The 55,049-nt window shown below is 63.2% G+C and carries 58 protein-coding genes (2 of these 58 running past the window's edge); 27 read left to right on the top strand and 31 right to left on the bottom strand.

Annotated features, from left to right (window positions below):
• Positions 1-561, top strand: the end of a protein-coding gene (locus BM341_RS15440; RefSeq protein ID WP_089796955.1) for a DUF294 nucleotidyltransferase-like domain-containing protein. It extends 564 nt beyond the left edge of the window; 561 of the gene's 1,125 nt are visible here — the last part of the coding sequence; its start codon lies beyond the left edge, outside the window; it ends in the stop codon at positions 559-561.
• On the opposite strand, the gene BM341_RS15435 is transcribed toward BM341_RS15440, so the two are convergent.
• Genes BM341_RS15435 through BM341_RS15420 form a run of 4 tightly spaced genes read right to left on the bottom strand, consistent with a single transcriptional unit; the run spans position 542 to position 5,958 of the window.
• The gene (locus BM341_RS15435) at positions 542-3,319 is read right to left on the bottom strand and encodes a sensor histidine kinase (protein ID WP_089796954.1); all 2,778 of its coding nucleotides are present in this window, start codon (positions 3,317-3,319) and stop codon (positions 542-544) included. The genes BM341_RS15440 and BM341_RS15435 overlap by 20 nt on opposite strands.
• 7 nt (positions 3,320-3,326) lie before the next feature.
• Positions 3,327-3,524, bottom strand: a complete 198-nt coding sequence (locus BM341_RS15430) for a hypothetical protein (protein ID WP_089796953.1) — start codon at positions 3,522-3,524, stop codon at positions 3,327-3,329.
• A complete protein-coding gene (locus BM341_RS15425; protein WP_089796952.1) occupies positions 3,521-5,587 on the bottom strand; it encodes a 3'-5' exonuclease in 2,067 nt (688 codons plus the stop codon). Before BM341_RS15425 ends, BM341_RS15430 begins: the two co-directional genes overlap by 4 nt.
• Positions 5,587-5,958, bottom strand: coding sequence for a response regulator transcription factor (locus BM341_RS15420; RefSeq protein WP_089796951.1), 372 nt, complete (start codon positions 5,956-5,958; stop codon positions 5,587-5,589). The genes BM341_RS15425 and BM341_RS15420 overlap by 1 nt, the downstream gene beginning before the upstream one ends.
• A 242-nt stretch (positions 5,959-6,200) precedes the next feature.
• Here BM341_RS15420 and BM341_RS15415 point away from each other — a divergent pair, with 242 nt between their 5' ends.
• The 5 genes from BM341_RS15415 (at position 6,201) to BM341_RS15395 (ending at position 11,368) form a co-directional block, all read left to right on the top strand.
• Complete coding sequence (locus tag BM341_RS15415; protein ID WP_089796950.1) at positions 6,201-6,878, top strand: glutathione S-transferase family protein; 678 nt, start codon at positions 6,201-6,203, stop codon at positions 6,876-6,878.
• Positions 6,879-7,168: 290 nt separating this feature from the next.
• Positions 7,169-8,842 carry a carbon starvation CstA family protein gene (locus BM341_RS15410; RefSeq protein ID WP_089796949.1) on the top strand — a complete coding sequence of 558 codons (1,674 nt, stop codon included), beginning with the start codon at positions 7,169-7,171 and terminating at the stop codon, positions 8,840-8,842.
• 18 nt (positions 8,843-8,860) lie between these two features.
• A complete protein-coding gene (locus BM341_RS15405; protein ID WP_089796948.1) occupies positions 8,861-9,166 on the top strand; it encodes a cory-CC-star protein in 306 nt (101 codons plus the stop codon).
• A gap of 73 nt (positions 9,167-9,239) precedes the next feature.
• Positions 9,240-10,247: an ArsA family ATPase gene (locus BM341_RS15400; RefSeq protein ID WP_089796947.1), complete on the top strand. Its 1,008-nt coding sequence runs from the start codon at positions 9,240-9,242 to the stop codon at positions 10,245-10,247.
• A complete protein-coding gene (locus BM341_RS15395; protein ID WP_089796946.1) occupies positions 10,247-11,368 on the top strand; it encodes a tRNA-queuosine alpha-mannosyltransferase domain-containing protein in 1,122 nt (373 codons plus the stop codon). Before BM341_RS15400 ends, BM341_RS15395 begins: the two co-directional genes overlap by 1 nt.
• Before the next feature lies 1 nt (position 11,369).
• On the opposite strand, the gene nth is transcribed toward BM341_RS15395, so the two are convergent.
• From nth to BM341_RS15365, 6 genes are all read right to left on the bottom strand, one after another.
• Positions 11,370-12,011, bottom strand: a complete 642-nt coding sequence (gene nth / locus BM341_RS15390; RefSeq protein ID WP_089796945.1) for an endonuclease III — start codon at positions 12,009-12,011, stop codon at positions 11,370-11,372.
• Positions 12,008-12,817: an RnfABCDGE type electron transport complex subunit B gene (locus tag BM341_RS15385; protein WP_089796944.1), complete on the bottom strand. Its 810-nt coding sequence runs from the start codon at positions 12,815-12,817 to the stop codon at positions 12,008-12,010. Before BM341_RS15385 ends, nth begins: the two co-directional genes overlap by 4 nt.
• A 21-nt stretch (positions 12,818-12,838) precedes the next feature.
• Complete coding sequence (metG, locus tag BM341_RS15380) at positions 12,839-14,881, bottom strand: methionine--tRNA ligase (protein ID WP_089796943.1); 2,043 nt, start codon at positions 14,879-14,881, stop codon at positions 12,839-12,841.
• A gap of 106 nt (positions 14,882-14,987) precedes the next feature.
• Positions 14,988-15,269 carry a hypothetical protein gene (locus BM341_RS15375; protein ID WP_089796942.1) on the bottom strand — a complete coding sequence of 94 codons (282 nt, stop codon included), beginning with the start codon at positions 15,267-15,269 and terminating at the stop codon, positions 14,988-14,990.
• Positions 15,270-15,430: 161 nt separating this feature from the next.
• Positions 15,431-16,612 carry a 1-acyl-sn-glycerol-3-phosphate acyltransferase gene (locus tag BM341_RS15370; RefSeq protein ID WP_089796941.1) on the bottom strand — a complete coding sequence of 394 codons (1,182 nt, stop codon included), beginning with the start codon at positions 16,610-16,612 and terminating at the stop codon, positions 15,431-15,433.
• An 86-nt stretch (positions 16,613-16,698) separates the two neighbouring features.
• A complete protein-coding gene (locus tag BM341_RS15365; protein ID WP_089796940.1) occupies positions 16,699-17,631 on the bottom strand; it encodes a recombination-associated protein RdgC in 933 nt (310 codons plus the stop codon).
• 185 nt (positions 17,632-17,816) lie between these two features.
• On the opposite strand from BM341_RS15365, the gene gyrA reads away from it, so the two are divergent.
• The 8 genes from gyrA to BM341_RS15325 all read left to right on the top strand — a co-directional run bounded on the left by gyrA (position 17,817) and on the right by BM341_RS15325 (position 28,812).
• The gene (gyrA, locus tag BM341_RS15360) at positions 17,817-20,549 is read left to right on the top strand and encodes a DNA gyrase subunit A (protein ID WP_245784300.1); all 2,733 of its coding nucleotides are present in this window, start codon (positions 17,817-17,819) and stop codon (positions 20,547-20,549) included.
• Positions 20,550-20,566: 17 nt separating this feature from the next.
• Positions 20,567-21,670, top strand: coding sequence for a 3-phosphoserine/phosphohydroxythreonine transaminase (gene serC / locus BM341_RS15355; protein WP_089796939.1), 1,104 nt, complete (start codon positions 20,567-20,569; stop codon positions 21,668-21,670).
• 3 nt (positions 21,671-21,673) lie between these two features.
• Positions 21,674-22,765 carry a prephenate dehydratase gene (gene pheA / locus BM341_RS15350; RefSeq protein WP_089796938.1) on the top strand — a complete coding sequence of 364 codons (1,092 nt, stop codon included), beginning with the start codon at positions 21,674-21,676 and terminating at the stop codon, positions 22,763-22,765.
• Between the two features lie 2 nt (positions 22,766-22,767).
• On the top strand, positions 22,768-25,050 hold the full coding sequence (locus BM341_RS15345) for a bifunctional prephenate dehydrogenase/3-phosphoshikimate 1-carboxyvinyltransferase (protein WP_245784299.1): 2,283 nt from the start codon (positions 22,768-22,770) through the stop codon (positions 25,048-25,050).
• Complete coding sequence (gene cmk, locus BM341_RS15340; RefSeq protein WP_089796937.1) at positions 25,047-25,751, top strand: (d)CMP kinase; 705 nt, start codon at positions 25,047-25,049, stop codon at positions 25,749-25,751. Before BM341_RS15345 ends, cmk begins: the two co-directional genes overlap by 4 nt.
• A 195-nt stretch (positions 25,752-25,946) precedes the next feature.
• Positions 25,947-27,620: a 30S ribosomal protein S1 gene (gene rpsA, locus BM341_RS15335; RefSeq protein WP_089796936.1), complete on the top strand. Its 1,674-nt coding sequence runs from the start codon at positions 25,947-25,949 to the stop codon at positions 27,618-27,620.
• Positions 27,621-27,927: 307 nt separating this feature from the next.
• On the top strand, positions 27,928-28,311 hold the full coding sequence (locus BM341_RS15330; RefSeq protein WP_089796935.1) for a histone-like nucleoid-structuring protein, MvaT/MvaU family: 384 nt from the start codon (positions 27,928-27,930) through the stop codon (positions 28,309-28,311).
• A gap of 192 nt (positions 28,312-28,503) precedes the next feature.
• The gene (locus BM341_RS15325; protein WP_089796934.1) at positions 28,504-28,812 is read left to right on the top strand and encodes a hypothetical protein; all 309 of its coding nucleotides are present in this window, start codon (positions 28,504-28,506) and stop codon (positions 28,810-28,812) included.
• A 132-nt stretch (positions 28,813-28,944) separates the two neighbouring features.
• On the opposite strand, the gene BM341_RS15320 is transcribed toward BM341_RS15325, so the two are convergent.
• From BM341_RS15320 to coaE, 3 genes are read right to left on the bottom strand one after another with little or no spacing between them, the layout of a single operon-like run.
• Positions 28,945-29,892 (bottom strand): DNA replication terminus site-binding protein, encoded by a 948-nt coding sequence (locus tag BM341_RS15320; protein WP_245784298.1) that lies wholly within the window; start codon positions 29,890-29,892, stop codon positions 28,945-28,947.
• The gene (yacG, locus tag BM341_RS15315; RefSeq protein ID WP_089796933.1) at positions 29,889-30,122 is read right to left on the bottom strand and encodes a DNA gyrase inhibitor YacG; all 234 of its coding nucleotides are present in this window, start codon (positions 30,120-30,122) and stop codon (positions 29,889-29,891) included. Before yacG ends, BM341_RS15320 begins: the two co-directional genes overlap by 4 nt.
• Positions 30,119-30,718, bottom strand: coding sequence for a dephospho-CoA kinase (gene coaE / locus BM341_RS15310; protein WP_089796932.1), 600 nt, complete (start codon positions 30,716-30,718; stop codon positions 30,119-30,121). The genes yacG and coaE overlap by 4 nt, the downstream gene beginning before the upstream one ends.
• A gap of 100 nt (positions 30,719-30,818) precedes the next feature.
• On the opposite strand from coaE, the gene BM341_RS15305 reads away from it, so the two are divergent.
• Positions 30,819-31,163, top strand: a complete 345-nt coding sequence (locus BM341_RS15305) for a four helix bundle protein (RefSeq protein WP_089796931.1) — start codon at positions 30,819-30,821, stop codon at positions 31,161-31,163.
• 50 nt (positions 31,164-31,213) lie between these two features.
• Here the strand turns inward: BM341_RS15305 and BM341_RS15300 are convergent, their stop codons facing one another.
• The 3 genes from BM341_RS15300 to pilB all read right to left on the bottom strand — a co-directional run bounded on the left by BM341_RS15300 (position 31,214) and on the right by pilB (position 35,189).
• The gene (locus tag BM341_RS15300) at positions 31,214-32,059 is read right to left on the bottom strand and encodes a prepilin peptidase (protein ID WP_245784297.1); all 846 of its coding nucleotides are present in this window, start codon (positions 32,057-32,059) and stop codon (positions 31,214-31,216) included.
• A 54-nt stretch (positions 32,060-32,113) separates the two neighbouring features.
• The gene (locus BM341_RS15295; protein WP_089796930.1) at positions 32,114-33,343 is read right to left on the bottom strand and encodes a type II secretion system F family protein; all 1,230 of its coding nucleotides are present in this window, start codon (positions 33,341-33,343) and stop codon (positions 32,114-32,116) included.
• 82 nt (positions 33,344-33,425) lie between these two features.
• Positions 33,426-35,189 (bottom strand): type IV-A pilus assembly ATPase PilB, encoded by a 1,764-nt coding sequence (gene pilB, locus BM341_RS15290; RefSeq protein WP_245784296.1) that lies wholly within the window; start codon positions 35,187-35,189, stop codon positions 33,426-33,428.
• 422 nt (positions 35,190-35,611) lie between these two features.
• Between pilB and BM341_RS15285 the strand changes: the two genes are divergently transcribed.
• The 4 genes from BM341_RS15285 (at position 35,612) to BM341_RS15265 (ending at position 37,496) form a co-directional block, all read left to right on the top strand.
• Positions 35,612-36,067 carry a pilin gene (locus tag BM341_RS15285; protein ID WP_281246502.1) on the top strand — a complete coding sequence of 152 codons (456 nt, stop codon included), beginning with the start codon at positions 35,612-35,614 and terminating at the stop codon, positions 36,065-36,067.
• Positions 36,068-36,619: 552 nt separating this feature from the next.
• On the top strand, positions 36,620-36,856 hold the full coding sequence (locus BM341_RS15275; RefSeq protein WP_245784295.1) for a HigA family addiction module antitoxin: 237 nt from the start codon (positions 36,620-36,622) through the stop codon (positions 36,854-36,856).
• A 62-nt stretch (positions 36,857-36,918) separates the two neighbouring features.
• Positions 36,919-37,074 carry a type II toxin-antitoxin system HigB family toxin gene (locus tag BM341_RS19805; RefSeq protein ID WP_425432002.1) on the top strand — a complete coding sequence of 52 codons (156 nt, stop codon included), beginning with the start codon at positions 36,919-36,921 and terminating at the stop codon, positions 37,072-37,074.
• Entirely contained in the window at positions 37,071-37,496 is a 426-nt protein-coding gene (locus BM341_RS15265; RefSeq protein WP_089796928.1) for a helix-turn-helix domain-containing protein, read from the top strand. The genes BM341_RS19805 and BM341_RS15265 overlap by 4 nt, the downstream gene beginning before the upstream one ends.
• A 36-nt stretch (positions 37,497-37,532) precedes the next feature.
• Here BM341_RS15265 and BM341_RS15260 read toward each other — a convergent pair whose 3' ends face one another.
• Positions 37,533-37,850, bottom strand: a complete 318-nt coding sequence (locus BM341_RS15260; RefSeq protein ID WP_089796927.1) for a CcdB family protein — start codon at positions 37,848-37,850, stop codon at positions 37,533-37,535.
• Positions 37,850-38,095, bottom strand: a complete 246-nt coding sequence (locus tag BM341_RS15255; protein WP_089796926.1) for a type II toxin-antitoxin system CcdA family antitoxin — start codon at positions 38,093-38,095, stop codon at positions 37,850-37,852. The genes BM341_RS15260 and BM341_RS15255 overlap by 1 nt, the downstream gene beginning before the upstream one ends.
• 298 nt (positions 38,096-38,393) lie before the next feature.
• Between BM341_RS15255 and mscL the strand changes: the two genes are divergently transcribed.
• On the top strand, positions 38,394-38,816 hold the full coding sequence (gene mscL / locus BM341_RS15250; RefSeq protein ID WP_089796925.1) for a large conductance mechanosensitive channel protein MscL: 423 nt from the start codon (positions 38,394-38,396) through the stop codon (positions 38,814-38,816).
• Positions 38,817-38,850: 34 nt separating this feature from the next.
• Here mscL and BM341_RS15245 read toward each other — a convergent pair whose 3' ends face one another.
• Both BM341_RS15245 and BM341_RS15240 read right to left on the bottom strand, forming a co-directional pair.
• On the bottom strand, positions 38,851-39,123 hold the full coding sequence (locus tag BM341_RS15245; RefSeq protein WP_089796924.1) for a type II toxin-antitoxin system YafQ family toxin: 273 nt from the start codon (positions 39,121-39,123) through the stop codon (positions 38,851-38,853).
• The gene (locus BM341_RS15240; RefSeq protein ID WP_089796923.1) at positions 39,123-39,305 is read right to left on the bottom strand and encodes a type II toxin-antitoxin system RelB/DinJ family antitoxin; all 183 of its coding nucleotides are present in this window, start codon (positions 39,303-39,305) and stop codon (positions 39,123-39,125) included. The genes BM341_RS15245 and BM341_RS15240 overlap by 1 nt, the downstream gene beginning before the upstream one ends.
• Positions 39,306-39,498: 193 nt before the next feature.
• On the opposite strand from BM341_RS15240, the gene BM341_RS15235 reads away from it, so the two are divergent.
• Positions 39,499-41,109, top strand: a complete 1,611-nt coding sequence (locus BM341_RS15235; protein WP_089796922.1) for a BCCT family transporter — start codon at positions 39,499-39,501, stop codon at positions 41,107-41,109.
• Between the two features lie 112 nt (positions 41,110-41,221).
• Here the strand turns inward: BM341_RS15235 and BM341_RS15230 are convergent, their stop codons facing one another.
• Both BM341_RS15230 and BM341_RS15225 read right to left on the bottom strand, forming a co-directional pair.
• Positions 41,222-41,494: a Txe/YoeB family addiction module toxin gene (locus tag BM341_RS15230; RefSeq protein ID WP_089796921.1), complete on the bottom strand. Its 273-nt coding sequence runs from the start codon at positions 41,492-41,494 to the stop codon at positions 41,222-41,224.
• Positions 41,475-41,810, bottom strand: coding sequence for a type II toxin-antitoxin system Phd/YefM family antitoxin (locus BM341_RS15225; RefSeq protein WP_245784294.1), 336 nt, complete (start codon positions 41,808-41,810; stop codon positions 41,475-41,477). Before BM341_RS15225 ends, BM341_RS15230 begins: the two co-directional genes overlap by 20 nt.
• Before the next feature lie 127 nt (positions 41,811-41,937).
• Here BM341_RS15225 and BM341_RS15220 point away from each other — a divergent pair, with 127 nt between their 5' ends.
• Positions 41,938-42,459 carry a hypothetical protein gene (locus BM341_RS15220; protein ID WP_089796919.1) on the top strand — a complete coding sequence of 174 codons (522 nt, stop codon included), beginning with the start codon at positions 41,938-41,940 and terminating at the stop codon, positions 42,457-42,459.
• Here BM341_RS15220 and BM341_RS19080 read toward each other — a convergent pair.
• A complete protein-coding gene (locus BM341_RS19080) occupies positions 42,456-42,593 on the bottom strand; it encodes a hypothetical protein (protein ID WP_245784293.1) in 138 nt (45 codons plus the stop codon). The two genes, BM341_RS15220 and BM341_RS19080, sit on opposite strands and share 4 nt — an antisense overlap.
• Positions 42,594-42,629: 36 nt before the next feature.
• Between BM341_RS19080 and BM341_RS15215 the strand changes: the two genes are divergently transcribed.
• The 5 genes from BM341_RS15215 to thpD all read left to right on the top strand — a co-directional run bounded on the left by BM341_RS15215 (position 42,630) and on the right by thpD (position 47,065).
• On the top strand, positions 42,630-44,033 hold the full coding sequence (locus BM341_RS15215) for an amidase (RefSeq protein ID WP_089796918.1): 1,404 nt from the start codon (positions 42,630-42,632) through the stop codon (positions 44,031-44,033).
• Between the two features lie 178 nt (positions 44,034-44,211).
• Positions 44,212-44,364 (top strand): con-10 family general stress protein, encoded by a 153-nt coding sequence (locus BM341_RS15210; protein WP_089796917.1) that lies wholly within the window; start codon positions 44,212-44,214, stop codon positions 44,362-44,364.
• 45 nt (positions 44,365-44,409) lie between these two features.
• Positions 44,410-44,607, top strand: coding sequence for a hypothetical protein (locus BM341_RS15205; protein ID WP_089796916.1), 198 nt, complete (start codon positions 44,410-44,412; stop codon positions 44,605-44,607).
• Positions 44,608-44,777: 170 nt separating this feature from the next.
• Positions 44,778-45,947: a zinc-dependent alcohol dehydrogenase gene (locus BM341_RS15200; RefSeq protein ID WP_089796915.1), complete on the top strand. Its 1,170-nt coding sequence runs from the start codon at positions 44,778-44,780 to the stop codon at positions 45,945-45,947.
• A 200-nt stretch (positions 45,948-46,147) separates the two neighbouring features.
• On the top strand, positions 46,148-47,065 hold the full coding sequence (thpD, locus tag BM341_RS15195) for an ectoine hydroxylase (RefSeq protein ID WP_089796914.1): 918 nt from the start codon (positions 46,148-46,150) through the stop codon (positions 47,063-47,065).
• 9 nt (positions 47,066-47,074) lie between these two features.
• On the opposite strand, the gene BM341_RS15190 is transcribed toward thpD, so the two are convergent.
• The 8 genes from BM341_RS15190 to BM341_RS15155 all read right to left on the bottom strand — a co-directional run.
• Positions 47,075-48,178 carry a pyridoxal phosphate-dependent aminotransferase gene (locus BM341_RS15190; RefSeq protein ID WP_089796913.1) on the bottom strand — a complete coding sequence of 368 codons (1,104 nt, stop codon included), beginning with the start codon at positions 48,176-48,178 and terminating at the stop codon, positions 47,075-47,077.
• A gap of 84 nt (positions 48,179-48,262) precedes the next feature.
• Positions 48,263-48,709: a GNAT family N-acetyltransferase gene (locus BM341_RS15185; RefSeq protein WP_089796912.1), complete on the bottom strand. Its 447-nt coding sequence runs from the start codon at positions 48,707-48,709 to the stop codon at positions 48,263-48,265.
• Entirely contained in the window at positions 48,706-49,638 is a 933-nt protein-coding gene (locus BM341_RS15180; protein ID WP_089796911.1) for a DMT family transporter, read from the bottom strand. The genes BM341_RS15185 and BM341_RS15180 overlap by 4 nt, the downstream gene beginning before the upstream one ends.
• A gap of 8 nt (positions 49,639-49,646) precedes the next feature.
• A complete protein-coding gene (locus tag BM341_RS15175) occupies positions 49,647-51,041 on the bottom strand; it encodes an FAD-binding oxidoreductase (protein WP_089796910.1) in 1,395 nt (464 codons plus the stop codon).
• 55 nt (positions 51,042-51,096) lie between these two features.
• Positions 51,097-52,710, bottom strand: a complete 1,614-nt coding sequence (locus BM341_RS15170) for an ABC transporter ATP-binding protein (RefSeq protein WP_089796909.1) — start codon at positions 52,708-52,710, stop codon at positions 51,097-51,099.
• A 21-nt stretch (positions 52,711-52,731) separates the two neighbouring features.
• A complete protein-coding gene (locus tag BM341_RS15165) occupies positions 52,732-53,568 on the bottom strand; it encodes an ABC transporter permease (protein WP_089796908.1) in 837 nt (278 codons plus the stop codon).
• Positions 53,565-54,542 carry an ABC transporter permease gene (locus BM341_RS15160; protein WP_089796907.1) on the bottom strand — a complete coding sequence of 326 codons (978 nt, stop codon included), beginning with the start codon at positions 54,540-54,542 and terminating at the stop codon, positions 53,565-53,567. Before BM341_RS15160 ends, BM341_RS15165 begins: the two co-directional genes overlap by 4 nt.
• An 85-nt stretch (positions 54,543-54,627) precedes the next feature.
• Positions 54,628-55,049, bottom strand: partial view of an ABC transporter substrate-binding protein gene (locus tag BM341_RS15155; protein WP_089796906.1) — the 3' end only. It continues 1,132 nt past the right edge of the window; only the last 422 of its 1,554 coding nucleotides appear in the window; its start codon lies off the right edge, out of view; it ends in the stop codon at positions 54,628-54,630.

Raw genomic sequence — 55,049 nt, 5'->3', positions numbered from 1 at the left:
ACGGCAGACCGGCGCGTCAAGCGTGTCCAGCAGGCCAATATTCTGCTTGATTTTCACCCCGTGTACGGCGAGCCGGCCCTCGCTGAGGCGTTGGCGGACCGGGTAGCGAGACGGTTGCCCCACGCTCACCTGTTTCTCGACGAGATGGCCGCGCTGCTGCTCGAAACACCGGTCGCGCTGGACCGCTTCGGCCGTCTGGCCAGCGGCGGCGAGGGCGCACCTCACGAACGGGCGATCAATCTCAAGCACCGCGGCGTGCTGCCGTTGGTCAATGCCGTGCGCCTGATGTCGCTGCGCCATGGCGTCACGCCTCCCGATACGCGCTCGCGTCTGACGGCGCTGGTCATGCGTGACGTGCTGGACACCGAGCGCGCCCGTGCGTTGACGGTGGCACTGGCGCGCCTTCAGGGGCTGCTGCTCGCGGAACAGCGCATGGCACTGGCCGAGGGCCGCACGCCGGATGGATGGATAAACGGCGCGCGTCTCGCTGAAGACGAGCGCCTATTGCTGCGTCACGACCTTCAGCAGATCCAGGCGGTGATCAGGCAGGTGCGGGGCTAGCCGGCGCGGGTGGCGTGGCCGCTTCCGTATCTGGGGCGTCCGGGGCGTCGGGCAGCTCCATCACCAGGCAGGCGCCTCCCAGATGCGGCGCGCTCTCCACCCACAGGCGTCCCCCCAGGTGGGCCACGATGCCGCGGCTGATCGGCAGCCCCAGGCCGCTGCCACGCGGCCGGCCGCGGGTTTCGCCGCTGTCCTGGCGCTGGATCTGATGGAACTTCTCGAACACGCGCTCACGCTCGTCGTCGGCAATGCCGGGGCCGTTGTCCTCCACGCTGAGGCGGAAATGATCCTTGTAGCGCTCCAGGCGCAGCAGCACGCGCGGCGACTCGTCGGCGGCGAACTTGCCGGCATTGTCGAGCAGGTTGATGATCACCTGCTCGAGGCGGTCGGGGTCGCCGATCACCGGGGCCGCGCTGACCGCCATGTCCACTTCCAGATTGACGCCCCGCGTTTCCTGGAGACGATGGACGGCATCCACGCTGTGCTGCGCCAGCTCGACCAGGTCCAGCGGTCGTGGGTCGAGCGTCATGCGCCCACTCTCCAGACGCGCGAGGTCGAGTATCTCCTCGATCAGCCGGGACAGCCGCTGGCTCTCGCGAACCACCACGTCGAGAAAGTGCAGGCGTTTCTCCTCGGGCAGGTTCTTGCCATCGTGCAGTATCTCGGCGAAGGCGCGGATCGAGGTGAGGGGGGTGCGCAGCTCATGGCTGACCATGGCGATGAACTCGTCCTTGAGGCGGTCGAGCTCGCGCAAGCGCTCATTGGCGGCGCGCAATTCCTCGCTGGTACGCGCCAGCTCGCGGGACTTCTGCTCCAGGCGCCGGTTGACCTCCAAGGTCTCCGAGGTAGTGTCGAGAATGCTCAGGATGGCGTCCAGATCGAGGGCTTCGCCGCGTACCACCGAGTTGATCAATACTCGCGCCGAGGCACTGCCGAGCGCCCCGGCCAGCGCCTGCTCGGCGCGGGCGATCAATTCCGGCGGGGCGGGATGGTCATCCTCGGCGATCGCTATCCCGGAAAACACACGGCGGGTGGCAGCGCCTCCCAGGTAACGGTCGAGCAGGGCGCTGAGCTCGCCGCGCGTGGTCTGTCCCTGCCACAGCGAGGTCTGCATCAGCCGGGGGTGCATGGCCTCGGTGAACAGCGCCGCCTGGGTCTGTTCCAGCGGGCTCTGACGCGAGAACAGCGAGACGCCCACCAACAGGCCGACGTTGGCGGTGAGGCTCCACAGCAGCGAATGGGTATAGATGTCCCAACCCTCGAGCCCGAACAGTGCGTAAGGGCGCAGCCAGCCGATGCCCCAGGGGCCGTTTTCCAGAAAGCCTGCGCCGAGCCAGCCCGACTGCGCGAACCCCGGCAGCAGCAGCGTCCAGGCCCAGACCAGAAACCCCGCGATCAGCCCGAGCGCGGCGCCGTTGCGGTTGGCACCGCGCCAGTACATGCCGATCAGCATCGCCGGGGCAAACTGGGCGGCGGCGGCAAAGGACACCAGCCCGATGGTCACCAGGCTGTAGGAATCCCCGATCAGCGCGTGATAGAGATAGCCCAGCAGCAGGATCAGCACGATGGCGACCCGCCGGATGCCCAGCAGCCAGCCGGCGAGCTCCCCGCGGCTGCCCAGGTGCAGGTGGGGCGAGCGCAGCAGCAGCGGCATCACCAGTTGGTTGCTGACCATGGTCGAGAGCGCGATGGTCTCCACGATTACCATGCCGGTGGCCGCCGACAGGCCGCCGATGAACACCAGCAACGGCAGGCCCTCAAGCCCTGCCGACAGCGGCAACGTCAGCACGAAGCTGTCGGGGTCGCTGCCGGCATCGCCGAGCAGCAGCCCGGCCATGGCAATGGGTATGACGAACAGGTTGATCGCCAGCAGGTAAAGCGGAAACAGCCAGCTGGCGCGCGTCAGGTGACGCTCGTCGACGTTCTCGACCACCAGCACCTGGAACTGGCGCGGCAGGGTCAGAAACGCCAGGAACGCCAGCACCAGGGTGCCCACCCAGCCCACGGCGCCGCCCGGCACGGCATCGAGGCTCAGCGCGCCGCTCAGTTCGGGGGCTGCGGCCACCTGGGCGAAGAGGTCGCCGGGGCCGTTGAAGAGCACGAACACCGTGAACACGCCCACCGAGAGAAACGCCACCAGCTTGACCAGCGATTCGAAGGCGATCGCGGCCACCATGCCTTCGTGGCGTTCGCTGGCGTCGAGGTGGCGGGTGCCGAACAGGATGATGAACACCGCCAGCACCAGGGCCACCCAGAACGACTTGTCGTTCCAGAAACTTTCCTCGGCGAGCCGTAGCTCAGCGGCCTCGGGATAGTTGACCAGCACCGCATGGCTCAGGGTGATCGCCTTGAGCTGCAGGGCGATGTAGGGCGTGATACCGACCAGCGCAATCAGCGCCACCAGCGCCCCCAGGCTCGAACTCTTGCCGTAGCGGGCGCTGATGAAGTCGGCAATCGAGGTGATGCGCTGGGCGCTGGCGATGCGCACCATCTTGCGGATCACGAAGGGCGACATCAGCATCGCCAGCGTCGGACCCAGATAGATCAAGAGGAAGCTGGGCCCGGCACTGGCGGCGCGGCCGACGCTGCCGTAGAAGGTCCAAGCGGTGCAGTAGACGGCGATGGAGAGCGCATAGACGGTGGGCGAGCCGATCAGCGAGCGGCCCTGCTCGGCACGTCGATCGCCCCAGGCGGCGATCACGAACAGCAGGGCGAGGTAGCCAAAGGCCACCGCCAGCACCAGCATCTCTCCCCTCATGACGCGATCACTCCTCTTGGCGCCGTTCCATCAGCCAGGCGGCGAGGCCGATCACCGCGGCCCAGGCGATGAAGATATACAGCGGCAGACGAGACGGACCGGTCCGGGACGGGGTATCGAACAGCAGCAACAGTGGCGGCGAGAACAGCGCCACGGCCAGCACGATCAGGACCACCAGGCGCTCCTTCTGACGGGGAGCGTTCATGCGCTGGCATCCTCCTTGTCGAAGGCGCTGGCCTGCAGCAGCAGGACATCCTGCAGCGTATCGATGCCGCGCGCCTCGAGCCGTGGCAGCAGCGAGAGCCATAGTTCGGCGGTGACGCGGGCATCACCCAGTGCCGTATGACGAGCGCCGGGAGGCACGGTCAGGCCATAACGCTCGGCCAGGGTATCGAGGTCGTGGCCATCGATCGCCTCGTCGAGTGCCCGCGAGAGCAGAAGGGTGTCGAGCACCGGCATGTCGAACTCGATCCCGCCGCCCGGCGGCTGTATGGCCAACAGGTCGAAGGCGGCATTGTGAGCGAGTATCACCGCATCGCCGATGTAGTCGCGAAAGCGCGGCAAGGCCACCGCCAATGGCGGCGCACCGGCGACATCGGCATCGCGCAGGCCGTGGATCGCGGTGCTGGCCGGTGGAATCGGGCGCCCGGGATCGACACGGATATCGAAGGTGTCGCTGGCCAGCAAGCGCTGGTTGACCACGCGGCAGGCGCCGATGCTGATCACGGTGTCGCCGCGGCGCAGTTCCAGGCCGGTGGTCTCGGTGTCAAAGGCGACCACCTCAAGCGATCTGAGCGATCTTGCCGCCAGCTCAGCATCGGGCGGGGGTAACTCGGCGATGCCGAAATCGTGAAACTCGGGACGCGGTGGAAGCTTGGCACGCGGTGCGCCGACCCGGTCCATGGCCGGCAGTGGCAGGCGCAGCCGGGCATGCTCGCCGTCCGGGTCGGCCAGGCTCCAGGCGTCGCTAGCGTGCTGGCGCAACACGTCGGCGACCCGCGGGGCGAGTGGCAGGCTCTCGAGGCGCTGGTCCTGCCACTCGGCCAGGGCACGCTCCCCGAGCGGCTCACCCCGCCAGATGAGGTCCAGATAGACACGCTTGTTGCCCAGGCACACTTCACCTTCCAGCTCGGTCTGATCGACATGGCGCGCCAGATACTCCAGCAGTGAGGCAAGCAGCACCAGCAGCCCCGTGGCGTCTCCTTTCAGCCAGGCGGGCATGCCGATCGGGACGACGTGACGTCCCTCGCAGGCGTGATAGTCATTGAGGGCATTCCAGAGGTCATTGGACCACAGGGGCGCCAGGCGCTCGCCCTGGCGCTGCATCTCATCGATCAGCTTACTCAATCGCTCGATGCCTTCCCCCAGCGCCTGGCTTTCCTCGGCCACCACGCGCTCGAGGCGCTGTTGCAGCTCACCGGAGGCGCTGCCATGACGCAGCTGGGTCAGGGCGTCGGCACTGCTGGTAAGCCCCGCGCTGTGTCGGCGCAGCAGCGGCAGGGTGTCGACCAGCTCGGTACGCACCCCCATCTCGCTGGTCCATGAAGCCGTCGTGTCGGTCAGGGTCAGCAGGGTCTCGCCGTTGCTGCCCGGCACCCGGCGCAACACGGCCCGCAGCCAGCGCTCGTCACAGGGCACCAGCACCTCGCGGGGGGTGCCGTCGTCAGGAATCTGGGCCAGCGCATCATGAAGGCTGGCTACCGGCAGCAGGGCGTCGAGCCGCTTGCCGAGCCCCAGGCCATTATGGTCTTCGAACAGGGTTTCTGCGGCATGATTGAACAGCAGCAGCCGACGGTGATGATCGCAGAGCAGCAGCGGTGTCTCGAGCACCTGAAGCAGGGTCTCGAGCTCCTGGCGGATCCGCGCGGCGCTGCGCGCGCCATCGGCATGGGCGGTGGCCAGCAGACCGCGATCGGTTCGCCAGGCCTCGCGAATGCGCGTCAAGTCGGGGCCGAGGCTCTTCAGCCAGCCTTCGGGGGGATAGTCGTCGCGAGCATCGGGATTGGCCACCAGACGCGCCAGCTGCACCTGCAGGTGGCGCAGGGGGGTGAAGAGCTGACGCTCGAGCAGCAGGCCCACCAGGAAGATGGTGGCACCGCCGGAAAAGCAGCCAAGCCAAAGTACCCAGCGGGCGATGCCCTGTGGGGTGAACAGGCTATCCAGCCAGGTGGCGAACACTGCCCCGCCAAACAGGCTGATGCCGCTAAGCAGCAGCCATAGCCCGACCAGGCGCTGGCGTTTGGGCAACCCCTTGTAACGGCGGGCCATCATTGCGCCTCGGCGAGGAGGGTCTTGACCTTGTCGACCAGCGCCTGGGTCGAGAAGGGCTTGGTAATATAGTCGTCGGCGCCCAGCGCCATGCCTTTCTCGCGTTCCACTTCACGGCCGTGGGCGGTGAGCATGATGATCGGCAGGCGGGCGTGGTCGGGGTCATGGCGAAGCCGCTCGAGGACGTCGAAGCCGCTGATACCAGGCAGGCTGATATCCAGCAATACCAGGTCGGGGGCGCCCTCGGCGACACGCTCGAGGGCGCTTTCGCCATCTTCGGCGGTCACCACGTCCAGGCCGGCCTGCTGCATCAGGAATTCCAGCGATAGGACGATGTTGGGCTCATCGTCCACCACCAGCACCTTGGCCATGGCGTTCTCCTTGTTCTCGTGTGCTGTGTTTTCAACAATGCTTCATCTTGGCGATATTATGGGGTCTTGGTGTTGTTAAGCGTAGTTGTTATCAAGCGCCGTTATCGTGGTGTTCCGCATCACGTTGCGTTTCGTTATTCAGTCTAGTGGTCACCGCTTGGTGAGCAAAGACGACCTTGGCAGGAGTGCCAACGGCGTCAAGATGGTAGGGTTTCTCTCGTTGGCCTTCGTGGAGAAAACGCATGATCAAGGTGCATCATCTGGAAAACTCGCGCTCCCAGCGCGTGCTGTGGTGCCTGGAGGAGCTCGGGGCCGAGTACGAGGTCGTGACCTATCGACGCGACCCGGTGACGATGCGGGCCCCGGCGTCGCTTCGCGCGGTGCATCCCTTGGGCAAGTCGCCGGTGATCAGCGACGAGGCAAACGAAGGCCGCGTTATAGCCGAGTCCGGCGCTATCCTGGAATATCTGGTCGAGCGCTTCGATGGTGGGAATCACTTGATGCCGCCGGCAGGCAGCGACGAACGCCTGCGCTACCGTTTCTGGCTGCACCATGCCGAGGGGTCGGCGATGCCGCCGCTGGTCATGCGTCTCGTCTTCGCCCAGCTCGGCAAGCCGCCGGTGCCGGCCTTGGCGAGACCCCTGGGCAGACTGTTTGCCAGCGGGGTCGAGAAGCAGTTTCTCACGCCGCAGATCCGCGACCTGCTGGATTACTGGGAGAACGAGCTCGCGCATGCTACATGGTTTGCCGGCGAAACCTTCAGTGCGGCCGACATCCAGATGAGCTTTCCGGTGCTGGCGCTTGAAGGCGGGGGAGGGTTGGCGGGTTACCCGAAGCTCGGCGATTTCCTGTCCCGCTGCCGGGCGCGTGACGCCTATCAGCGCGCCGTGGCTCAGGGTGGCGAGTTCTCCCTTGGCTGAGCTTGGCTGTGACAGGCGCTAGCGAAGGCGGCAGACTATAGCGTCAGGGGTGTCAGTGTTCCTGCAATTCAACTCTTGTCGCGGGGAATGCCCGCTTCAGCCTGTCTCGATGGCCAAGCCAAAGGCCCTACGACTTTTGATGTAATTGACTCCTCGTGCGCCCCCTGAACATGGACTTATTGACGATTCCGTATAACGCTGGACAGGAGGAGGCAAGATCGTCCGAGTTCCCTAGAGCGCTTCACAACAACAAGGATGACTGCTGACCGTTTTAGCCAGGGAGTTCCACCATGAGTGCCATTATCATATTGGTTCTAGGTCTGGCCGCGATGGCGGCCGGGTACTTTCTGTACTCGAAGTTCATTGCCGAGAAGGTCTATCGGCTCGACCCCGATTACACGACGCCCGCACATGAATATGAGGATGGCGTCGACTTCGTGCCCACCAATCGCTACGTACTCTGGGGCCATCACTTTACTTCGGTGGCCGGGGCCGCCCCCATCGTGGGGCCGGCCATTGCCGTCATCTGGGGCTGGCTGCCGGCTTTTCTGTGGGTGATATTCGGGACCATTTTCTTCGCCGGAATTCACGATGCCGGAGCCATCTGGGCCAGTGTTCGCAACAAGGCCAGGTCCGTCGGGGCGCTGACCGGCGACGTGGTGGGCAAGCGCGCGCGCAGTATTTTCATGATCGTCATCTTCCTGGTACTGCTGATGGTCAACGCGGTGTTCGCGGTGGTCATCGCCAGCCTGATGATGGACTTCTCCAGTGCCGTGGTTCCGGTGTGGGGCGCTATCCTGGTGGCGCTGGTCATCGGCCAGATGATTTACCGACGCAAGATGAGCCTGCCGGTGGTATCGATCATCGGGGTGGTGGCGCTCTATGCGCTGATCTTTATCGGCCCCTCGGTCCCGATCCAGATGCCGGAAGAGGTGGGTGGCATGGCCGGCAACGCGGTATGGATACTCATCCTGTTCGGCTATGCGGCTATTGCCTCGCTGTTGCCGGTCTGGGTGCTGCTGCAGCCTCGTGACTACATCAATGGCCTGCAGCTCTTCATCGGCCTGATTGTGCTCTATGGCGCCATCCTGCTGCTCAATCCCGACCTGGTCGCCCCGATGATCAACAGCGATGTGCCGGCGGGCACGCCACCGATATTCCCGCTGTTGTTCGTCACCATCGCCTGCGGGGCCATCTCGGGCTTCCACGGCCTGGTCTCCTCGGGCACCACCTCCAAGCAGCTTGACAAGGAAACGGACGCGCGCTTCGTCGGCTACTTCGGGGCCGTGGGCGAGGGCATGCTGGCGCTGGCTGCCATCCTCGCCGCCACCGCTGGCTTCGCGACCTTCGCCGACTGGCAGGCGATGTACACCGACTTCGGTGCCGGGGGTGTCACCGCCTTTGTCGAAGGTGGCGCCTACATGATCCACCATGGTCTCGGCCTGCCGGAAGCCACGGCGGCGACGCTGCTCACGGTGATGGCGGCGCTGTTCGCCGGCACCACCATGGATACCGGGCTGCGCCTGCAGCGCTACATCTTCCAGGAATGGGGCGAAATCTATCACCAGCCGTGGATGAAGAAGCCCGCCACGGCGACGCTGCTGGCGGTGGGCAGCTGCCTGCTGCTGGCCTTTGGCGCCGGCGGCCCCGACGGGTCCGGTGGCATGATCATCTGGCCGCTGTTCGGCACCACCAACCAGCTGCTGGCAGGCCTCACCCTGCTGGTGGTCACCGTGATGCTGGTACGTCTGCGTCGTCCCATGTGGTTCACCCTGGTGCCGCTGTGCTTCCTGCTGGTGATGACCATAGGGGCGCTGCTGCTCCAGCTGCGCAGCTTCTACGATCAGGGCAACTACTTCCTGCTCATTGTGGATATCGTGGTACTGATCGCCGCCATCCTGGTGGCCATGGAGTGCGCCCAGGCGCTCAAGCGTGCACGCACCGAGATGGGCAAGCAGCTTTGATGATGCAAGGAGAGTGAGATGCATGACGACAATCATGATCGGGCGCATGACTCTCGTCGCGAGCGGCTGCGGGCCTGGCTCAGCCAGGCTCGCTTTTTTGCCGAGGAGGTCTACTCCGCCCGCTACCGTGGCACCATTGCCCGCTCACGGCGAGACGAGGACGACCTCTTCATGTTGCTGGTGTTCTCGGAAATGATGGGTGTGCCCAATCCGGCGGCTTACTACACCCTGGAGCTGCAACCCCTTTTGCTGGAGCGATTCCATGACTGGCACAGGCGCATGGGGATGGAGCACTCGCCGCTAGATCATTTCAGATGTTGCTAGCGCCTGGATGTTGCTAGCGCCTGTAGGTGAGACGCAAGCTGTTGATCACCATTCACGGGCCAAGAAGCTCAGCATGAAAGAACTACTGGAAAAACGCCTGCTCTGGGTAGGCGGCAAGGGCGGGGTGGGCAAGACCACCGTTGCCGCAGCGTTGGCCGTGCTGGCCGCCCGGCGTGGCAAGCGCGTGCTGGTGGTTTCCACCGACCCCGCCCACAGCCTGGGCGATGTATTCGATCGCGAGCTTGGCGACACGCCGCGTCGCCTGCTGCCCAACCTGGACGCCATGGAGATCGACCCTGATGTGGAGGTCGAGGCCCATCTGGCGCGGGTCACTGCCCAGATGCGCCGTTTTGCCGCCCCGCAGATGATGGCTGAGCTGGAGCGTCAGATGCGCCTGACCCGACAGTCGCCGGGAACACAGGAAGCCGCTCTGCTGGAGCGGCTATCGCGATTGATCATCGACGACGATGTCGACCACGACCTGGTCATTTTCGATACGGCGCCCACCGGGCATACCTTGCGTCTGCTGACCCTGCCCGAAACCATGGCGGCCTGGACCGACGGCTTGCTGGCTCACAATCGCAAGTCCAAGGAGCTCGGCAAGGTGCTCGCGCACCTGACGCCCAAGCGTGGGCGAGACGTCGCCACTCCCTTTGACGACCCTCAAGAGGATCCGTTGGCCGACCTCGACGAGCGCACCCAGGATGTGGCGCGGACCCTGATCGAACGGCGCCGCCTCTTCCACCGGGCACGGCGGCGGATCGAAAACGCCAAGGAAACGAGCTTCCTGTTCGTCATGACCCCGGAACGGCTTCCGATCCTCGAGACCACCCGTGCGGTGGCGGCGCTCGAGGCCGCCAACATTCCCGTGGCGGGCACCCTGGTCAACCGGGTGATTCCCGAGGAGGCCGACGGTGACTTCCTGCGCGCCCGGCGCGAGCAGGAAGCCGGCTATCTGGCGCGTATCGATGATGAACTGGGTCACCTGTCGCGGCCGCGTCTGCCTTGGCTGCCCTCCGATGTTCAGGGCCTCGCGACCCTGGAAAGACTCGCCGACCTGCTCGAAGCGCGGGGCTTTTGATGCGAGTGCTGCTGCTCTCGGCCTATACCGCGGTCAGCCATCGCCACTGGGTGCGTGGGCTGACCGAACGCCTGCATGAGGCTGAGTGGACGCTGCTTGAACTTCCGCCACGCCATTTCCGCTGGCGCATTCGCGGCAATCCGCTGACCTGGATGCTCAAGGAAGATGCGACCCTGGCGCAGGAATATGACGTGGTGCTCGCCACCTCGATGGTCGATCTGGCCACCCTGATCGGCCTGTATCCGCACCTGGCGCACGCCAGAAAGATCGTTTATTTCCATGAGAACCAGTTCGCCTATCCCGCTGCCAAGGAGCAGAAGCCCGGGGGCGAGGCGCTGATGGTCAATCTTTATGCAGCACTGGCTGCCGATGTCGTGGTGTTCAATAGTGCCTACAACCGCGACAGCTTCATCGATGGGGCGCGGGCCTTTCTCAAGCGACTGCCGGAAAACCTGCCCGCCGCCAAACCCCTCGAACGATTGCGCGAGCGTGCCCGGGTGTTGCCGGTGCCGCTCGATCCTGTCTCCGACACCCTTTCCGACACTTCTTCCGAAACGACTCTCGATCCTGGCGCTGCGCCGTTGGCATCGTCTGGCTCACGCGGGAACCCTAACGGAGGAGGGCGCATCGTCTGGAATCATCGCTGGGAGTACGACAAGAACCCCGAGGACTTCTTTGCCGCGCTCGTTGCGCTCAGCGAACGCGGCATCGGTTTCGAGCTGGCGGTGATGGGGCAGCGCTTTCGCGACCAGCCGGCTATCTTCGCTCAGGCCCGCGAGCGGCTCTCGAGGCATGTCGTGGCCTGGGGGCCGCAGCCCGCCGAGGCCTATCGGGCGCTGCTGGACGAGGCCGACATCGTGGTGTCGACCACCTGGCATGAGTTCCAGGGGCTCTCGATCATGGAGGCCGCGCAGCGGGGCGCCTTGCCGTTGGTACCGAATCGGCTGTGTTTTCCCGAACTTTACCCCTTGGCCTATCGCTATGACGGGAGCCGCGAGGGACTGATCGATCGGCTTGAGGACTGGCTGATCCGCCCCGAGAGCCGCCCGCCGCGTCTGGATATGTCGGCCTGGACCTGGCCGGCCCTGGCGTCACATTACCGGCGGCTTCTTATGCCGTAATTTATGCCGTGATCTCGACCTTGTGCGGATATTCGCAGAGATCCTCGATCACGCAACTGCCACAGCGAGGCTTGCGCGCCACGCAGGTGTAGCGCCCGTGCAGGATCAGCCAGTGGTGGGCATCCTGGCGGAATTCCCTGGGGACATGGCGCAGGAGCTTCTGCTCCACTTCGACCACATCCTTGCCCTTGGCCAGCCCGGTGCGATTGGCGACCCGGAAGATATGGGTGTCCACCGCGATGGTGGGTTCGCCGAAGGCCGTGTTGAGGATGACGTTGGCGGTCTTGCGCCCGACGCCGGGCAAGGCCTCGAGGGCCGCGCGCGTGCGAGGCACTTCACCGCCATGAGTCTCCTCGAGGATGCGACAGGTCTTCATCAGGTTCTCGGCCTTGGTGTTGTAAAGGCCGATGGTCTTGATGTGCGCCTTGAGCCCGTCGAGTCCCAGTTCGAGAATCGCCGCCGGGGTGTTGGCCACGGGGAAGAGCCGGGCCGTGGCCTTGTTCACGCCCACGTCGGTCGCCTGGGCGGATAACAGTACGGCGGCGAGCAGCTCGAAGGGGGTCGCCCAGTGAAGCTCGGTGGTGGGCTCGGGCGTGTGCTCGCGCAGGCGGGCGAAGATCGCTTGGCGTTTCTGGGCGTTCATGGACTGTCGCTTGGTGACCTGGTTGGTGACGATGAAAGGGCATCGAGCGCGGCACGCGCGTTATCGAGCATGTCACTTGCCTGTGTTAGCTGCCGGCGAGCGGCGGCCATCGCGTCTTCGTCATGCTGACGTTCGGCATGGGCCAGTTGCCGCCGGGCTCTCTTCTGCGCGTCTTCTGCGGCCTTGATGGCCATCCGGCGCTGACGCTGCTCGAACGGGTTGCCCGAGGCGCTGCGGTTGGCCCGCGAGCCTTGACGTATCAAGCGGCGTTGGCGCTCTAGGCGCTTCTCCCTTGCCTGCCGGGCCAGACGTCGGTTGCGAGCCTCGAAGCGCCGACGTCCGAGAGCCGCGCGTCTGGCGAGATAGGCTTGCCGCTCGGCCTTGCTTTGGGCGTCTTCCCAGCCGGGATGCGGCAGGATATCGATGCAGTCGACCGGGCAGGGCGCCACGCAGAGCTCGCAGCCGGTGCACTCGGCCTCGATGACCGTATGCATGCGCTTGGCGGCACCGAGTATGGCATCGACCGGGCAGGCCTGGATGCACTTGGTACAGCCGATACACTCGGCCTCGCGGATACGCGCCAGCAACGGCGATTGCGCCGGCTGCGCGAGCGGGACGACGTCTCGCCCGGTCACGGCGGCCAGGCGCGCCACGGTGGCCTCGCCACCGGGCGGGCATTCGTTGATCGGTCCGCCGGCGGCGATCGCCTCGGCGTAGGGGCGACAGCCCGGATGGCCGCACTGACCGCACTGGGTCTGCGGCAGTTCGGCATCGATGGCATCGATCAAGGATAGGTGGCGACTCACGGCTGCCTCTCGGCTACAGGATCACGTCACCCGCTGACCGGGTTCGGCGCCGGTGTGGGGCTCGAGCAGGTAGATGCCCGCCTCGTTGCCCGCGGCAAGTACCATGCCCTCCGAGACACCGAAACGCATCTTGCGTGGCGCCAGGTTGGCCACCATGACCGTCAAGTGGCCTTCGAGCGCCTCGGGGGCGTAGGCCGAGCGAATCCCCGCGAAGACCGTGCGATTCTCGCCGCCCAGGTCCAGCGTCAGCTTGAGCAGCTTGTCCGCTCCCTCGACATACTCGGCCTTGGCGATACGCACGATGCGCAGATCCACCTTGGCAAAATCGTCGAAGGTGATCTCGTCGGCGATGGGGTCGTCGGCGAGAGGGCCTTTCGGGGTTTCCTTGAGTTTCTGTTCTTCCACCAGATCCTCCTTCGACGCCTCGATCATGGCGTCGATCCTGTCGCGTTCGATGCGGGTCATCAACGGCTTGAACTTGGCAATCTCATGGCCGACCAGCAGGTCGTGGCGGCTGTGCCAGTCCAGCGAGCCGAGCTGAAGAAAATGCCGCGCCCCCTCTGCCATGGCAGGGACCACCGGGGCCAGGTAGACCATCAGCTGACGGAACAGGTTGATGCCCACCGAGCAGATGTCCAGGACCTCTTCGTCGCGACCGTCCTGCTTGGCGAGCACCCAGGGTTCTTTTTCGGCGATGTAGGTGTTGGCCTCGTCGGCCAGTTCCATCACCTTGCGCATGGCACGGCCGAACTCGCGGGCCTCGAAGTCCTCGGCGATCGTGTCGCCGGCGGCGATGAAGCGAGCGACCATTTCGGGTTCGGCGCAATGGCGGGAGAGCTGCCCGTCGCCCAGTTTCTTGACGAATCCGGCGCAGCGACTGGCGATGTTGACGACCTTGCCGACCAGGTCCGAGTTCACGCGTGCGGCGAAGTCTTCGAGGTTGAGGTCGAGATCGTCGACGCCCGAGGAGAGCTTGGCGGCAAAATAGTAGCGCAGGTACTCGGGGTTGAGATATTCGGCGTAGGTGGCGGCCTTGATGAAGGTGCCGCGCGACTTCGACATCTTGGCGCCGTTCACGGTGACGAAGCCGTGGCAATTGACCGCCGTGGGCGTGCGCAGGTCGGCCCCGTGCAGCATGGCCGGCCAGAACAGGGCGTGGAAGTAGACGATGTCCTTGCCGATGAAATGGTAGATCTCGGCGTCGGAGTCCTGCTGCCAGAAGCTGTCGAAGTCGATGCCTTCGCGGTCGCAGAGATTCTTGAAACTGGCGAGATAACCGATCGGCGCATCCAGCCAGACATAGAAAAACTTGCCGGGCGCATCGGGTATCTCGAAACCGAAGTAGGGTGCATCCCGCGAGATGTCCCACTCGTTGAAGCCGGACTCGAACCACTCCATGAGCTTGTTGCGAATCTGCGGCTGGACATGATCGTCATGGATCCAGCGCTTCAGGAAGTCGGCGAAGTCGGGCAGCTTGAAGAAGAAGTGTGTCGAACTTCTCACCTCGGGAGTGGCACCCGAGATCGCCGAAACGGGGTCGATCAGCTCCGCGGGGGTGTAGGTGGCGCCACAGGCTTCGCAGTTGTCGCCGTACTGGCCCTCGGCCTTGCACGTCGGGCAGGTACCCTTGATGAAGCGGTCGGCGAGAAACAGCCCCTTGACCGGATCGTACATCTGCTCGATGTCGCGGGTGGCGATATGGCCCTTGTCACGCAGACGCGTGTAGATCAGCTCGCTTAATTCGCGGTTCTCGCGGGAGTGGGTCGAATGGTAGTTGTCGAAGGCCACGCCGAACGTCGCGAAGTCATTCTGGTGTTCCCACGACACGCGCTCGATCAGGGCTTCGGAGCTGAGGCCTTCCTGCTCGGCGCGCAGCATGATGGCGGTGCCATGGGCATCGTCGGCACAGACGTAATAACACTCCTGGCCACGGCTCTTCTGGAAGCGGACCCAGATATCGGTCTGGATGTACTCCAGCAGATGGCCCAGGTGAATCGAGCCATTGGCGTAGGGCAGGGCGCTGGTGACCAGGATCTTGCGCGGGTGGCGTGTGGTATTCGACATGTCGGCGATGGAATTCCCAAGAAAATCAGACCAACAATTGTAGCTATCTTCGGCCTCGCCTGCATCCGCTGCCCGCGCGGGTCCTGGTGGGCGTCTGCCAGTTCTGTCAGTAGAGCGCCTGCTCCTCGTCGATCACCTCCTTGAGCACCTGGAGGAAAAGCTTGTCGGCCTCGGAATGCTCTGCCGGGTCTTCGGGGATGTGCACGCTGGTGGTGTCGGAGATCTCGTTGGCGATCCTCGCCATGGCGCCTTCTCGGCTGCCTTCCGATAAATGACGACGGGCGATGTCGAGCGACTGTTCGAGGATCTTCGGGTCCTGCAGCAACTTCCTGATGAAACCCTGCAACTCGTGAATGATCCGCGTTTTCTGGATTTCCGATGAGGACATGGCGGTCTCCTTGGCGTCGCGATGGTGTGTTTCGTCGTGAATAGACGATAGCACTTTTGCACGACGGACTGCTTTGCGAGACAGAAGGCGTGCTGGTGATGAATTCACGGCCCGGCGCTTCGAGCCAGCGTTGGCGTCGCAAGGGCTGGCCGCCCCCGGGGCTAGCTGGGTAACCGTCCCGCCTTGCTGCGCACCGGATTGGCATATTGGGCCAGCCACCAATCGCGAAGCTCGGTGGGTACTTCTTGAAGGCGCGCGCGAAAACGCGAGCGATCGGCAGCGGACACCTCGGAAAGATCGAGCAGCTCGGGGGCATCGCCCAGCGCCTCGAGCGCCAGGTAATGGCTGGGGAAAAGGTGATAGCCGCTCAATACCTGGCGGTCGATCTCCGCGGCAACCTCGTTGGTGCTGCTGAATTCGGCGCCAAGCGGCGTCCCGAAACGCAGCTTGACCCGCCCCTTGGCGCCGGTGATGCCGGTGACGATCGACTGGATGTCCTCGAACTGGCTCTTGGCATAGTTGCCGCTGGTGTGGAGGGCATGCAGCTCGCGGGCCTTCTGGATGTCGCAAGGGTCGTATTCGTAGCTGATCGACACCGGCACCAGACGCAGTTCATGGATCGCCTCGCCGATCGATACGTCGCGCTCCCGGCTGCGGCGCGCCATGGTCATCATCTTGAGAATGGCCGGGTCGGTACGGTCGATGCCATCCTTGGCACGGCCCTCGCGCTGGGCCATCCAGATCGAGTGATTGTCCTCGAGAATCGAGTGACGGATATAGCCGGAGAGCTGCTGGTAGGCGGCCAGCATGGCGCGCTTGCCCCGCGCGCTGCGCGGGACAATGAAGCTCTTGTTGAGCCGCATCAGATCGGTGACGTAGGGCTTCTTGAGCAGGTTGTCGCCGATGGCGATGCGCACCGTGTCGCGTCCGGCCTGGTAGAGCGCGAAGTTCACGAAGGCCGGGTCGAGCGAGATGTCGCGGTGATTGCCGATAAACAGGTAAGCGGTATCGGGGTCGAGTGCGTCGAGCCCCTCGACGCGGAACTCATCGGTGCTGGTGCGAATCATGCGTTGCATGTAATTGGCCAGGCGCATCTGAAAGTCATGCACGCTGGTGACGTCGCGGACTTCACGACGAATGGCGATACTGGCCAGCGTACGCGACAGGCCCGGCAGGTAGCGCGAGAGACGCGGCAGGCGAAAACGCGTCAGCGCCGTCAGAAGCTCAGTGTCATGCGAAAGCCGCGAAAGCACCTCGGCGACCTCATCGTCCTGGTAGGGACGAATGCCGGCCCACGGATCCACATCCTGCATCGCGGTATTGTCGTTATCGGTTTCGGTCATACCACTATTATCTTGTATATCGTCTTGAGTATCGTCTTGGGTATCGGTCAGCGCATGGGGGTCGTTTAGTTCGCTGCGGGAAGAGGTCATGCCGACAGGGCATCACGCTGCACACCCGCTTCGCCACCCAACCACTCGATGAGGCGCTCGATGCTCTCACCGAGCGCCTGCGCCATCAGCACGAAGTCGGTCTCCAGCCTGACCAGGGCGTCGTCGCCGTCATCGGAGGCATTGGCCTCGTCGATCAGCGCATCACCGAAGCGCAGCGACTTGATGGCGAGATCATCATGCATGACGAAGCTTAGCCGGCCCTCGATCTCCAGAGCCAGCTTGCTCGCCTGACGGCCGCTTGCCAGCAGCTGCTGGATCTCGTCGCTGTCCAGGTCCACCTGGCGGGCGCGCAGCACGCCATCATCGCCCTTGGCCTTGAGTTCCACCTGGTCGCCCAGTACCAGATCGGCGGGCCGCGAGGCCGGGTCGGTCAGCCAGGTGGTCATTGCGCGCATCGGCAGGGTCTGGCTGGACAAGGGGGTGACCTTGAGACTGCCCAGCGTTTCGCGCAGCAGATCCAGCACTTCCTCGGCGCGTTTGCGGGAGCTCGCGTTCACGCCGATCAGGTCGTGACGTGAATCCCACCACAAATCGACCTTCTGGCTGCGTATGAACGCCTGCGGCAGGAGTTCCTCGACGACCTGCTCCTTGATGGCGAGCTTTTCCTGGCGTCTTAGCTTGCGTCCTTCGCGGGTTTCCAGGTCGGCGGCGCGCTCCTCGACTTCCTCCTTGACCACCGCCGTTGGCAGCAGGCGTTCCTGGCGGAGTGCCGTCATCAACCGCTGGCCCTGCAGTTCGTGCAGTCGCTGGGTGCCGGCGCGGCCGGCCGGTACGCACCAGCCCAGGCGGCGCGGTTCGCTGCCGCCCAGCGGGCGTGCGGCCAGGGCGTCCAGCGCCTGTTCCAGGGTGTCGGCATCGAGCTGCGGGGCCTCGTGCAGGCGGTAAAGGTGCAAGTGCTTGAACCACATGGAGCATTTCTCGAGCGAAAAGGAGGCACATTATGGCCAAAGGAGCAGGCGGGTGCCAGTCGAGTCGGGTGTTTCCCGAGCTGCCTTTAGCGCCGCCAGATGGTATGATGTGCGGCTGTTGTGGCGCCTCCGGCGATGCCGGACGTTAGTGCCAACTCGTTGCAGTGCAAAGGATTCGACGACCCATGGGTGACATCGCCAGAGAGATTATGCCAGTCAACATCGAGGACGAACTCAAGCAGTCGTACCTCGATTACGCGATGAGTGTGATCATCGGCCGTGCGCTGCCGGATGTGCGCGACGGACTCAAGCCGGTGCATCGGCGCGTGCTGTTTGCCATGCACGAACTGAGCAACGACTGGAACAAACCGTACAAGAAGTCGGCCCGCGTGGTGGGCGATGTGATCGGTAAGTATCACCCCCATGGTGATAGCGCCGTCTATGACACCATCGTGCGCATGGCCCAGGATTTCTCCATGCGCCACGTGCTGGTCGACGGCCAGGGCAACTTCGGTTCCATCGACGGCGACAACGCCGCCGCCATGCGTTACACCGAGATTCGCATGTCGCGGCTGGCCCACGAGCTGCTCGCCGACCTCGAAAAGGACACCGTCGACTGGGTCGACAACTACGACGGCACCGAGCGGATTCCCGACGTGCTGCCGACCAAGGTGCCCAACCTGCTGATCAACGGCTCCTCGGGCATCGCCGTGGGCATGGCGACCAATATTCCGCCGCACAACATGGGCGAGATCATCAATGGCTGCCTGGCGCTGATCGACGACTACACCCTGACCGTCGACGACCTGATGGAGTACATCACCGGGCCGGACTTTCCCACCGGGGCGATCATCAACGGCCGCGCCGGCATCCTCGAGGCCTATCGCACCGGGCGTGGCCGCATTTATATCCGCTCGCGCCACACCATCGAGCATGATGACAAGACCGGTCGTGACCACATCATCATCTCCGAGCTGCCGTATCAGGTGAACAAGGCGCGCTTGATCGAGAAGATCGCCGAGCTGGTCAAGGAGAAGAAGATCGAGGGCATCGCCGAGCTGCGCGATGAATCCGACAAGGACGGCCTGCGCGTGGTGATCGAGGTCAAGCGCGGCGAAAGCGGCGACGTGGTGGTCAACAACCTCTTCGCCCAGACCCAGCTGCAGAACGTCTTCGGCATCAACATGGTGGCCCTGGCCGATGGCCAGCCGCGCACCATGAACATCAAGGAGATCCTCGAGGCCTTCATTCGCCACCGCCGCGAAGTCGTCACCCGCCGGACGCTCTTCGAGCTCAGGAAGGCGCGCGAGCGCGGCCACCTGCTCGAAGGTCTGGCCGTCGCGATCTCCAACATCGACGAGGTGATCGAGCTGATCAAGGCCTCGCCCTCGGCCGCCGAAGCCAAGGAAAAACTGCTGGCCAGAAGCTGGCAACCGGGCCAGGTCACCCAGATGCTCGAGCGCGCCGGCGCCACCTCCTGCAAGCCCGAGGATCTCGAGGAGGGCTTCGGCCTCGACACGGCCGGCCGCGAATACCGCCTCTCGCCGGCCCAGGCCCAGGCCATCCTCGAGCTGCGCCTGCACCGCCTGACCGGTCTCGAAACCGAGAAGCTGCTCAACGAATACCTGTCGATTCTGGAAAAGATCGCCGAGCTGAGCGAGATTCTGGCCTCCCCTGACCGCCTGCTGGAGGTGATCCGCGAGGAGCTCGAAGCGGTGCGCGACCAGTTCGCCAACCCGCGCAAGACCGAGATCCAGGCCAGCCACCTCGACCTCTCGATGGAAGACCTGATCGCCGAGGAAGACATGGTGGTCACGGTGTCGCGCTCCGGTTATGCCAAGACCCAGCCGCTCTCCGATTATCAGGCCCAGCGGCGTGGTGGACGCGGCAAGTCGGCGACGGCAATGAAGGACGAGGACGTCATCGAACACCTGCTGGTGGCCTCGACGCACGACACCATTCTGCTGTTCTCCAACCGCGGCAAGGTCTACTGGCTCAAGGTCTATGAAATGCCCAACGCCAGCCGCGGCTCGCGCGGCAAGCCGCTGGTCAACATGCTGCCGCTGGATGAAGGCGAGGACATCAATGCAATCCTGCCGGTGCGTGATTACGACCCGGAGTGCTACATCTTCTTCGCCACCGCCAGCGGCACCGTCAAGCGCACCAGCCTCGAGCAGTTCTCGCGGCCGCGCAGCGTGGGCCTGATCGCCATCGACCTCGACGAGGGCGACCGCCTGGTGGGCGCGGCGATCACCTCCGGCAGCGATCACGTCATGCTGCTGTCGTCCAACGGCAAGGCGATCCGCTTCGAGGAAGGCAATGTCCGCGCCATGGGCCGCACCGCGCGCGGCGTGCGCGGCATGCGCCTGTTGGGCAAGGCCGAGGTGATCAGCCTGATCATCCCGCAGAGCCAGCAGATCGATGCCGAGGCCGACGTCGATACCCGCAGCGAAGCGGGCGAAGGTCTGACGACGGCGGGAGAAAACGGCAACGGTGGCCAGATCTATATCCTTACCGCCAGCGAGAACGGCTACGGCAAGCGCACGCGTCTCGAGGAATTCCCGCTGCGTGGTCGCGGTGGCCAGGGCGTGATCGCCATGCAGACCAGCGAGCGCAACGGCGCATTGGTCGCCGCCATGCAGGTCTACTCCAACGACGAGATGATGCTGATCACCGACCGTGGCACGCTGGTGCGCACCCGCGTCGAGGAGGTCTCGATCACCTCGCGCAACACCCAGGGGGTGATGCTGATTCGTCTAGGCAAGGAAGAGAAACTGGTCAAGACCGTGCGGATCGATGAGCTGGAGGATGTCGCCGAGCTGGAGGAGTCCGTTGAGATGGAGGCCGGCGATGTGATCGGTGACGCGGACGCGCCAGAAAGCGCCGACGGCCACGACGACGATAACGACGCCTCCTGAATCGGAATGCCACGCTGATGACACGCCATTACAACTTCTGCGCCGGCCCAGCGGCGCTGCCCGCCGCGGTGCTGGAACGTGCACGCGACGAGATGCTCGATTATCGCGGCCACGGCCTGTCGGTCATGGAGATGAGCCACCGGGCGCCCGAGTATGTCGCCATCGCCCGGCAGGCCGAGGCGGACCTGCGCGAGCTGCTGGCCATTCCCGACCACTACCGGGTGCTGTTCACCCAGGGCGGCGCCACCCTGCAGTTTGCCGCGGTGCCCTACAACCTGCTGGGCCGCGGCGGTCGCGCCAACTTCCTGCATACCGGCATCTGGGGCAGCAAGGCCGTTGCCGAGGCGCGCCATCTGTTCGGCGACGCCCCGGTCGTCGCGAGCAGCGAGGCCAACGGCCATAGCGCCGTGCCGCGACCGGACGACATCGTGCTGACAGAAGACGCCGCCTACCTGCACTACACTGCCAACGAGACCATCGGCGGGCTCGAATTCGACTTTGTACCCGAGGCGGTTCGGCCCGATGGCGGCGAAGTGCCGCTGGTCTGCGACATGTCCTCGAGCATTCTGTCGGGGCCGTTGGACGTGTCGAAATTCGGGATCATCTACGCCGGCGCGCAGAAGAATATCGGCCCGGCGGGGCTGGTGGTGGTCATCGTACGCGAGGACCTGCTCGACCGTGCGCGCCCCGACATGCCGAGCCTGTTCGATTACCGGGCCCTGGCGGATGCCGGCTCGATGATTAACACGCCAGCTACCTACAGCTGGTACCTGGCCGGGCTGGTGTTCCAGTGGCTCAAGCACGACATCGGCGGCCTGGCGGCGATGAACGCCATCAACGACCGCAAGGCGGCCAAGCTCTATGCGGCCATCGACAGCAGCGAGCTCTACGCCAACCCCATCGCGCTGCGCAATCGCTCGCGCATGAACGTGCCGTTCGTGCTCGCCGATGAGCGACTTGACAAGCCGTTTCTGGCCGAAGCCGACGCGGCGGGGCTGCTCAACCTCAAGGGTCACCGCAGCGTCGGCGGCATGCGCGCCAGCCTCTACAATGCCGTGCCCGAGGCCGCCGTGGACGCCTTGATCGCCTTCATGGCCGATTTCGAACAACGCAGGGGATAACCCATGTCCGACACCCCCAGGGATCTCGAGGAATTGAGAAAGCGCATCGACGAGCTGGACCTCGACATCATGCGCCTGATCAGCGAGCGCGCCACCTGCGCCCAGCAGGTCGCCGAGATCAAGACCGAGCGTGACCCCGACGCGGCCTTCTACCGGCCCGAACGCGAGGCCCAGGTGCTGCGCCGAATCATGGCCCTCAACCAGGGACCGCTGGACAGCGAAGAAATGGCGCGGCTGTTTCGCGAGATCATGTCGGCCTGCCTGGCACTTGAGCAGCCGATCAAGGTCGCCTATCTGGGGCCCGAGGGCACCTTTACCCAGCAGGCAACGCTCAAGCACTTCGGCGAGAGCGCCGTGAGCCTGCCCATGGCGGCGATCGACGAGGTGTTTCGCGAGGTCGAGGCCGGCGCCGTCAACTATGGCGTAGTGCCGGTGGAAAACTCCACCGAGGGCGTGATCAACCACACGCTCGACTCCTTCATGGATTCGTCGCTGCGCATTTCCGGCGAGGTGGTGCTGCGTATCCATCATCACCTGCTGGTGGGTGAAACCACGCGTCGCGACAAGGTCTCGCGGATTTATTCGCATCCCCAGTCGTTTGCCCAGTGCCGCAAGTGGCTCGACGCGCATTTTCCCCACGCCGAGCGCGTGCCGGTCTCGTCCAACGCCGAGGCCGCGCGGCTGGTCAAGACCGAGTGGCACAGCGCCGCGATTGCCGGCGACATGGCCGCCAAGCTCTACGGCCTGACGCGGCTCGCCGAGAAGATCGAGGACCGGCCGGACAACTCCACACGCTTTCTGATCATCGGCAGTCACGAGGTGCCGATGTCCGGCGAGGACAAGACTTCCGTGGTGGTGGCGATGCGCAACCAGCCCGGCGCCCTGCACGACCTGCTCGAACCCTTCCACCGCCACCAGATCGACCTGACGCGTCTGGAAACCCGGCCGTCGCGCAGCGGCGTCTGGAATTACGTCTTCTTCATCGACTTCAAGGGCCACCGCGACGAGCCGCGGGTCACCGCCGTGCTCGACGAGGTCCGGCTGCGCGCCGCCGAGCTCAAGGTGCTGGGGTCCTATCCCATGGGCGTGCTCTAGGCATGGCGGTGATGGTGAACCGGCCGCTGAGCGAGACGCGCATCCTGATCGTCGGGCTGGGACTGATCGGCGGCTCGCTCGCCGCGGCCCTCAGAGCCGTCGGCTTCCGAGGTACCATCCTTTCTTGTGACCCCGACGCCACCGAGATCACCCGAGGCATCGAGATGGGGCTGATCGACGGCGGCGATACGCAGTTGGCGCCGCTGGTCGAGGGAGCGTCGATGATCGTGCTGGCGGTCCCGGTGCTGGCCATGCAGTCGGTCATGACCGAGCTGGCCGGCGTGCTGGATCGCGCCGCCAGCAACGTGGTGATCACCGACGTCGGCAGTACCAAGGCCGCCATTCGCGACTGTGCCGTTGCCGTGTTTGGCGGCCTGCCTGCCAACCTGGTGCTCGGTCATCCGATCGCCGGGTCCGAGAAGAGTGGCGTGGCGACGGCCAATCCGCGGCTCTATGCCCATCACAAGGTTATTCTCACGCCGGATGCCGATACCGACCCGGCGGCGCTGGCGCGGGTGCGCGCCCTCTGGGAAGCCTGCGACGCCGAGGTGCTGGAAATGGACGTGGCGCGCCACGACCAGGTGCTCGCGCGCACCAGCCACCTGCCGCACCTGCTGGCCTTCTCGCTGGTGGATACGCTGGCACGCCAGGACCAGCGCCTGGATATCTTTCGTTATGCCGCCGGCGGGTTTCGCGATTTCACGCGCATCGCCGGCAGCGACCCGGTGATGTGGCGCGACATCTTTATCGCCAATCGCGACGCCGTTCTCGCTTCGCTTGACGACTTCGAGGCCGGCGTGGCCAGGTTGCGACGTGCGATCGAGGCCGGAGACGGCGATGCCATGCTCGCGACTTTCGATCGTGCCAGCCACGCGCGACACTACTTCGACTCCCTGCTCAACCAGACCAGTTATCAGGCGGAATACCAGATGCAACAACACGGCAAACTGCGCTACCGGGTCGGTCCCGGCGGCGGCGTGACAGGGCGCATCCGCGTTCCCGGCGACAAGTCGATCTCCCATCGCTCGATCATGCTCGGCGCACTCGCCGAGGGCGTCACCGAGGTGAAAGGTTTTCTCGAGGGCGAGGATAGCCTCGCTACCCTGCAGGCCTTTCGCGAAATGGGCGTGGCCATCGAAGGGCCGCACCAGGGGCGGGTAACCGTCCATGGCGTCGGCATGCATGGCCTGAAGGCGCCCTCCGGGCCGCTTTATGTGGGCAACGCCGGCACCGCGATGCGCCTGTTCTCCGGGCTGCTGGCCGGGCAAGCCTTCGATACCGAGCTCACCGGCGACGCCTCGCTGACCAAGCGCCCGATGGGGCGGGTGGCCGATCCCCTGCGAGCGATGGGCGCCGAGATCGATACCGCCGAGGGCGGGCGTCCGCCGCTGAAGATCAAGGGCGGGCGCAAGCTCACCGGCCTCGACTACGACATGCCGATGGCCAGCGCCCAGGTGAAGTCCTGCCTGCTGCTTGCCGGCCTTTATGCCGAAGGCCAGACGCGGGTGCGCGAGCCGGCCCCGACCCGCGACCACACCGAGCGCATGCTCCAAGGCTTCGGCTATGAGGTGCACCGCGAGGGCGATACCTGCTGGCTCAAGGGTGGCGGCACGCTCACCGCCGGCCCGATCGACGTGCCCTCGGATATCTCCTCGGCCACCTTCTTTCTGGTCGCCGCCGCCATCACGCCGGGCTCGGATCTGCTGCTCGAGCATGTAGGCATCAACCCCACCCGCATCGGCGTGATCAATATCCTCAAGCTGATGGGTGCCGACCTGCGCCTGGAGAACGCGCACGAGGTCGGCGGTGAGCCCGTGGCCGATCTGCATATCCGCTACGCACCGCTCCACGGCATCGACATTCCCCTCGCTCAGGTGCCGCTGGCCATCGACGAGTTTCCGGCGCTGTTCATTGCCGCCGCCAATGCCGAAGGCATCACCCGTCTACGCGGCGCCGAGGAACTGCGCATCAAGGAGTCCGACCGGCTTCAGGCCATGGCCAACGGCCTGGCCACCCTCGGCGTCGAGCATGTGCTGCTAGAGGATGGCATCGATATCGTAGGGGGAGGCCGTCTCGAAGGTCACAACTACAGCGGCGGGCGTATCGACAGCCTGGGCGATCATCGTATCGCCATGTCGTTTGCCATTGCCGGGCTGCGCGCCGCCGAGGAAATCGTCATCGACGACTGCGCCAATGTGGCGACGTCCTTTCCGGGCTTCACCGAGCTTGCCCGTCAGGTCGGCCTTAATCTGGAAGAAGAGGCGGGCAGCGGGGAGGACGCATGAGCCAGTCAGCCACGCCGGCCGCTGCGCCGGTGCTCACCATCGACGGCCCTGGCGGAGCCGGCAAGGGCACCATCAGCCGCCTGGTCGCCGAGCGCCTGGGCTGGCACCTGCTGGACAGCGGCGCGCTCTACCGGCTGACGGCGCTGGCGGCGGCCCGGCACGCCACGCCACTCGATGACGAAGCGGGCCTTGCAGAGCGGGCGGCCAATCTCGATGTGGTATTCGTCGCCGAGAAACCGACCACCGCCGTGCTGCTGGAAGGGGATGATGTCTCCGCGGCGATTCGTACCGAGCAGGTGGGCGATGCCGCCTCACAAGTCGCCGCCTTGCCCGCGGTGCGCCAGGCGCTCCTGCAGCGCCAGCGCGACTTTCGACAACCGCCGGGGCTGGTCGCCGACGGCCGTGACATGGGTACCGTGGTGTTCACCGACGCGCCCCTCAAGATCTTCCTTACCGCCTCGGCCGAGGAGCGTGCCCACAGGCGCCACCTCCAGTTGCAGGAGGCGGGGGTCGATGCTAGTCTATCGAGTCTTTTAGAGGAGATTCAGGCGCGCGATGCACGCGACATGCAGCGCAGCGTGGCCCCGCTCAAGCCGGCACAAGATGCCATCACGCTTGACACCACGCGCCTGACGATACCGGAAGTGGTAGATCGGCTGACGGAGTTGCTGGCCCAACGAGGCCTGGTATCCGCCATTTGACACTCCCTTGCGGCGCCTTCGCAGGATGTAATGACGTGGTCCGGCACTTTACTGGGTTGAATATAAATCGCCGTGAGCCTGGCCAGGTCGAACCAGCGTTAACATCCCCGAAGGTTTGGTAAATAAGGCCCGCACTCGCTGGTGGTGCGGAGAAGGCGGCAACGCCGTACTCAACGTTGATCACGTAGGAACATCATGAGCGAAAGCTTTGCTGAACTGTTTGAACAGTCTCTCAATGACATCAACATGGAGCCGGGCGCCATCGTCCAGGCTCTGGTCGTCGATATCGATGGTGATTGGGTCACCGTCAACGCCGGCCTGAAGTCAGAAGGTCAGATCCCCGCATCGCAGTTCCGCGATGAGAACGGCGAGCTGAACATTGCCGTCGGCGATGAAGTGCATGTCGCCCTGGAAGCCGTCGAGGATGGCTTCGGTGAAACCCGTCTGTCCCGCGAGAAGGCCAAGCGCGCCGAAGCGTGGAAGATTCTGGAAGCCGCCTTCGAGAAGGAAGAGATCGTCAAGGGCGTGATCAACGGCAAGGTCAAGGGTGGCTTCACTGTCGATGTCGACTCCATCCGTGCCTTCCTGCCGGGTTCTCTGGTCGACGTCCGCCCCGTGCGCGACACGACCCACCTCGAGAACAAGGAACTCGACTTCAAGGTCATCAAGCTCGACGCCAAGCGCAACAACGTCGTGGTGTCGCGTCGTGCCGTGCTCGAAGCCGAGAACAGCGCCGAGCGTGAAGCGCTGCTCGCGACCCTGCAGGAAGGCCAGCAGATCCTGGGTATCGTCAAGAACCTCACCGATTACGGCGCCTTCGTCGATCTCGGTGGCGTCGACGGCCTGCTGCACATCACCGACATGGCCTGGAAGCGCATCAAGCATCCGAGCGAGATCGTCAATGTCGGCGACGAGATCAACGTCAAGGTGCTCAAGTACGACCGCGAGCGTAACCGCGTGTCGCTGGGTCTGAAGCAGCTGGGCGAAGATCCCTGGGTCAACATCAAGGATCGTTACCCGGAAGGCACCAAGGTGCACGCCGTGGTGACCAATCTTACCGACTACGGCTGTTTCGCCGAGCTGGAAGAGGGCGTCGAGGGTCTGGTTCACGTCTCCGAGATGGACTGGACCAACAAGAACATCCATCCGTCCAAGGTCGTTCAGGTCGGTGACGATGTCGACGTCATGGTGCTGGACATCGACGAAGAGCGTCGTCGTATCTCGCTGGGTATCAAGCAGTGCACCGCCAATCCGTGGGAAACCTTCAGCGGCCAGTACAACAAGGGCGACCGCGTCTCGGGCACCATCAAGTCGATCACCGACTTCGGTATCTTCATTGGCCTGGAAGGCGGCATCGACGGTCTGGTTCACCTGTCCGACATCTCCTGGACCGATACCGGCGAAGAGGCAGTGCGCCAGTACAAGAAGGGCGATGAAGTCGAGGCGGTCATCCTCTCCATCGACCCCGAGCGTGAACGCATCTCGCTGGGCATCAAGCAGCTCGATACCGATCCGGTGTCCGAGTTCCTGGCGGTCAACGACAAGGGCACCATCGTCACCGGCCGCGTGGTCGAAGTCGAGCCCAAGCAGGCTCAGGTCGAGCTGGCCACCGATGTCATCGCCGTGCTCAAGGCCTCCGAGATCAGCGCCGACCGCATTGAAGATGCCCGCAACGTGCTCAGCGAAGGCGACAGCGTCGAGGCACGCATCATCGGCGTCGATCGCAAGAACCGCCAGATCGCGCTGTCGGTCAAGGCCAAGGATCAGGACGACACTCGCCAGAACCTCAAGAAGATGCGTGAGGAGCCGGAAGCCGGCGGTGCCACCACCATCGGTGACCTGATCAAGCAGCAGCTGGGTCAAGACTGATAATGCGCCAGGAGTGATAACGCCCTAAGCAAGACGTTATCATCACAAAAGCGCCGCTCCGAGGAGCGGCGCTTTTTTCATGTTTCTCTTTCTACAGCTTTTTTTCGTTTTCCTTACTCCGCTATTTTAGCGTGGGACAGTCAATGTAAGAGTGACATTCATGCAAGTTGTGAAATTCTACATGCCGGCTATATACTGAGATTATCTACTCGATGCAAAGTATGTTCACAATCATCGTATTGTCACGACAACTTTAAGGGTTCATAATGCCCCCGCATCGATAAACTTTAAAAAAGGAAAGCACCCCATGTCATCCCTGCTTAGCGAATACATGCAGATGGAACAGCAGCTGAAGCAACTCCAGCAGAATCTGGATAAGCTGCAAAATGATGATCGTCTCAAGGCCGAACTCGAGTTCAAGGAAAAGCTCGAAGCCCTGATGCGTGATTTCGACAAGAGCGCGGCGGAAGTTATTGCCCTGCTCGACCCGAAATCGGGTTCCGGCGCGGCCTCCTCCAAGTCATCGGCCCCTTCGACCGGTCGTCGCAAGCGCAAGTTGAAGATCTACAAGAATCCTAATACCGGTGAGGTCGTCGAGACTCGCGGTGGCAATCAGAAGACGCTCAAGACCTGGAAAGATGAGCACGGTAACGACACCGTCGAATCCTGGCTGGTACGCGTCGAGGAGTGATGCCGGTTACGGGCATGGTCATGGTCGTCCCGAATTCTTGAACAACAGCGCCGCCCTCGAGGCGGCGCTGTTGTGTCCACGGATTTTAAGGATTTCGCCATGCACCTTCTGCCACGGTATACTGATGTCATCCACTCTCGTGCGCGACAGCCTCGCCACGCTTTCCCGCCTGTCGGAGATAACGGCTAAAGAATGAAACAGCAGACGTTTGCAAAACCGCTGGACGAGCGCGACAAGCTTCGTCGTTTCAAGGAACTCGATGATGCCTTTGCCGATGCCCTGCGCGAACTCGACAATCCCGATAGTCGGCTCGATATTCCGACCGGCCCTCCGGTGCGCTCACTCGAGGCTCAGGAGCAGGAACACGAGCAACAGCGACAGCAACAGGATGAAGACTCGCGTGAACTTGCCTTCGAGCGTCAATTGAATGCCTTGATGAAGGAGTATGCCCAGTCGGCGGAGAGTGTCAGAGAATTGCTGCAGACGCTATATACGCGCTAACAACGGCAAGCCATCCAGCAACAACCTTCATTTGGCTAACGCATTTGGCTGACTGTACTGACGGTAGTTGCATGGAGAACGCATTCATCCGAACAACGGCGCGGTAATCTCGCCAACCCCTGCCCTTGACGTTCAGCGATAACGAAAGACCCGCAGGCTCGGCAGGAAGGCCGCGCTTTCCAGTCGCTCGTCGCGGCGCCGGGCGCGTGTGCGGCTTTCGGGTGGGGTGGGTGAGGGCAGGTTGTGATCCGGCAGGCGGCCATCGGGAGACGGCACAAAGAGCGGCAGTGCCACGTTCATGGCGCGCCGCTTGCGGCCATCCTCCAGGGCTTCACGGAAGAACAGATTGGCACGCATCAACGGCGCCTGTTGTTGTACCTGGGCCAGCGGCTCGCCGTCGGGAATGCCCGCCAGCTTACGCAGCTGGATGCGCACATGGGGCGCCTCGCTATCGAGCTTGAGCAGTTTCTGTTCCGCCTCGCGCACGCTCAACCGCTTGATCGACCGCCCGCTCGAATACCACGCCAACCGCACCCTTGCCACCGGCGCGTCGGCCACCGGAATCGCCCGCCAGCACTGCTTGAGATGCAGGCGCGCCAAGCCCTGACCGCGCAGATGATCGTGCAGTACCGGATGGCGAAAGGGCAGCACCGCCTTGACTTCGGGAATCAGCGACGGCGCCTGGTCGCGAATGCGGCCCAGCAGGGCGGCGAACGCCTCCTTGGCATCGTTGATGCGGGCCACATGGTCGAGCAGCGCCTCGTCGGCGGCGACCAGGCCGATATGCGGGCGCGTCACGCGGCCATCCTGGCCGTCCAGGTACCAGATATCCAGCAGCGCCCGCCTGAGCCAGTCATGGCCATCCAGCTCCCGGGCCTCGCGGTCGCCCTCGAAGATCCAGCACGCCACCGGATGATCCCGATAGCGTGACAGCAGCGCCTCGGTGCGATGCAGCAGGGTATCGAACGCCGCCTCGAGTTCGGCGAGCAGGCGATACTGAGGCTCGTGGAAGGTTTGCGGGACGGCCGCGCGCAGCGAAGGCGTGCGAGCGGGCCCGGATGGCGGCGAGGCGTCGGTCATTGCGGTTCGCCGTCGCGGTCGGCGCGGGCGAGCAGGGCGTCGATATCGGTCTCGTCCATCGCCGGCTCGCCGGCGATGCGATGCGACTCGTCGGCCCAGGCGCCCAGGTCGAGCAATCGGCAGCGCTTGCTGCAGAAGGGGCGATAGGCGCTCTGCTCGCTCCATACGACTTTCTTGCCGCACTGCGGGCAGGCGACTTCCAGGGGGCGTTTCGAGGCTGGCGTATTCATAGTTCTCCTTGACGATACTGGTGGTCGAGCCTGGCGACTTGCTCAAGCATCGAGTCCTGATGACCGCTATTGTCGATCACATCGTCGGCGCGGGCCAGGCGTTCGGCGCGCGACATCTGGGCGGCGACGATGGCCTGGGCCTGGGTCGTATCGATGTCGTCGCGGGTCGCGGTACGGGCGATCTGCAGCGCCTCCGGCACGTCGATGACCAGGGTGCGGTCGACCAGGCGCCATTGATCCGACTCGAACAGCAGCGGCGACACCAGCAGCACATAGGGCGCGCCCTCGGCCTGCAGGCGTGCCAGATGGTCCTGAATGCGCGCCCGGATACGTGGATGGGTCACCGACTCGAGCCAGCGCCGCTCGTCCGGCTCGGCGAAGATGATCGCGCGCAGCGCGCGGCGGTCGAGATGGCCGTTGTCGCGCAACACCCGAGGCCCGAAGTGGGCGGCGATCTCCGCCAGCGCCGGCTGGCCGGGCTCGACGACTTCGCGCGCGACGTCGTCGGCATCCACGAACGGAATGCCCCTCGCCGCGAAGGCGTGGGCCACCGTCGACTTACCCGAGGCAATACCGCCAGTCAGGCCTATGATCAAGAAAGCGCCCAGCGCCCAGCGCCCAGCGCCCGGCTAAACCAGAGGCAGATGTCACAGGAGATGCTATGCTGTAATTTCATACAGTGTTGGGCCTCTTGAGATGAAATTCGAAGATCTGCAAGTTTGGAAGCGCTCTTCGCGCCTGTGTGCTGACATCTATAAGGCCTTCGGCCAGTGCCGTGATTTCGGCTTCAAGGATCAAATCACCCGATCGGCCTTGTCCATTGCTAGCAACATTGCAGAAGGCTATGAGCGTGACATGGACAAGGATCGTGTCAAGTTCCTTAGCTATGCCAAGGCTTCCTGTGCTGAACTTAGAACCCAGGCCTATATAGGTATCGAAATCGGCTATATTTCGGCGGGTCAAGGTAAGCGGTGGATCGAGGAAACCCGCGAGATTTCCAGAATGCTCTATGCCTTGATGCGCACCATACGAACGGCATAATTTGACCGCTAGGCGCTAGGCGCTAGGCGCTAGGCGCTAGGCGCTAGGCGCTATAGCAAACCCTGATAACCCATCATCAGCGGTTCGCCGGCCAGCAGCGCGATCCAGCCGGCCATTGCCAGATACGGCCCGAAGGGCATCGGCATGCCGCGCAGCCGGGGCACGGTCAGCTGCACCAGGATGCCGACCACTGCGCCGACCCCGGCGGACAGCAGCAACAGCATCGGCAGGTACTGCCAGCCCAGCCAGGCGCAGAGCGCCGCCAGCAGCTTGAAGTCGCCGTAGCCCATGCCTTCCTTGCCGGTGACCAGCTTGAACAGCCAGTACACGCTCCACAGCGACACATAGCCCGCCATGGCGCCTATCACCGCCGACGGCAACAGCAAGGGATTGAACAGCAGCTGGTAGAGCAGCCCGGCCCACAGCAGCGGCAGGGTCAGCGCATCGGGCAGCAATTGCGTGCGCAGGTCGATCACCGCCATTGCCAGCAGCGTCAGGCAGGCACCGAGCACGAACAGCCCCTGCAGGGTCGCCCCGAAAATCCCCACCACGGCCACCGCCAGCACCCCGCCGGCGAGTTCGACCAGCGGATACTGCGGGCTGATGCGCGCCTCGCAACTCGCACAGCGGCCACGACGCTTGAACCAGCCGACCAGCGGAATATTGTCGTGCCAGGCGATCGGCGCCTCGCAGGCCGGGCAGATCGAGCGCGGCGTGATCAGGTTGAACGCCGGCTGCACCTCCTCGGAAAGCTCCAGCGCCTCGCGGGCCTCGGCGCGCCAGCCCTGCATCAGCATCACCGGCAGGCGGGTGATCACCACATTGAGAAAGCTGCCCAGGCACAGGCCAATGAACGCCACCAGGGGCCACAACAGTTGAGGGGGAAGGTCAAGCAAGAGTCGTTCCTTAGCGTTGTCTTTGAAGGGGCGGGAAAGGTTAATCCGGGTTGTCTACAGCACGCTACCCAATTCGAAGATCGGCAGGTACATCGACACGACCAGGCCGCCGACCAGCACGCCGAGCACCACGATGATCAGCGGTTCGAGCAAGGACGTCAGCGCATCGACCTTATTGTCGACTTCTTCCTCGTAGTAGTCCGCCACGCGGTTGAGCATGGCGTCAAGCGAGCCCGCTTCCTCGCCGATGCCGACCATCTGCACCGCCAGCGCCGGGAAGCGCTCGGTCAGACGCATGGCGAAATTGAGCTGCTGGCCGCTCGACACGTCCTCGCCGATCTGCAAGATGGCGCGCTCGTAGACCTTGTTGCCCGAGGCGCCGGCGGCGGTCGTCAGCGCCTCGATCAACGGCACGCCGGCACCGAAGGTGGTCGCAAGCGTTCGGGCATAGCGCGCCACCGATGACTTGTCGAGGATATCGCCAAGCACCGGCACCTTCAGCGACAGCGCATGCATGCGGTAGGCGAAGGCCTCGGAGCGTTTCATGCCCTGGCGGATGAAGGTAATGAAGCCCATCACCCCCAGCACCCCCCACCACCAATAGGCCTGGGCGAATTCCGACAGCGCGATGGTCACGCGCGTCATCGCCGGCAGCTCCGCGCCGAAGCCCTGGAACAGGCTCTCGAACTGCGGCACCACCTTGATCAGCAGCAGCGCGGTCACCCCCATGCCCACCGAGATGACCGCGGCGGGATACCACAGCGCCTTCTTGACGCGCGCCTTGAGCGACTCGATCTTTTCCTTATAGGCGGCCACGCGCTCGAGCATGCTGTCCAGCGCACCCGACTGCTCGCCGGCGGCGATCAGGTTGGCGAAAAGCTTATCGAAGTGCTGGGGGTGCTGGCGAAGCGCCTCGGAAAAGCTCGCCCCGGCGGCTACCTCGTTCATCAGCTCCTGCACCAGCGCGCTCATCGCCGGATTCTTGAGGCTCTCGGCGACCACCTGGAAGGCCTGAAGCACCGGTATCCCGGCGCGGATCATGGTCGCCATCTGGCGGGCGAACAGCATGATGTCGCGTGACTTGATCTTGCCGCCGCCGCCGACCCCGCTCTTGCGGCGGATCGACGACACCACCACGTTCTGGCCGGCCAGCGTCTTCTCGACCTCGCCCTTCTTCGCCGCGACCAACTGGCCGCGCACCTTGCGCCCGCTGGGGCCCTTGCCGACCCAGTTCCAGCGGTAGAGCTTCAATTTTGCCGGTTTTTTTGCTGCCCGAGTGGCCATCGCTATTCCTGCGTTGTTTTTCTACGAGACATGTTTTCAATAAATGTTTCAGACGTTCTTTCGAGCCGCGTTTTCAAGGCAATTAGTCTTTAGTGACGCGATTGACTTCCGAAAGACTGGTCAACCCCTGCATCACCTTCAAAAGTCCGCTGCGGCGCAGGTCGGGGTGGCCTTCCTCGCGGGCGATGCGGTCGAAGTCCAGCGAGTTGCCCTGCTTCATGATCATCTGGCTCATGTTGGCGCTGATCGGCACCACCTCGTATACCCCCACCCGGCCCTTGTAGCCCTGGGTGCAATGCTTGCAGCCCACCGGTTCAAAGATCGTCGCCTGTTCGACCTCGGCCTCGCTGAAGCCCTGCTGCAGCAGCACCTCGCGGGGGATCTCCGCCGGCTGCTTGCAGCGCTTGCACAGTTTGCGCGCCAGGCGCTGGGCGATGATCAGGCTCACCGAACTGGCGATGTTGAACGGCGCCACGCCCATGTTGGCCAGGCGCGTCAGGGTTTCCGCCGCCGAGTTGGTATGCACCGTGGAGAGCACCAGGTGGCCGGTCTGCGAGGCCTTGACGGCGATCTCGGCGGTCTCTAGGTCGCGGATCTCGCCGACCATCACCACGTCCGGGTCCTGGCGCAGGAAGGCGCGCAGGGCGCTGGCGAAGTCCAGGCCGATCTTGGGGAGGATATTGACCTGGTTGACCCCCGGCACCTTGATCTCCACCGGGTCCTCGGCGGTACAGATGTTGCGCTCCACCTCGTTGAGCATGTTGATGCCGGTATACAGGGTCACCGTCTTGCCGCTGCCGGTGGGCCCGGTCACCAGGATCATGCCCTGCGGGTCGTCGAGCACCGCCTCGTACATGGTCTTCTGCTCGGCGGTGAAGCCCAGCTGCTCGATGCCCATCTGCGCCGAGGCCGGGTCGAGGATACGCAGCACGACCTTCTCGCCGTACACCGTGGGCAGCGAGTTGACGCGAAAGTCGATCGAGCGGTTGCTGGAGATGCGCAGCTTGATCGCGCCGTCCTGCGGCAGGCGCCGTTCGGAGATATCGAGCCGCGCCATGACCTTCATGCGCGCGGCGATGCGCGTGCGCATGGCGAACGGCGGGTGCGCCACGTCGTGCAGGATGCCGTCGATGCGAAAGCGCACCCGGTAGCTGGTCTCGTAGGGCTCGAAGTGGATGTCCGAGGCGCCGCGGCGAATGGCGTCGAGCAGGATCTTGTTGACGAACTTGATGATCGGCGCGTCGTCGCCCGAGGAGGCGCTGATCGCCGTGGCGTCGACCTCGCTGCCGGGTTGTTCCTCCCCATACCCCAGCTCGCCGATGGCGTCGTCCACGCCCTGCAGCTCGTCGAGCATGCTGTGCTCGGTCTGTGCTAAATAGCTTTCGAGCACCGGGCCGAGCTGGTCGACCGGGGCGAGTATGCCCTCCGGCGACAGGCCGGTGGCGAACTGCAGCTCGTCGAGCTTCGCCAGGGTGGACGGGTAGGGCACCGCCACGATCACGGTATGGCCGCGGCGCTTGAGCGGCAGCACGTTCAGGCGCCGCAGGATCTTTTCCGGAAACTCGCCGGGCGGCGGCAGGCCGTCGGCGCGCAGCGCGTCAAGGTCGATGATCGGCAGACCGTATTCCCACGCCGCGCTGAGCGTGGCCTGGCGCGCCGGCACCATCCCCGATTCGATCACATGCTCGATCAGCGACACCTCCGACTCGCGCGCCTCCTGCTCGGCCCGCTCCGCCGCTGCGGCGGTCATCAGGCCGTCATTGACCAGGCGCCTGGCGAGCCCGCGCAGGCCGTGGCCGGGGGGCTTCAGGTCGCTCTCGCCAGGGGGCATGCGATAGTCATTCATGGCGCCTCGCAAGGGGGAAGTGGACGGTGGCGACCGGCCGGACGGCGGCACCGGCCGCCAATTCTAGCCTTTTCGTACCAGGCTCGCACACCTTCGCGCAGCGGCTATTCAACCTTTTGGTCAATTATAGTATTAGTATACTGGTATCAAGTGGCATGGTTCTTCTAGAATGACCATGACGCCACGCAACCGCCGCGAGCCGGACCCGCGAAGGCGCCAGGCAGCTAAATCAGACGAAACTAATTAACAGCAGCAAACGTGGCAAACGAGAAAGACCAGTAAGGCGAGAAAAACGAGCAACGGTGGGGCATGGCCAAGGGCATCAGCCAACGGGGCACGCCACACCACCACGAAGCAACCCGCACGGGCCGACATGACAACGCCAAGCGGGTCAATGCAGGCAAAGCGCAAGGGGCAAGGGCATGAACCATCAGAAAGGGTACAACATGAAAAAAATGAATAGCATGAAAAACATCAAGGCCGGGCAGGGCGGTTTTACGCTGATCGAACTGCTGATCGTCGTGGCGATTATTGGTATCTTGGCGGCGATTTCGATTCCCGCTTATAACAGTTATGCGGAAAAAGCCCGCTTTTCTGAAGTGGTTTCGGTAGGTGCAGGTTATAAAACTTCCGTAGCGCAGTGTATTCAAACAACCGGTACGGCAACAGGCTGTAGTGCCGGCAGTGAAGGTATTCCTGCGATCCCCACTACTTTACCAGCTAACGTTGATTCTATGTCTGTGACCGACGGAGTAATCACAGTTACTGGTACCACTGCTGCAGGAGGGTATACATGGGTGGTTACTCCTACCGTGGACGGGGGAGCAACACGTTTCCCGCAATCTGGTACTTGTGAAGCCGCTGGCTATTGTAGTTAAGGGCTAATAGGGGACAGACCCCCATTTCCCACCTAACCTGAACCAACCAGAGGCCGGCAGAGATGCCGGCCGCTGGTGTTTGTATGATCGGCACTCGTCGGAGCGGCAGTGATGATTGAGGGAGTTATTCCTGGCAAGTGTTCTGCGTCTGGTGGGCGTCCGGTGCACTTGCTACCGCCATAAACCGGTTACATGCCATTGATAGCAAGAGCCAGAGCGCCAACCTTCGGGTCGCTAACAGGCGCGCTCTCCGTGACCGCGAAATCAAGCCGCTGTTCTGCGTATTGACACCCGTTACGCCTCAGGTTACACATCGAGGGATAATACGAAGCGCAACCACAAGGGTTTGGCTGAATTCTTCACGTCTGATAAGTCCCGCTCTCAGGCGCTCGTGCCGGAACTTGTTCGGTCACGATAAGCGGACACTGGCGCGTGACGTTCCGGTTTGAAGATGGCGATGCCGAGGTAGTGAACGACGAGGATTTCCACTGAGGTACTATCGATGTTGATGCACAACCCCCTCATCCGGGCGACGTTATCAGGGAGCTATGCTTGGAACCCCTAGGATTGTCGGTAACGGCGGCAGCAGAGGCGCTCGGCGTCAGTCGCAAAACGCTGAGCGCGGTGCTGAACGGAAAAGCCGGCATTAGCCCTGAAATGGCGATTAGGCTCTCTATCGCGTTCGATACGTCGGCGGAGGGCTGGCTGACTCAACAATCCCAGTACGAACTCTGGCATGCCGAACAGCACCGCCAGGATCTCAAAGTGAAGAAGCTTGTTGCGGCATAGACCGCGTTACTGAAGGCATGGCCTGCCCACCTTGAATTTGCGTCGACCCTTTGACCGTCGAGGTGAGCTTTGGGTGGGTGATTGGCATTGCAGGCAATAATCTGCATCTGATTGCCTTTATTTCATTTGAACATCAGGCGCTATATATCAAGCATATCGTGACGCACGCCGAGTATGACAAGCTGTGCCGAGAATATGCCAGAGGGACTAGCCAATGAATGCCCTGGCCAGTATTGAAGATGTCAAGAGTGTGTTCCGCACTGTGCCGTTTCTGACGCATATCCGCACGGAGCAAGAGTATCAGGACGCGCTCGCGCTCGTGGACGAACTCATCGAGGATGTTGACAGCAACGTGGCGCTTATCGAGCGGTTGAGTGATGTCATCGAGGAGTGGGAGAACACCGACCCCGATTTCGTCGAGTTCAATGCGGGTGTCGCTGCGCTGGATTCCGTAGATATGCTCAAGTTTCTGATGGAGCAGCGCGGGCTTGGTATCGCCGATTTGCCCGAGATCGGCAGCAAGTCGCTTGTGTCCAAGATTCTCAACCGTCGCGGACGCGAATTGACGCGTCGTCATATCGAGGCCTTGTCGAGGCGTTTTGGCGTTAGCCCTGCGCTTTTCTTCGGGACAGGCGGCTAATCGGGGATAGACCCCCGACCCCCATTACCCAAGCGGTTAAATGCCGGTGATAGCAAGGTCCAGAGCGCCAATAATTTGGTCTCGAATATGCGCGAGGGAGCCAATGGGGCGCTTGAGCTGCTTCTCGGGGACTGAGGAAATTTGCGGCGTTACCAGCAACAGTTCCTGATCAGCAAAGGTGATTTCGGGCGTGAGGCCTTGCATCGCGTCGCCGCCAAAGGCGGAACGTTTGCCCAATGGGATGACGATACGCGTTGCCAGGTCGGTCAGCAGGCGACTCTGAATGTCGACAAGATAGGGGTAGTGAGCGTTGCTGGTTTTGCTCGGGTTGGGGTATACATCGAACTGTGCCATCAAAACGCTCTGAATTCGTCGCCGAAGCATCCATGTTGTTCGACGAAATCATTGTAACCGTTGATCGCAGCGCGATTATCCTCGACCCATCGAGCGGCTTCGCGTTTCGCAAGCTCATCTCGCAGAGCCCTTTCCAGGGTGGCTGACAGGTTAATGTTGAGTTCCCGTGTTTTGCGCAGCAAGTCGCTGTTAACTGACAGGTTGGCGGCTTTTTTGGGTGCGGCTGGATTGTAGAGTTCGGCCATCGGAGCCTCCCAAGGGGCAGTGGAGCACACTGAGCCAGCTTATGCGCATGACAATGCGCAGGCAAATATTCCCTCAGTGGTGGTTGCCGGACCACCTTTGTCGTCAGCAATCGCAGGCCAGCCCTCGGTAAAAGACCCGCATCCTCGCGTGGACCCGCTTCACGTCGCGCTTGAATTGGCGGGACCGGACCGGCGTCAGCATTCAATCCCCAGGTGCTGATACAGTTCAACTGAACGCCATGTGTGTATGATCGCAGGACACTGCCGCAGGGTGCGGCGGGCAGCAGGAGGCTAAGGCGTGTTCAAGGAATTCAAGGAATTTGCCGTGCGCGGCAACGTGGTCGACATGGCGGTGGGCATCATCATCGGCGGGGCTTTCGGCACCATCGTCTCGAGCCTGGTCAACGACATCCTGATGCCGCCCATCGGCCTGCTGCTCGGCGGGGTGGATTTCTCGGACCTGTTCCTTGTGCTCAAGGGCGACGGCCCTTATGCCACCGTGGCTGATGCCGCCGCAGACGGCGCGGTGACCATCAACTACGGCCTGTTCGCCAATAACGTGATCAGCTTTTTGATCGTCGCCTTCGCGGTGTTCCTGCTGGTCAAGGTGATCAATCGCCTGCGCCGCCAGCAGGTTGATGCGCCTACGCCGCCCGCCGCGCCCCCGGAGGATATCCTGCTGCTGCGCGAGATACGCGACGCGTTGCGCAAGGAGCGTTGAAATTTGGGTTCACTGCTCTATCAAGGTTGCTCGTCTACTCTTGAAAGAGGTCAGCATGGCTGCCAGTTCGCGCCAGATGAAGTTCGTCGTCCACTACACAATACAGGAGTAACCAGTCTGGCTCGATGTGCGCATCCCGGTAGCCTTTCCAGTTACCCCGCAACGGATAGTCTTGGTAGTGCTCGGGTAGGGGGACCTCTTCAAGCAGTAGACCGAGCAAGGTCCGCAGCCTGGTCATATCCTTGCCACGCTTCTGGACCCGCTTTATGTCTCTCTTGAATTGGCTGGACCGGACCGGCGTCAGCATTAAATATCCAGGTCCTTATACAGCTCATCGGCGCTGCCGAACCTTTTACCCTTGCCGGCGTCCAGCTCGGCAAGTGCCTTGGCGGTGGTGGCGTTCGGCGCTTGGACAGCGAACGGCAGGCGCTTCTCGTCGGCAATCCTCATCATCAGCAGGCGGATTGCATCGGATACTGGCAGTCCCATGGTTTCTGTGTTTCTGGGGCGCCCCGCAATCGGAGAGAACAGACCCTGGCTTTCGATAGTTGTACGTTTTCAGAAAAAAGAACCATGCTGAGTTCGCGATGTGAGTGGTTGATGCTGGATCGACGATAGCTGAGGTCCGATATCCGCTGGCTGCCAGAAGGTCGCGAGCCTAACAAGCATGAGAGGTTTTCAGATGGAACAGTTAGCCAAACGCCTTGGGCTGCGTACTGACCCGACCATCTTCTTCGTGTCGGCGGGATTGATGATCGCGTTTCTGTTGGCGTTGATCGTGGCGCCGGAGGCGATCGGTGACGCCTTTGCTGGCGGTCGGGCGTGGATTGTCACCAACCTGGGCTGGATGTTCATCTTTGGCGTCAATATGTGGCTGCTGTTCCTGCTGTGGGTGGCGATAAGCCGTCACGGCAATATCCGTCTGGGTGGATCGGATGCCAAGCCGGAATACGGCAATCTTTCCTGGTTCACCATGTTATTCGCCGGCGGGATCGGCACGGTGCTGATGTTCTGGGGCGTGGCCGAACCCATCTTTCACTTTTCCAACCCGCCCTATGACGATGTCGAGCCCTATACGGTCGAGGCCGCCCGCGATGCGATGGGGTTTTCGATCTATCATCTGGGGCTGCATACCTGGACCATCTTCACGCTGCCCGGCCTGGCCTTCGCCTACTTCATCTACCGCTATAACCTGCCGGTGCGCGTCAGCTCGGTGTTCTATCCGCTTCTGCATGATCGGATCTACGGCCCGATCGGCAAGACCATCGACATATTCGCCGTTCTCGGCACGCTGTTCGGCGTCGCGGTGTCGATCGGACTGGGAACCTCGCAGATCAATGCCGGTTTGACGGAGTTGACCGGCGTCTCCGATTCCGTCACCACTAAAGTGATCATCATCATTACGCTCACGGCCATTGCCGTGACGTCGATCGTGGTGGGGCTGGACAAGGGGGTGAAGCTGTTGTCCAACGTCAACATCGGCATGGCCACCGGCCTGCTGTTCTTCGTGCTCTTCACCGGGTCGACGGTGTTTCTTCTCCGGGGCATCATCGAAACGTTAGGCATCTACATCGCCAATATCGTCCCGATGGCGTTCTGGAACGACGCCCTCGCTGAATTTACCACGGCGAATGGCAGCTGGGGGTGGCAGGGTAACTGGACGGTCTTCTACTGGGCGTGGACCGTGACATGGTCGCCGTTCATCGGCATCTTCGTTGCGCGTATTTCCAAGGGGCGCACGATCCGTCAGTTCGTGCTGGGCGTGCTGTTCGCGCCGTCGCTGTTCACCCTGGTGTGGTTTGCGATCTTCGGGTGGTCCGCCATGGAGATCGATGGTCTCGGCGCGGCTGCTCGCGAAGCCCTCGGCGCGGAAGCCGGCGCACTGTCGAGAGCAGTGGAAGAAAGTGTGCCGTTGGCGATGTTCGCTTTCTTCGAGAGTTTTCCCGCCACGACGTTGATTCAGGGCCTGGCGGTCGTGATCGTGGCGATCTTCTTCGCCACCTCGTCGGACTCCGCCTCGCTGGTCGTTGATATGCTATGTACCGGCGATGCCGATCCCGGCCCCGTGCGTCAGCGGGTATTCTGGGGCGTGTCGGAAGGCGCGGTGGCCGCCATGCTCATCGTGCTGGCAGGCGATGCCGGGCTGGTAGCGCTGCAACAGGTCATCACGGTCATCGGTCTGCCGATCTTCATACTGGTGTTCGCGATGGTCTTTGCGCTGCTTCGCGGTCTGGCGAGTGAGCATGTCAGCAAGGCCCGTGTGGGTGAGCCACCCAGCGTTGACCAACTGTAGGCATCAAACGAGCTGTGGCTGCGTCGTTGTCGAGAAACTCATTGTTGAGAAACAATGTCACCGCCTCATCACGCAGCACCTTTGCTTGGCGGATATCGGCTTGTTGTCGTTGCTAGCCTTGGTCGTAATGCCCTCCAATGGCAAAAATGTAAATGGACCTGTCGTCGAACCGGTAGATGAGCCTGTCCTTCTGTGAGATGCGCCTCGACCACAAGCCCGACAAGCTATGTTTAAGCGATTCAGGTTTGCCGATGCCAGTCGAGGGGTCATCAGAGCGGAGCATTTCTCTCAGCAATTTACAGAGAGCCTTGTGCAGCTTTTTGTCTTTTTCACGCATCTTTTCATAGGTTTCCCAGGTACCCCCCTCAAATACCAGTGATCTCATTCATCTGCTCATTATCAGGTGTGTATCCTAGGTCTTTGCCGTGGGTGTCGAGGGAGACCGCAATCTGTTGCATCAAATCGCGGTTTTGAAGAACATGCAGCGTTTCTTGCTCCCTTTCCCAGTCCTCAGCACTGACAATGACAAACGCCTCCCCGGCACGACGTGTCACCTTGAGGGGTTCGTGTCTGCTAATTACCTGTTCGACAAGGCTTTTCAGGTTGTCCCTGAATTTGTTGACACTGATAACGTCCATCTCTTCACCGCTCTCTTTACCGTTGCGTACGGAAACTCCGTACCACTTTATCGCAATGGTCATGATTAGGCCAAGCACAGCGACAGGTTTTGCGTTGCGGCGTCGTCGCTACGTCTTCTCTGCGTTTCGCTCGCCAGCCCCGGTGGGGGATATGGCAAACTAGCCATCTCCGACGACATCAAGGACCCGCATGGCGTATTTCATGGTAATGGGCGGCCTGTTGCTGTCCGTTAGTTTTACCTTTGGCTGGATATTATGGCGCAGCGGCCAGTGGGCGCTCGGGCGCCTGCCGGGCAGCAAGAGCGCGGCGCGTCGCAAGCAGCGGCCGAAGCGCCCGGCGACACCAAAGAAAGCCACGCCGAGAAAAGCCCCTGCCAGCAAGGCCGCGGCCAGCAAGGCAACATCTGCAAAAGCGAAGCCTAGAAAACCCGCCGCGACGCGTGCCCGCAAGCCCGCCAAACCGGCCGAGCCCTGGGGGCTGACGGTATGGCTGTCACACTGGCGCTTTGCGGTGCCGCTTTCGCTGCTGGCGTCATTGCTCTACGGCTTGACCCGCCTGGCGCAGTTCGGCATGACCCAGCGGCCGAGCGAGGTGCCCGCGGGCTACCACGCCCTGGTCAGCGTACTGGGCTGGGCCGCCGTCGGGCTGCTGGGGCTCGCGGCGATCAATTTGCTGGCGCGCTGGCGGTGCTACCGGGCCAGCAATCGCTAACCCTCATCGCGATAGGTCAGATTGGTCTCCCAACTTTTGCGGCTTTCCGCGATCGCCGCCTGCACGCCGCTGGCATCTCCCGCCTGGAAGGCGGCATAGATCGCTTGATGTCTGGCTAGCCGTTCGAGCACCATCGATAGTTCATCCTAATAACGACAAAAGGTCCTACTATGCATGAGGCTCCGATCTTCCTTCCGCTGCGCGAGCAGCACGCCAGGCTGCGCAATGGCTCCCTGAGTGCTGCGCAACTCGCCGAGGCGGCAGCTGACAATTTTGCGCGGCGTGGCGAGCATGACCACGCCTATCTGACCTGGAATGGCGAGGCGGCGGTGAAAGCAGCGACGGCGACCGACGCGGTGCTCGCCGGCGGCGGCGACAGCGGCCCGATGATGGGCATTCCGATCTCGATCAAGGACATCTACGCCGTGGCGGGCCTGCCGACCTATGCGGGGGCGTCGCGTCGTCTGCCCGAGCGCTGGGAGCGGCCCGGCCCGATGATATCGACCTTGATGCGCCAGTTGCCCAGCGTGATGGGCAAGACCCACACGGTGGAATTCGCCTTCGGCGGCCTGGGCACCAACGCGCACTGGGGTGCGCCGCGCAATCCCTGGGATCCGCGCGAGCATCGCGCACCGGGCGGTTCGAGTGCGGGGGCCGGGGTCTCGCTGGTCAGCGGCACCGCCGCGCTGGCGCTGGGGACCGACACCGCCGGCTCGGTGCGGGTTCCCGCTTCGATGACCGGAGTGGCGGGGCTCAAGACCACCGCGGGGCGCTGGTCGACGCAGCAGATCGTGCCGTTGTCGTCGACCCTGGATACGCCCGGCTTGCTGGCGCGCAGCGTCGATGACCTGGCCTTTGCCTTCGCGGCCCTCGACGGCGAGCTGACGTTACAACGCTCCAGCGTACCGGCAACGCCCTATCTGGCGGATCTGACCTTCGGGGTGCCCGAGGCCTTTTTCTGGGACGATTGCAGCCCGGGCATCGCCGAGGCGATTCAGACGGCGATCCGCCAGCTTGAGGCAGCCGGGGCGCGGATCGTCACGCTCGATCTGCCGCGCACCGACGAGACCTTCGCGCTGTTCCAGCAGGGTGGCCTGGCCGCGGTCGAGCTGGCGGCCTTCCTGCATACCGAGCTGCCCGAGATGATCGCCACGCTCGATCCCAATGTCGCGGCTCGGGTCAAGGCCGCCGATGACATGCCGGCCTGGGAGTACGTGCGCCGGCGAGGCGTGATCGAGTCGCTTTGCGCTAGCGCCGCGGCAAGCCTGGCGGGGGTCGATGCCCTGCTGACGCCGACCGTTGCCATCACGCCGCCGACGCTTGCGAGCCTAGAGCCGGAAGGGGCTTACCCGAAGGCCAACATGCACGCGCTGCGCAATACCGTGGTGGGCAACTTCATGGGGCTTTGCGCGCTGACCCTGCCGGTGGGCAAGGACGCGGCAGGCATGCCGGTGGGCTTGCAGATCATGGCCGCGCCTTGGCAGGACGCGCGCCTGCTGGCGATCGGGCAGGCCATCGAGAATCACCTCGGCAATAGTCTCGAGATCCTCGGGGCACCACCCTGGGAGCGCTGATCCTCCTGACCAGGCTCAGCCTGACGAGCAATGCGGCATCTTTACCATTCAGCGTGGCGTTACTTGAAGTTTTAGCGCTTGGCAGCTAGAAGTTGAAATTACTGGCAACGCCAGTTGCGTGGTTCCAGCCAGTAAAGGGATTTTCTTGATTAATGATATATTGTTAAGGAGATAGACCATGGCTGGTAAGAAGTCTAACTCAGGTAATTTCGCTGACGACCCCAAGAAGGCCTCGGAAGCCGGCAAGAAGGGCGGTCAACAAAGTGGTGGTAATTTCGCCAATGACCCCGACCGCGCTGCCAAGGCCGGAAAGAAAGGAGGGAAGAGTTAGTAGCGTTACCGTCAGTACGACCGGATGACAAATAAGGAGGTTTGTATGGCTAGCCCGATGAAGGATAAGGATTTCGATCTGGTCAGCACGCTTTATCATGCGTTACAGGGCGCTGATTTAAGCCGGCAGTATTCTTCGGATGCGGGCTCGGATCAGGAAGCCAAGGAGTTTTTCGACAACGTATCCAGGCAATACACCGATATTGCAGAACAGGCAAAAAGCCTGCTGAAGCAGAAGCTGTAAGGCATGTCGGCTGACCTGTCCAAAGGCATGTCGACTTGTGTATCGAAAGGCATGTTGACTTGATTACACCGCTGCCGGGGGGCGTCTGCTCTTCGGCAGTTTTGTCATGCGACTCATCCATCGAAAGCGCGTGAAGGATCACCAAGCTCGACCTACTGGGAGGTAGCCTCATGAAAGCGCTGTGTTGGCACGGCAAGAACGATATTCGCTACGACACTGTTCCTGACCCGGAAATCGAAGACCCTCGCGATGCCATCGTCAACGTCAGCAGTTGTGCGATCTGCGGCTCCGATTTGCATCTGCTTCATCACTTTATTCCCGCCATGGAATCCGGCGATGTCGTCGGCCACGAGTTCATGGGCGAGGTGGTGGAGGTCGGTAGCGCGACCGAGTCGTTGAAGGTGGGCGATCGTATCGTTGTCCCTTTTACCATCACCTGCGGCGAGTGCGAGCAGTGTCGGCGGGGCAATTTTTCGGTCTGCGAGCGCTCCAATCGCAACAAGGCGCTGGCCGACATGGTGTTTGGTCACGGTGGCGCGGGGCTTTTTGGCTACTCCCATCTCACCGGCGGCTATGCCGGCGGGCAGGCCGAGTATGTTCGCGTGCCATTCGCCGACCACACGCATATCAAGGTGCCGAATGGCCTGAGTGACGAGCAGGTGTTGTTCCTGGGCGATATCTTCCCCACCGGTTGGCAGGCGGCGGTGCAATGCGATATCGAGCCGACCGATACGGTGGCTATCTGGGGCGCCGGACCCGTCGGGCAGTTCTGCGTGCGCAGTGCGGTGCTGCTGGGCGCGCGGCAGGTCGTCGTCATCGACAATGTGCCCGAGCGGCTGTCGATGGCCGAAGCCGGCGGGGCGATTCCCATTAATTTCGACGAGGAGAGCGTGCTGGGTCGGTTACATGAGCTGACCGCCGGCAAGGGGCCGGAGAAATGCATCGATTCCGTCGGGCTTGAAGCGCATGTCACCCGCTCGCCGGACTCCGTTTACGACCGCGTCAAGCAGGCCGTCATGCTCGAGAGCGACCGCCCGCATGTGCTGCGCGAAATGATCTACGTCTGTCGGCCGGCCGGTGTGCTGTCGATCCCCGGGGTCTATGGTGGCCTGGTCGACAAGATTCCGATGGGAGCGCTGATGAACAAGGGGCTGACGGTGCGCACCGGCCAGACCCACGTCAAGCGCTGGAGCGATGATCTGCTGCGGCGTATCGAGGAAGGACAGATTGATCCGTCGTTCGTGATTACTCATTCGGTTTCACTGGCGGAAGGGCCGGAAATGTATAACACCTTTCGCAACAAGCAGGATGGCTGCGTGAAGGTGGTCCTCAAGCCCTGAGGTCAGTTATTGATGCGCTCCAGTACTTGTAACTTATAACGTTCTAGTCGGCTGACGTTTCCCCGGTCTGACGTGTTACAGGAACTGGCACTTGGCCTGATGAACGGTGAGCCAGTGTTGCTGACTCGCCGCTTGATAGTTATCGTAGGCAAGGAGGTTTTATTTAGAATTCAACACTAGTGCTAATAAAGGAATATGGCATGAATGATACTCAAGATCTCTTTCCCACTCGCTTGGAGCGAAAGCTGGGAATGTTCGAGCGTATTGATCCCGTCGTCTATGGCGATAAGTCACAACGCGCCGATGGGCCATTGAGCAACACGGACATCGAGGATTACGAGCGCAAGGGTTTTCTCTCCTTCGAAGGCTTTTATGACAGCGAGAAGATGGAAGCCTTCTTGCAGGAGTTGCGTGATTTCGAGGACGACCCAGACCTGAAGTTGTCGGAAGGCACGGTGCTCGAGCCGGGGCGGGAAGAAATTCGTACCATTTTCGGCATTCATGAAGTGTCCGAGCGCTTCAGCAAGCTCACCCGGGATCCGCGGCTTCTCGCCATCGTCAAGCAGTTGCTGGGCAGTGATGTGTATATTCATCAATCGCGCATCAACTACAAGCCCGGTTTCAAGGGCAAGGGGTTCGAATGGCACTCCGACTTCGAGACCTGGCACAGCGAGGATGGCATGCCCCGCATGCGTGCCCTGAGCTGTTCGATCGTGCTCACCGACAATGGCGAGTTCAACGGGCCGTTGATGCTGATTCCCGGTTCGCATCGCTATTTCGTGCCTTGCGTGGGCCGCACGCCTGAGAACAATTACAAGGAATCGCTGAAGAGCCAGGAAGTCGGCGTGCCGCCGCAGAGCAGCCTGCGCGAGTTGATGCTGAACAACGACATCGAGGCGCCCAAGGGCCCGTCCGGCTCGCTGGTGATATTCGAGTGCAATACCATGCACGGCTCGAACATGAACATGTCCTGCTGGCCGAGGAGCAACCTGTTCTTCGTCTATAACAGTGTCGAGAACACCCTCCAGGCCCCCTACTGTGGCAACCGGCCACGGCCGGAATTCTTGGCCAACCGCTCGGACTGGGACCCGCTCGAACCGCTCGATGAGGCGTTCTAGTTTGGTCCGCTAGCTGCTTAGCGTCCGCTCGAGTATTGATAGCCTGCCCGGCACCAGCGCATCTTCCACGGCGGTAATGCGCAGTACATGACCGAGCCCGGGGTGAGCGGGCCGGGCTATCAGCTTGCCGGCCTCCAGCAGTTCGGCGTGAATACGCTTGGCCAGGTCTGCATTGGCCATGCGGATGCCGATGAAGTTCGTGGCACTGGGCAGCACATCGGCGCCCAGTGAGCGAAAATGCTCGGCCAGGCGTTCGCGACGCTCGCATACCGCCTCGATGTGGGCGCGGGTTTCTTCCGGGTGGTCGAGTACCACTTCGGCGGCGGCCTGGGTGAGGGTCGACACGGCGTAATGAATGCGCACCTTCATCAGTACCGCGAGCGTCTCGGGTTCGGCGATGGCATAGCCGATGCGCATTCCCGCCATGCCGTGGGCCTTGGAGAGCGTCCTCAGCCGGACCACCCCGGGCAGTACCTCGCGGCTGAAGGGGGCCTCGGCGTCGGCGCGAAAATCGTGATAGGCCTCGTCGAGCAACAACCAGCAATCCTCGGGCAGGCCGGCACGCAGCTTGCGAATTGCCGCGTCGGAATGCAGATGGCCGGTGGGGTTATCCGGGTTGGCCAGGTAGACCAGCCGCGCCTTCCGTTCATGTGCCAGGCGCTGCAGGGCCGCCAGGTCCGGCGCCAGGTGCCCGGGGCCTTCGTCATAGTCGGCTTCCACCAGTTCACATCCCTGCCCCTGGGCGAAATAGCCGAAGGTGGGGTAGGTGCCGGCGCTGGCGATCACTGTGGTACCCATGGGGGCCAGCCCGCGCAGGGCCAAGGCGATCAGGCTGTCGGCGCCGGCATCGACGAGTAGCGCGTCGAGCGGGATTCCCTGCTGCGCCGACACCCGCCGACGCACCCCGAGCACCTCGGCATCGCCATAGCAGTAGGCGTGCTCGACCATGGCGTCGCCGAAGTGCGCGCGAAGGGCGCGGTGGGGCATGTCGAGTCCTTCATTGGAGCCCAGGCGGTGGGGAATCTCGCGCCCCAGGCGCCGCTCCAGCACCTTGATGCCGGGAAAAGGGTTGCTCGGGCCGTCGCCTTGCAGATGATCGGGATAGCGGGGCATGGGGCCTCCTGGAAAAAAGCGGTTAGCGGATGGTGTCGGCGTCGTCAATCAGACATCACATTGTCATCAGATGTCGGGCTGCTATCAGACGTCTAACTGATAGGTCAGCCAGTCGGTTCGCGTGGCGTGGCGGTCATAGACGCCCCTGGCACGGTAGTTCTGCTCCTTGGTGATCCAGCGCACGAACGGCCACCCCTGGCGGCGGGCTTCCTCGCGCAGGGCCTCGAGCATGGCGTCGACGGCACCGCGGCCGCGATGGGCCGGGTCGACATAGAGATCATCGAGAAAGCCGATTTTGGCGCCACGCAGCGGCGAGGGCATGGCGCGAAAGTGCATCAACCCGATCGCCGTGCCTTCGGCGTTGCGCGCCAGGCGGCCCTGCAGGGGCTCATCGGGCGCCTGAAGCCAGTCCCACACGGTAGTCAGGATGGTGTCGTTCATGGGCATGCCGTAATACTCGGCATAGCCGTGATAGAGCCGCATCCAGTCCGGCCGGTCGGCGGGGGTGGGCGTGGCGAGTCGAAGGGTCATGGCCGAGGCCTCTTGTTGAGCATGACGATGGCGATGGCGCCGAGAATCAGCAGCAGGGCCAGCAGGACCCTGAGTGTGAAAGGCTCACCGAGCAGCACGATGGCACTGCCGACGCCGATCACCGGAATGATCAGGGTGCTGACGGTCGATTGTGCCAGGGTCAGGCGATTGACGTTACGAAACCACAGCATCTGCGCCAGGCAGATCGAGAACACCAAGTGATAGCCGAGCGCCAGCCAGGTGCTGTCGCGCCAGTCGTTGAGCGGTGAGGGCGACTCCCGCCAGGCCATCAGCCAGAGCATCGGCAGCGCGCAGAGGGCGAATTGCCAGCCGGTGATGACCACCGGATGGCTCTCCCAGCGGCCGCGTCGCTTGATCAGCACGGTGCCCAGCGCCCAGGAAAGCGCCGCGCCGATGACGATCATGGGTCCGATAAGCTCCTCGATGCCCGCCTCGAGCGCGGTGGGCCCGAGCAGTACGATCAAACCCATCTGGCCGGTAGTGAGCCCCAGCCACTGACGGCGGCTGATGCGCTCGTCGAGCAGCGCCCACGCCATCAGCGCCGCCCAGCAGGGCATGGTGAAGGCGATGATCGCCGCCTGGGAAGTCGGCATGCGCAGTTGCGCGAAGGCGGTGCCCAGGTTGAAGCCGAGAATGGTGAACAGGCCCGTGACGATGAGCCAGGGCCATTCCTTGCGTGGAACGCGAAGTGGCAGGCCAGTGATTCGCGCCCAGCCCAGCAGCATGATCGCCCCGGCACTGAAGCCGATCGCGCGCAGGGTGAACGGAGGCAGGTCCATAAGGATGAAGCGCACCGCCGGCCAGTTGCCGCCCCAGAACAGGCCGATGGCACCGATCAGCATCAAGGAGCCGAGAAGTGGACGGTCGACCAGGACACCCTGGAGTCGCTGAGCGATGGGAAGTGACATGGAGCGATTCATCCAGAGTAATGGGCCAGCACCTTGTGGCGATTGAGCAGGTGGTGGGGGTCGAGGGCCTGCTTGAGCGTATGCATCAGGGCGATCTCTTCCGGGGTGCGCGACAGTGCCAGGTAATCGCGCTTCTCCAGGCCGATGCCGTGTTCGGCGGACACGGAGCCACCCAACGCCGCCAGGGGCGTGTAAACGCATTGCTCCACGGCGCGGCGAGTTTCGGGGTCGGCGCTGCCGACGCTGATGGAAAGATGCAGGTTGCCGTCGCCCAGATGGCCGAAGGTGACCAGACGTGCCGCGGGCCATTCGCGGATGAGCGCCGCTTCGAGCGCGACGATATAGTCGGCCATCTCATGGATCGGCAGGCTCACGTCGAAAGTGAGCAAGGGGGTGAGTGCGGCGATCAGCCCCTCGATGTCCTCGCGTATCGCCCAGATACCTTGTCGTTGGATAGCGGAATGGGCAATGACCGCATCACTGATCAGCTCGTCTTCCAGGGCCGCTTCAAGCGATTCCGAGAACAGCCGGGTATGGTGATGAGAATCCTGGCCCAGCGATTCCACAATGACGAAGAAGGGTGCCTCGGGGGCAATCGGTGGGGTATGCCGTCCGCTCTCGGTGGTCAGCAGCCGATAGTGGCTTTGCCACATCACCTCGAAGGCCGCCAGGCTGCCCCCCAGTGCATTGCCCATCCGGGCGAGCAGGCCGGTGAGTGCCTTGAACGAGTCGCAGGCCACCAGTGCAGTCTGTACGTCGGGCGTGGCCGGATGCAGCCGCAGCACCGCGCGGGTGACGATTCCCAGCGTGCCTTCGCTGCCGATGAAGAGTTGCTTGAGGTCGAAGCCGGCGTTGTTCTTGAGCATGCGGCTCATCGAGCTGACCACGCTGCCATCGGCGAGCACGGCTTCGAGCCCCAGCACCTGCTGGCGCATCATGCCGTAGCGGATCACCCGCACCCCGCCAGCGTTGGTGGCGATGTTGCCGCCGATGGTGCAGCTGCCGCGGGCGCCTAGGTCGAGCGCAAACTGCAGGCCCACCGCCTCGGCGGCTTCCTGAACAGCCTGCAGGGGCGCGCCGGCCTGCACGGTCAGGGTGGCGCCGATGGGGTCGATATGCTCGATGGCCGTCAGGCGCTCCAGCGATATGGCTAGCTCGTCGGGTTCGACGTCGGCGCCATGCACCAGGCCGGTAAGGCCGCCATGGGCGACCACGGGCTGGCGTGCGGCGTGGCACAGGCGCATCACCGCGGCGAGTTCCTCGGTCGAGGCGGGGCGCACGATGGCCCGCCCTCGACACGACGCGCCGCTGAGCCAGTCTACCGGCCGCCGGCTGACATCCTCGCCTGTCAGGACGTTGCCGGCGCCTACCAGGGCCTCGATGTCGGTCAGCAGGGCATCCATCGGTCTTCCTTTCGCAAAGTGAGACGGCGCGATCATCGAGCGCTGTCGATCGGGTTCAGGCGCTCGCCAGTGACGGTTCGCGCCCCGGAATGGCTGCCAGCAGCTCGCGCGTATAAGCCGCCTGGGGATTGAGGAAGACCTCGCGCGCACTGCCCTGCTCGACGATGCGGCCGTGCTGCATGACCAGGATCCGGTCGCAGATCTGCGCGGCGACCCGCAGGTCATGGGTGATAAACAGCAGCGACAGCGAGAGCCGGTGCTTGAGGTCTTCGAGAAGCTCGAGGATCTGCGCCTGGATCGACACGTCCAGCGCCGAGACTGCTTCATCGGCGACGATCAGCTCGGGGTCGAGCGCCAGCGCCCGGGCAATGCCGATACGCTGGCGCTGGCCGCCGGAAAATTCATGGGGAAAGCGATCGGCGACGCCGCCCAGGCCGACCAGCTCGAGCAGCTGGTCGGCCTGCTTCAGCGCCTTGTCGCGCGGGACACCATTGGCGATCGGACCCTGGGCGATGGCCATGCCCACCCGGGTGCGCGGGTTCAGTGAGGCGTAGGGGTCCTGGAAGATCATCTGCACGCGCCGGCGCTCGCGACGCAGGGCCTCGCCCTTGAGCGAGGATAAATCGATGCCGGAAAGCGCAAGGGTACCGCTATCGGGACGTTCCAGACGCACCACGCAGCGCCCCAGTGTCGACTTCCCCGACCCCGACTCGCCGACCACGCCGAGGGTCTCGCCCGGTGCGAGAATGAAGCTGACGTCGTCCAGGGCGTGGACTTCGCGTGACGACTTGAAGAGCCCACCGCGGGAGCGAAACACCTTGTGCAGATGGCTGACTTCCAGCAGCGGCGCGGGTGGGTCCAAGTAGCGACTCTCGGGAATGTGATTGCCGGGAATCGCCTCGATCAGCGCCCGGGTGTAGTCATGCTGGGGCCTTTCCAGCACGTCGCGGGCCGCACCAAGCTCGACAATGCGCCCCTCGCGCATCACGCAGACGCGGGTGGCGATCTCGGCGACCACGCCGAAGTCGTGGGTGATGAACATCATCGCCATGCCATGGCGTCGCTGCAGGTCAGCGATCAGCTCGAGGATCTGAGCCTGGGTGGTAACGTCGAGTGCGGTCGTCGGTTCATCGGCAATCAGCAGTTCGGGTTCCAGCGCCAGCGCCATGGCGATCATGACCCGCTGGCGCTGGCCGCCGGAGAGCTCGAAGGGATAGGCGCGGATGGCCTTCTCGGGCTGGGGAAGGCCGACTTCGATCAACAGCTCCAGGGCACGGCTCTGGCGCTCGGCCGGGGTGAGCCGGTTATGCGCCTCGAACACCTCGCCGATCTGGGCGCCCACGCGCATCAGGGGGTTCAACGCGGTCATGGGTTCCTGAAAGATCATGCCGATGCGCAGGCCTCGCAGCTTGCGATGTTGCTTCTCGTCGAGCCGCAGCAGGTCCTGACCGTCGAAGAGGATCTCGCCGGCGGTGGCCCGCACCCCCTTGGGCAGCAGGCCCATGACGGCGTTGGCGGCCATGGACTTGCCGGAGCCGGACTCCCCCACCACGCAGAGGATCTCGCTGCCGTGGACATCGTAACTGACATCCTCGACGGCATAGCGGCGATCGGCCCCCTTGGGCAGGGCCAGCGTCAGGCCGCGAATACTCAGTACCGGATCACTCATGGGATTCTCCTGGTCAGGCGACTACTGGCGCTCGCGGGCGAGTTTGGGGTTCAGGGCGTCATCGAGGCCTTCGCCCACCAGATTGAGCGACAACACGGTGAGCAGGATTGCCACCCCCGGAAAGAAGCTCAGCCACCAGGCCTGGCGAATCACGGTGCGTGCCGCACCGATCATATAGCCCCAGGACATCACATTGGGATCGCCCAGCCCCAGGAAGGACAAGGCCGACTCGAGAAGAATCGCGGTGGCAACCATCAACGAGGCCAGCACGATGATCGGCGACAGGGTGTTGGGCAGGATCTGACGCAGGATGATGGTCAGATCACCCTGGCCGACCAGCCTTGCGGCCTCGACGTATTCGCGGTGGCGCAGCGACATGAACTCGGCGCGCACCAGGCGAGCGACCGGGGGCCAGCTGACCAGGGCGATGGCCAGCACGATCGAGGTCACGCTGGGCTGCATGATCGCTACCAGCACGATGGCCAGGGCGAAATTGGGAATGGTCTGGAAGAACTCGGTGAAGCGCATCAGGGCGTCGTCGATCAGGCCACCGTAGTAGCCGGCGATGGCGCCCAGCGGTACGCCGATGGCCAGCGCGACCGTGGTCGAGACCAGGCCGATGAGCAGCGACACCCAGGCGCCGTGCATCAGGCCTGATGCCACGTTGCGACCCATGGTGTCGGTGCCGAGCAGGAAACCTTCCTGCTCGAGGGGAGGCAGGAAGGGTCGCTGGACCATGCGCCAGGGCGATTCGGGAAAGATCAGCGGGGCCAGTATCGCCATCAGGATGATCGACATCAGGATGATCAGCCCGATCAGGGCGCCGCGGTTCTGAGCAAAACGGGCGAGGAAATTCATGATCCCTCCTTGATGCGCGGGTCCGCCAGGCGATAGACGAGATCGGTGATGATGTTGAAGACAATCACCAGGGCCGCCGAGAAGAAGAAGATCCCGAGCAGCAGGTTGTAGTCACGCTGCTGCAGCGCCTCGAACATCAGCCGGCCGATACCCGGCCAGGCGAAAACGGTCTCGGTGAGGATGGCGCCGCCCACCATCTGCCCGGCCTGCAGGCCGGCGAGGGTGATGATCGGCAGCAAGGCATTGCGCAGGATATGGCGCCGCTGTATCACGCTGTTCTTCAGCCCCTTGGCCCGGGCGGTCTTGACGAAATCCTGCTGGCTGGCCTCAAGCATCGAGGCGCGGGTCATGCGCGTGTAGATCGCCATGAAGAACAGCGCCAGGGTGGTCGCAGGCAATATCAGATGCTTGCCGACATCAAGCACCAGGGCCAGGCCGGTATGTCCGGCGCCGACGGTATACAGGCCATAGGCGGGCAGCCAGTCAAGGTAGACCGAAAAGACCACCACCGACATCAGGGCGACCCAGAACAGCGGTGTGGCGTAGAACAGCAGCGCCAGCGCCATGATCAAGGAGCCGGAGGGTTTCTTGACGCGCGCCGCGGCCAGTGAGCCGGCGACGATGCCCAGCACCAGCGACAGCACGAAGGCGGTGCCGGTCAGCAACAGGGTGGCGGGAAGCCGCGCCAGGATCAGGTCGAGTACCGGCATCTGCTGGCGATAGGAATAGCCGAAATCGAGCGTGGCGACCCCCGAGACATAGCGCCAGAGCTGGACATAGAGTGGCTGGTCGAGCCCGAAGCGTTCGCGCAGCTGTCGCAGGAACGCTTCATCGGTGGCGCCCGCTTCACCGGCGAGAATGGCGGCCGGGTCGCCGGGAGCCAATTGAATTAGAAAGAAATTCAGGATGATGATCATGAACAGCACGATCACGGCCTTGAAGAGCCGTGAGGCGATCAAGCGGGCGTAGAGCATGGGGTTGCCTCTGACGACGTCGGGGCGAGCATTGGGGAGAAAGAGGGCGGTGAGTGCCGCCCTTCGTCACGTGGTGAGAGGATCATCAACGATCGAGCCACGTATCCTTGAAGCTGTCGTTGACGCCTACGCCGGAGGTCACCAGGTTCTTGACGTCGCAGCGGTAGATCGTCGGGAAGCCGAGCTCCAGCAACCAGCCCACCGGCACGTCTTCCTGAAGGATTTCCTGGACCTCGTGATACAGCGCCTCGCGCTCCTCTTCGGGATAGGCGGTCGCCGCCTCGTTGAAGAGCTCGTCGACCTTCTCGTTCTGGTAGCCTTCGACGTTGTTCCAGGGCGAGCCTTTCTCGATATTCGTAGAAAGATAGGTGCGCGAGATGCCGAGCGCCGGATCGCCGTACTGGTAGAGGTAAGTGAAAGCGAGATCGAAGTCCCAGTCGCCGAGTCGCTGGTTCCAGCCGCCCACATCAGTGGCCTCGGTGGTCACTTCGATGCCGACCTCCCGCA

The organism is Halomonas korlensis, assembly GCF_900116705.1.
Lineage (GTDB): Bacteria > Pseudomonadota > Gammaproteobacteria > Pseudomonadales > Halomonadaceae > Halomonas > Halomonas korlensis.
This window is presented reverse-complemented; position numbering and strand designations above follow the sequence as displayed.

Bases quoted from the DNA above. Each gene is read 5' to 3' on its own strand.
- BM341_RS15200 (WP_089796915.1), top strand. From the start codon at position 44,778: ATGAAAGCGCTGTGTTGGCACGGCAAGAACGATATTCGCTACGACACT.
- BM341_RS15225 (WP_245784294.1), bottom strand. From the start codon at position 41,810: ATGACCATTGCGATAAAGTGGTACGGAGTTTCCGTACGCAACGGTAAA.
- BM341_RS15305 (WP_089796931.1), top strand. From the start codon at position 30,819: ATGAAATTCGAAGATCTGCAAGTTTGGAAGCGCTCTTCGCGCCTGTGT.
- BM341_RS15190 (WP_089796913.1), bottom strand. From the start codon at position 48,178: ATGCCCCGCTATCCCGATCATCTGCAAGGCGACGGCCCGAGCAACCCT.
- BM341_RS15420 (WP_089796951.1), bottom strand. From the start codon at position 5,958: ATGGCCAAGGTGCTGGTGGTGGACGATGAGCCCAACATCGTCCTATCG.
- BM341_RS19080 (WP_245784293.1), bottom strand. From the start codon at position 42,593: ATGGTGCTCGAACGGCTAGCCAGACATCAAGCGATCTATGCCGCCTTC.
- BM341_RS15260 (WP_089796927.1), bottom strand. From the start codon at position 37,850: ATGGCACAGTTCGATGTATACCCCAACCCGAGCAAAACCAGCAACGCT.
- BM341_RS15405 (WP_089796948.1), top strand. From the start codon at position 8,861: ATGCATGACGACAATCATGATCGGGCGCATGACTCTCGTCGCGAGCGG.
- BM341_RS15160 (WP_089796907.1), bottom strand. From the start codon at position 54,542: ATGCTCTACGCCCGCTTGATCGCCTCACGGCTCTTCAAGGCCGTGATC.
- BM341_RS15265 (WP_089796928.1), top strand. From the start codon at position 37,071: ATGAATGCCCTGGCCAGTATTGAAGATGTCAAGAGTGTGTTCCGCACT.
- BM341_RS15240 (WP_089796923.1), bottom strand. From the start codon at position 39,305: ATGGGACTGCCAGTATCCGATGCAATCCGCCTGCTGATGATGAGGATT.
- thpD (WP_089796914.1), top strand. From the start codon at position 46,148: ATGAATGATACTCAAGATCTCTTTCCCACTCGCTTGGAGCGAAAGCTG.
- BM341_RS15220 (WP_089796919.1), top strand. From the start codon at position 41,938: ATGGCGTATTTCATGGTAATGGGCGGCCTGTTGCTGTCCGTTAGTTTT.
- BM341_RS15230 (WP_089796921.1), bottom strand. From the start codon at position 41,494: ATGAGATCACTGGTATTTGAGGGGGGTACCTGGGAAACCTATGAAAAG.
- BM341_RS15170 (WP_089796909.1), bottom strand. From the start codon at position 52,710: ATGAGTGATCCGGTACTGAGTATTCGCGGCCTGACGCTGGCCCTGCCC.
- BM341_RS15365 (WP_089796940.1), bottom strand. From the start codon at position 17,631: ATGTGGTTCAAGCACTTGCACCTTTACCGCCTGCACGAGGCCCCGCAG.
- BM341_RS15415 (WP_089796950.1), top strand. From the start codon at position 6,201: ATGATCAAGGTGCATCATCTGGAAAACTCGCGCTCCCAGCGCGTGCTG.
- BM341_RS15345 (WP_245784299.1), top strand. From the start codon at position 22,768: ATGGCGGTGATGGTGAACCGGCCGCTGAGCGAGACGCGCATCCTGATC.
- BM341_RS15430 (WP_089796953.1), bottom strand. From the start codon at position 3,524: ATGAACGCTCCCCGTCAGAAGGAGCGCCTGGTGGTCCTGATCGTGCTG.
- BM341_RS15245 (WP_089796924.1), bottom strand. From the start codon at position 39,123: ATGCTGACGCCGGTCCGGTCCAGCCAATTCAAGAGAGACATAAAGCGG.
- yacG (WP_089796933.1), bottom strand. From the start codon at position 30,122: ATGAATACGCCAGCCTCGAAACGCCCCCTGGAAGTCGCCTGCCCGCAG.
- BM341_RS15435 (WP_089796954.1), bottom strand. From the start codon at position 3,319: ATGAGGGGAGAGATGCTGGTGCTGGCGGTGGCCTTTGGCTACCTCGCC.
- rpsA (WP_089796936.1), top strand. From the start codon at position 25,947: ATGAGCGAAAGCTTTGCTGAACTGTTTGAACAGTCTCTCAATGACATC.
- BM341_RS15400 (WP_089796947.1), top strand. From the start codon at position 9,240: ATGAAAGAACTACTGGAAAAACGCCTGCTCTGGGTAGGCGGCAAGGGC.
- pilB (WP_245784296.1), bottom strand. From the start codon at position 35,189: ATGAATGACTATCGCATGCCCCCTGGCGAGAGCGACCTGAAGCCCCCC.
- BM341_RS15235 (WP_089796922.1), top strand. From the start codon at position 39,499: ATGGAACAGTTAGCCAAACGCCTTGGGCTGCGTACTGACCCGACCATC.
- BM341_RS15165 (WP_089796908.1), bottom strand. From the start codon at position 53,568: ATGAATTTCCTCGCCCGTTTTGCTCAGAACCGCGGCGCCCTGATCGGG.
- BM341_RS15330 (WP_089796935.1), top strand. From the start codon at position 27,928: ATGTCATCCCTGCTTAGCGAATACATGCAGATGGAACAGCAGCTGAAG.
- BM341_RS15210 (WP_089796917.1), top strand. From the start codon at position 44,212: ATGGCTGGTAAGAAGTCTAACTCAGGTAATTTCGCTGACGACCCCAAG.
- BM341_RS15395 (WP_089796946.1), top strand. From the start codon at position 10,247: ATGCGAGTGCTGCTGCTCTCGGCCTATACCGCGGTCAGCCATCGCCAC.
- BM341_RS15370 (WP_089796941.1), bottom strand. From the start codon at position 16,612: ATGACCGAAACCGATAACGACAATACCGCGATGCAGGATGTGGATCCG.
- BM341_RS15205 (WP_089796916.1), top strand. From the start codon at position 44,410: ATGGCTAGCCCGATGAAGGATAAGGATTTCGATCTGGTCAGCACGCTT.
- BM341_RS15255 (WP_089796926.1), bottom strand. From the start codon at position 38,095: ATGGCCGAACTCTACAATCCAGCCGCACCCAAAAAAGCCGCCAACCTG.
- BM341_RS15215 (WP_089796918.1), top strand. From the start codon at position 42,630: ATGCATGAGGCTCCGATCTTCCTTCCGCTGCGCGAGCAGCACGCCAGG.
- BM341_RS15425 (WP_089796952.1), bottom strand. From the start codon at position 5,587: ATGGCCCGCCGTTACAAGGGGTTGCCCAAACGCCAGCGCCTGGTCGGG.
- BM341_RS15180 (WP_089796911.1), bottom strand. From the start codon at position 49,638: ATGTCACTTCCCATCGCTCAGCGACTCCAGGGTGTCCTGGTCGACCGT.
- BM341_RS15285 (WP_281246502.1), top strand. From the start codon at position 35,612: ATGAACCATCAGAAAGGGTACAACATGAAAAAAATGAATAGCATGAAA.
- BM341_RS15375 (WP_089796942.1), bottom strand. From the start codon at position 15,269: ATGTCCTCATCGGAAATCCAGAAAACGCGGATCATTCACGAGTTGCAG.
- nth (WP_089796945.1), bottom strand. From the start codon at position 12,011: ATGAACGCCCAGAAACGCCAAGCGATCTTCGCCCGCCTGCGCGAGCAC.
- gyrA (WP_245784300.1), top strand. From the start codon at position 17,817: ATGGGTGACATCGCCAGAGAGATTATGCCAGTCAACATCGAGGACGAA.
- metG (WP_089796943.1), bottom strand. From the start codon at position 14,881: ATGTCGAATACCACACGCCACCCGCGCAAGATCCTGGTCACCAGCGCC.
- BM341_RS15175 (WP_089796910.1), bottom strand. From the start codon at position 51,041: ATGGATGCCCTGCTGACCGACATCGAGGCCCTGGTAGGCGCCGGCAAC.
- pheA (WP_089796938.1), top strand. From the start codon at position 21,674: ATGTCCGACACCCCCAGGGATCTCGAGGAATTGAGAAAGCGCATCGAC.
- BM341_RS15325 (WP_089796934.1), top strand. From the start codon at position 28,504: ATGAAACAGCAGACGTTTGCAAAACCGCTGGACGAGCGCGACAAGCTT.
- BM341_RS15185 (WP_089796912.1), bottom strand. From the start codon at position 48,709: ATGACCCTTCGACTCGCCACGCCCACCCCCGCCGACCGGCCGGACTGG.
- BM341_RS15410 (WP_089796949.1), top strand. From the start codon at position 7,169: ATGAGTGCCATTATCATATTGGTTCTAGGTCTGGCCGCGATGGCGGCC.
- BM341_RS15295 (WP_089796930.1), bottom strand. From the start codon at position 33,343: ATGGCCACTCGGGCAGCAAAAAAACCGGCAAAATTGAAGCTCTACCGC.
- cmk (WP_089796937.1), top strand. From the start codon at position 25,047: ATGAGCCAGTCAGCCACGCCGGCCGCTGCGCCGGTGCTCACCATCGAC.
- BM341_RS15320 (WP_245784298.1), bottom strand. From the start codon at position 29,892: ATGACCGACGCCTCGCCGCCATCCGGGCCCGCTCGCACGCCTTCGCTG.
- serC (WP_089796939.1), top strand. From the start codon at position 20,567: ATGACACGCCATTACAACTTCTGCGCCGGCCCAGCGGCGCTGCCCGCC.